The organism is Mesorhizobium sp. WSM4807 (genome assembly GCF_055811615.1).
Genome location: NZ_JBVVQY010000029.1, coordinates 26022 through 69801 on the forward strand (window position 1 = coordinate 26022; position 43780 = coordinate 69801).

Genomic DNA, 43780 nt, shown 5'->3' on the forward strand with positions numbered 1-43780 from the left:
CCCCCAACCACAAGCCCCCGGAGCCGCCGCCCCACGCCCCGCCGCCGCCCGCCCCCCCCCCCGCCCCCCGCCCCCCTCCCCCCACCCCCCCGCACCCCCCCCCCCCCCCCCCCCCCGGCGCCGCCGCCCCCCCCAAGGCGGTGTCCTACTATCAGCGCGCCGCCGCAACCGGCCTTGCCGACGCGCAATATGCGATGGCGCAGGTCTATGCCAATGGCGTCGGCCGCAAGCCGCGCGACGATGTCCAGGCCCGAGGCCTGCTGGCGCAGGCAGCACGGCAGAACTACGATACGGCACAGATCGATCTCGGCGCCTGGATGATCGAGGGGCGTGGTGGCGCCCGCGACCTGAAATCCGGCTTCGGCTGGATGAAACAGGCCGCCGAGGGCGGCAATGTCGCCGCCCAGAACCGCCTCGCCAAGCTTTACATGGGCGGCATCGGCACCGATCCGGATCCGATCCTTGCCGGCGCCTGGTACGTTGTCGCCCGTCGCGCTGGGCTCATCGATCCGCAGATGGACGATTTTCTGCAGGGCCTGACCGACGACCAGACGAAGCAGGCGCTGCAGAAGGCCAACCGCCTGCCGTAGAGCGTCGCGGACGGTGAATTACCTGGCAGCGGATGCTGACGAGGAGATGGCTCCGCCCCGTCCCCCCGTGCCCACTGCCCCTCTTGCCCACTCTCTTGCCTCTCCTGGCGATTTGTGGTCTTGGAGGCGCCAAATCGCTTTCATCGCGAAAATCTCATTCCGGATCACATCATCATGGCCAAGATCAATGGCAACGAAATCCGTCCCGGCAACGTCATCGAGCACGATGGCGGCCTTTGGGTGGCGGTCAGAACCAACGCTGTCAAACCAGGCAAGGGCGGCGCCTATAACCAGGTCGAGTTGAAGAACCTGATCAACGGCACCAAGCTCAATGAGCGTTTCCGCTCCGCCGAAACCGTCGAACAGATCCGGCTGGAGATGAAGGATTTCTCCTTCCTCTACGAGCAGGGCGAAGCGCTGGTGTTCATGGACACCGAAAGCTACGAGCAGCTTGAGTTGCAAAAGGATTTCGTCGGCGATCGCGCTGCCTTCCTGCAGGACGGCATGATGGTGACGGTCCAGCTCTATGATGAAAGACCGATCGGCATTTCACTGCCCGACCAGGTGACGCTGACCATCACCGAGGCCGATCCGGTGGTGAAGGGTCAGACGGCCGCCTCATCCTATAAGCCGGCGATGCTGGAAAACGGCATCCGTGTGCTGGTGCCGCCGTTCATCGGTTCGGGCGAGCGCATCATCGTCGACACCAACGAAATCACTTACGTGCGCCGCGCCGACTAAGGCATGATCCCAAAAAGTTGCAGACTTTTTGGATAAGATCATGCCTCAAAGCAAATAGGCGCGGCAGCAGGAAGAGACACTATGGCGCGTTCCGCAATCCTCAATGTAATGGTCCAGGCCGCCATGAAGGCCGGCCGCTCGCTGTCGCGCGATTTCGGCGAAGTACAGAACCTGCAGGTCTCGATGAAGGGGCCGGGCGACTATGTTAGCCAGGCCGACCGCAAGGCCGAAGAAATCCTCTTCACCGAGCTATCGAAGGCGCGGCCGGGCTATGCCTTCCTGATGGAGGAGCGCGGCCTGATCGAAGGCGACGACGGCCAGCACCGCTGGATCGTCGACCCGCTCGACGGCACCACCAATTTCCTGCACGGTATTCCGCTCTTCGCCATCTCGATCGCGCTGGAGCGCCAGGGCCAGATCGTCGCCGGTGTCGTCTACAATCCGGCGATGGACGAACTCTACACCGCCGAGCGCGGCGGCGGCGCCTTCATGAACGACCGTCGGCTGCGGGTCGCCGGCCGCACCAAGCTGATCGACACGGTGATCGGTTGCGGCGTGCCGCATCTCGGGCGCGGCCAGCATGGCAATTTCCTGGTCGAGCTGCGCAACGTGATGGCCGAAGTCTCGGGCGTGCGCCGCCTCGGCTCCGCCTCGCTCGATCTCGCCTACGTCGCTGCCGGCCGCATGGACGGGTTCTGGGAAACCGGCCTGTCGGCCTGGGACGTCGCCGCCGGCATCCTGCTGATCCGAGAGGCGGGCGGCTTCATCTCCGACTTCGCCGGCGGGCAGAACATGCTGGATGGCGGCTCGATCGTCGTCGGCAACGAGATCATCCAGCGTGCGCTGTTGAAGACCGTCAGGAAGCCGGTGGCGCCGCGCTAGGCTCTAGCGGACTTGGCGCGCTGAACCGCCGCAGTCGCAAAACCGCAACCAAAGCTTGAAATATTGTCCGGCATCCGCCCAGATAAGGGATGCAGGATCATTCATGACGCACGTCGGCCCCGAATCCCGGATCGAAATCCCCTTCATGGGACGCTGGCACTATTCGCGCGCCGAAATGATCGCCGACGGCATCGTCCATGCGGTGGGCATCGTGCTCGCCATTGCCGCCGGCTCGACGCTGCTGGCGCAGGCCGCCTTCCATGCCGGTCCGGGCGAATATATCGCCGCCGCTTTCTACGTGGTTTCGCTGCTCACCGTGCTGTCGGTGTCGCTGGCCTATAATCTGTGGCCGGTGTCGTCGCCAGCCAAGTGGATATTGCGGCGCTTCGACCATGCCGCGATCTATCTGCTGATCGCCGCGACGTACACGCCTTTCCTCGCCCAGCTCGATGGCTCGCCGCTGGCCGTCTCGATGATCGTCCTGGTCTGGGTCTCGGCAGCGATCGGCATCGCCATCAAAGTGCTTCTTCCCGGCCGCTTCGACCGGCTGGCGGTCGTCTTCTATCTCGCCATCGGCTGGAGCGGCATCGTTCTTGTCGAGCCGTTCGTCCAGACATTGCCGACGACATCGATCGCGCTGATCGTCGCCGGCGGCATCGTCTATTCCTGCGGCGTCATCTTCTTCGCCTGGAAGGGCCTGCGCTTCCACAATGCGCTGTGGCACGGCTTTGTCGTCATCGGCGCCGGCCTGCATCTGGCTGCCATGGTCGACTGCCTGGTCATCAACCGACTCTGACGCCAATGGTCCGGTTGGCAATATTGCCAAGCGCCATTCAATTTGGTCACAATTGCGTTTAGAGTCGCCGTCAAACGTGAATTGGCGGCGGCGGCATCGGAAACGGGGCACGGATGGCTTTTTTTAAATCCTTCGGCATGGGCAGACGCTCCGACGTGCTGATGTACGACCCGCACAAATTGTCGAGCCCGCAGGTCTTTCTCCTGACCATGGTCATCTTCCTGATGATCGTCGCTTTCATCGCCGCCATCCTGACCCGTCAGATCTCGACAGCCTTTGCCACCAATCCCGGCCTCAACGGTCTGATCGTCGGCGTGCTTGCGGTCGGCATCCTGCTGGCCTTCGTGCAGGTCGGCCGGCTGTTTCGCGAAGTGCGCTGGGTCAACTCTTTTCGGGCCGGCTCCGAAACCACCGAACCGGTGCTGCTGGCGCCGATGAAGGCGATGATCGGCCGCTCGCCGACGATCGCCTTCTCGACCAGCTCGATGCGCACCATGCTCGATTCGATCGCCACCCGCCTCGACGAAAGCCGCGACACCTCGCGCTATCTTGTCGGGCTGCTGGTGTTCCTTGGCCTGCTCGGCACCTTCTGGGGCCTGCTCAACACGATCGGCTCGATCCGCGAAACCATCGAGTCGCTCGATCCCGGCACCGGCGATGCCGCCGCCGTGCTCGAATCGCTGAAGGCGGGGCTTTCCGCCCCGCTGGCCGGCATGGGCACCGCCTTCTCGTCCTCGCTGTTCGGCCTGTCCGGTTCCTTGGTGCTCGGCTTCCTAGACCTGCAGGCCGGCCGTGCCCAGACACGCTTCTACACCGAGCTCGAAAACTGGCTGTCCTCGGTCACCGACCTGTCCTCCGACATCGTCGTCGCCGAGCCGCCCAAGGTCGAGTCCTCCGACGAGATCCGCGTCCTGTCGGAAAGACTGCGCAGCATGCAGGAGAACGGCGGCGGCGCCAATCCGCGTGTCGCCACCGCCATGGCCAACCTTGCCGACGGCATTTCGGGCCTGGTCAAGAACATGCGCTCGGAGCAGCAGATCATGCGCGACTGGGTCGAGGCCCAGTCGGACGAGCAGAAGGCGATGCGCAATACGCTGGAGAAGATCGCCGACGCCCTGAAGAAGACTGGAGTCCATTAGCATGGCTCTCGCCAGGAGCCGGCGTACCGATCGCCGTATCGATTACTGGCCAGGCTTCGTCGACGCGCTGTCGACGTTGCTGCTGGCGATCATGTTCCTGCTCACCGTCTTCGTGCTGGCGCAGTTCCTGCTCGGCCGCGAAATCTCTGGCAAGGACACGGTGCTCAACCGCCTCAATTCGCAGATCAACGAACTGACCCAGCTTCTGGCGCTGGAGCGCTCGACGACGCAGGACAAGGAAGATTCGCTCGCCAATTTGCAGGCGTCGCTATCGGCGTCGGAGGCGGAAAAGAGCCGGCTCGAGCAATTGCTGGCGCAAGGCGCCGGTGCCGGCGACGCGGCCAACCAGCGCGCCACGGCGCTTTCGGGTCAACTCGACAACCAGCGCCAGATCAGCCAGCAGGCGCTGAGCCAGGTCGAAATCCTCAACCAGCAGATCGCGGCGCTGCGCAGGCAGATCGGAGCGCTCGAAGAAGCGCTCAACGTGTCCGAAGCGCGCGACCGCGAGTCCAACACCAAGATCGCCGATCTCGGCCGCCGCCTGAACGTCGCGCTGGCGCAACGGGTGCAGGAACTGAACCGCTATCGGTCCGACTTCTTCGGGCGCCTGCGCGAAATCCTCGCCGACCGCGAGAACATCCGCATCGTCGGCGACCGCTTCGTCTTCCAGTCGGAAGTGCTTTTCCCGACAGGCTCCGAAGTGATCAACGACGCCGGCAAGGTCGAGATGAAGAAGCTCGCCGGAGCCATCATCGACCTGCAGAAGGAGATCCCGCCGGAGATCAACTGGGTGCTGCGCGTCGACGGCCACACCGACGACAAGCCGCTGTCGGGCACCGGCCGTTACCGCGACAATTGGGAACTGTCGACGGCGCGCTCGACCTCGGTGGTGAAGTTCCTGATCGAAAACGGCGTGCCGGCCAACCGGCTGGTTGCGGCCGGCTTCGGCGAATTCCAGCCGCTCGACCCCGCCGACACCGAAGACGCGCGCAACAAGAACCGCCGCATCGAGCTGAAACTGACCGAGCGCTGATCCGGGCTGGCCTCAAGGCGAACGCCCGGATTTAGGGCGCCCGTGCGGGCAGGCAAGGCCTGAAAAGACTACCTTTTTTTAATTACACTTTGCCGAGAACCGCTCCTAGGTTGTGCCACGGGGCCGAGAACCGCCGGCGGTGAAATCGTCCATCGCGACGCGACGGAACCGGACGGCCCAAGGCCGGAAGGCGGCGTCCTCACCGCCGCCTTCCCCAGTAAAAGGAGACGCAACCATGCGCTCTTTCACTCCCAAAACCCTCAGGCCCAAAACCTTCAGGACTGCAACGCTCGTTGCCCTTCTCGTCACCGTTCCGTTTGCTGGCGCCTACGCCGGCCCGCGTGAGACAGCTTTGATCAGCCAGATACAGAGCGTGGATACGGGTATACGGTCCGCTACGCAGGCGAACCAGCTCGAGCCGGACGAGGCGCGCGACTTGCGCACGCAAATCGCTCAGCTCGATCGGGCTGCCCGGCGGGCCGCGCGAGATGGAACGATGCCGACCACCCAATATCAGCAGTTGCTGGCGCAGCTCGACGATGTGAGCCAGAAGCTGCGGGCAGCCACCGGCAGCGCCTTCCTTATCGGCAGCGGCGGCGATGGCGGATATTATCCAAACGGCTACGGCCCAAAATATCCAAAAGGCTGAAATCATCCATCAGAGCGCCCCGCGGCTTTTTTCGGACGCGCACAGGACGCTGTAGCAATTTGATTTTGCGCATAATCCTTTTCCGGCCTTCGGTTCGGGATCATGCGCTAGCTCAACGCCAGCGCGATCAGCGCCAGCACTGCCGGTACGGTCTGGATGTAGAGGATTTTCCTGCCGACCGTCGCCGCGCCGTATAGCCCGGCGATGGCGACGCAGAGCAGGAAAAACACCTTGATCTGGAACCGGTCTCGCCGAGGTAAAGCCCCCAGATCAGCCCGGCTGCGAGAAAGCCGTTGTAAAGCCCCTGGTTGGCCGCAAGCACCTTCGATGCGCTGGCGAATTCCGGCGTCAGCTTGAACAGCTTGTGGCCGCGCGGCGTATCCCACTGCACCATCTCCAGATAGACGATGTAGAGGTGGATCAGCGCCACCAACCCGACCAGCACATCGGCGATCATGCTTCATCTCCGTCGCGGCACGGCGCCGCCTTGCGATATTGATCACGCACGCCACTGCTCCCGCAAGACGCATTGCGGCATGCATCGTGCTAGCAACCAATGTGCCCATCGCCGACGGCCTTCAGGGTTGCCAATGCCCGCGCATTGGTATCTTTTCCCGCCGTTCAAATTCGGCGGAACCCACCATGTCCTTTCAAAAACTCGACGACCTCGGTCACAAGCTCGAAGCGCTGGAGCATGCGCTCGCCATTCTCGCCGCCGACGAGGCGACCCACATGGCCGTCGGCGGCGGCGAAAAGCGCGCCGAGGCGATGTCGGCGCTGGCCGGCATGCATCACGCCAGAGCGACAGCGCCGGAGATCGCCGACTGGATCGCAGCCGCCGAACGGGAAACGCTGAACGAAGAACAGCAGGCAGCGGTCAAGGAGTTCCGGCGGCAATACACCAACCTGACCTGTCTGCCGGTCGAATTCGTCGAGCGTCAAACGACCGCGCGCATGCGCTCCGAGCAGTTGTGGCGCGACTTGCGTGCAAAGAACGACTGGGCAGGTTTTTTGCCGGCGCTCGAAGGCGTCGTGGCGCTGGTGCGCGAGGAAGCAGCACTTCGCGCCGACGTGCTCGGCCTCGATCCCTATGACGCGCTGATGGAGCAATACGATCCCGGCAACCGCGCCGCCGACATCACGCCGGTATTCGCCGAGCTGAAGACCTTCCTAGGGGATTTCGTGCCGGAGGCACTGGCCGTGCAGGAAGAGCGGCTGGCGAAACATCCGCTGAAGCCGCTTTCGGGCAGCTATGCGATCGAAAAGCAGCGCGAGCTTGGCCTCGCCATGATGGCGGCGGTCGGCTTCGACCTCACCCACGGCTCGCTGTCAGTATCACATCATCCGTTCTGCGGCGGCGTGCCGAGCGACGTGCGCATCACCACCCGCTACAGGACCTCCGATTTCCTGTCGGCGCTGATGGGCGTGCTGCACGAGACCGGCCATGCGCTTTACGAACAGAACCTGCCGAAGGCGTGGGCGCACTGGCCGCTCGGCAAGGCGCGCGGCATGGCCGTGCATGAAAGCCAGAGCCTGTTCGTCGAAAAGCAGATCGGCCGCAATCCCGAATTCTGGCGCTGGGCGCTGCCTGTGGTCGAACGGCACCTCGGCGAGATCTGGTCGATCGACGACATCCTGCCGCATGTGCATCGGGTCGAGCGCGGCCTGATCCGCGTCGACGCCGACGAGGTCACCTATCCGCTGCACGTCATCCTGCGCTTCGAGCTGGAGCAGGAGCTTGTCTCGGGGCGGCTGGAGGCGGCCGACCTGCCCGAGGCCTGGGACGCCAAGATGCGCGACTATCTCGGCCTGTCGACCATCGACAACCCGGCCGACGGGCCGATGCAGGACGTGCACTGGCCTGGTGCCGCCTTCGGCTATTTCCCCTCCTACACGCTGGGCGCCATGATGGCGGCGCAGCAATGGGCGGCGCTGACCAGAGATCATCCCTCCGCCGACGAAGACCTCGTCAAGGGGAATTTCGCGGCGATTAACGACTGGCGCCGTGAAAAGATCTGGTCGCAAGGCTCGCGCTGGTCGACGCCCGAACTGCTCGAACGCGCCACCGGCGAGAAACTGAACGCCGCACATTTCACCGATCACCTGAAGAAGCGCTACGGCGCCTAGGGCCGCCCCCTCCGACCCGTCCCGCCTGACCGATCATTGGTGTTCTCCAGAGATACCGCATGATCCGCCGTTCTCGGTCCCCGCAGAACCACCCTGCCTTGCAGGACGCAATTTACTTTTCTATCACTAATGATGTTCGACTGTAATCTGGCGGGGCGTACAGGGGCATGGGACGGGCAGGGCACTTTCAGGCGGCGACAACAGTGGTCGCCAGACTCACTGTATTGGCAAGACTCACTGTATTGATTGTCATTTGCACGGTCTGCTGGCCGGCCATGGCCGGTACGAACGTGCACAAGGGCAGCCTTGGCAACTGGATCGAGCAAGTCGCGCTTCCCAAGGCCGATCCGCAATTCGACAGCCAGATCAAGAACGGCATATCCAACCTGCTGTCGGATTTTCAGATCCGGAAGCGCCGCGGCGGATTGGAGATCTTCGACCGCTATGCCTACAAGATCGTCGACCGCACTGGCCTGGAACGCGGCGCTGCCATAAGTTTTGAATTCGATCCTGCGACGTCCGAGGTCACCGTGAACTGGATCGACATCATTCGTGACGGCGTGGTGATCAAGCACCTTTCCGATGCTGAGTTCGACGTGTTTCGGCGCGAGAGGGATGCGGAGAAGGGCCTCTTCGATGGTTGGCTTACCGCTTACATCAACATCAACGATGTCCGGGTCGGAGACATCGTCGACTATGGCAAGACCACGGTCAGGACTCCGATCATCGGCACGGATCTTCTTTTCCATTCCTTTGCCGTGGCTTGGGATGAACCAATCGCTCTGATCCGCGAAAGAGTGACGTGGCCAACCGTGCAGCCCCTGAATTTCCGACAGGTCAGGACGGACATACGCCCGGATGTCGAGTCCACCGGAGAAACGACTACCTATCTTTGGCAAACCGCCAACCCGACGCCCGTGAAATCGCAGGAATATCTGCCGCCGGACTTTCGCGCATATCCATCCATCGAAATCTCCTCGACATCGAAATGGCAAGATATCGTCGACACGGTTCTTCCGTATTATCGGCTGGACCAGGAACTGCCGGCAGATTTCGCATCGAAGCTCGGTGCCATTGCCGTCAAGTACGATGCGCCCGAAGACAGGATGATCGAGGCAATGCGGTTGGTCCAGGACAACATCCGCTATGTCAGCCTGTCCATGGGCCGTGGTTCCTATATCCCGCGCAGCCCGACGACAGTGGTGGCAAGCGGCTTCGGCGATTGCAAGGACAAGGCGCTGCTTCTCGCCTCCAGCCTGCGGCGACTGGGAATCCAGGCGGACGTGGCTCTCACGGATCTTGATGAAGGGCTTGCTCTCGCCACGATACTTCCGACGATAAGGGCGTTTGACCACATCATCGTAAAGGTCGTCATCGACAGCCAGACGTACTGGATCGACGCGACCAACTATCTTCAGGGAGGCAGGGCAGATAATCTTGTACCGCCCGACTACGGCTTTGCGCTGCCCATCGTCGCCGACAACGCGGCGATGGAAAAGGTAGACCGAAACGAGCTCTACGAGCCGACCACCTTTGTGAACGAGGTATTCGATTTTCCCAAACGCAAGGGCGAGCCGCTCAAACTGACGGTTACCACTACCTATTGGGGCGCGGATGCCGATAGCATGCGCTATAAGCTTGTCTCGCAATCGGCGGCAAAGATCGCGGACGACTATCTCAAATATTACAATCGCCAGTATCCCGGAATGAAAAGCCTGGGGCCGTTGGTGACAAGCGACAGCCGCGACAAGAATCTGGTGTCGGTAACCGAATCCTACGATCTGTCGGCAGACGATCTCGACGCCGACAACCTCGCCAAGGAATTTGCTCTGAAATCGGATGTCGGCATCAGATATCTGCCGGAGCCCGACCTCCTCGAAAGGAGCGCGCCAATCTGGCTAGGCAGCCCGATCTTTCGACGACACCGGTGCACGGTCAGAAATCTGAGGGCCCACTTCGTAGGCCCCGAGGACAATGACGACGTGATTACGCCCTACGTTGCATTCAAGGCTCGTTGGACGAGCACCTCCACCGAATTTCAGGTCGACTGGTTTCTCAAGACCATCAACGGTCAGGTTCCCGCCAAGAGCATCGGCCCTTATTTGAAATCCCTCAAGAAGATCAACGATAACTCGGCTTGGAACTACAATTTCGCCTATTCGGACGCCGAAGCGAACTGACGCCAGTGGAAAGGCCTACTCCGCGGCACCCTTGAAAGCATTCGCGCCGGTTTCGAACTGCAGCTTGGCCAGCCGCGCATAGATGCCGCCCTTGCCAACGAGGCTCTGGTGGGTGCCTTCCTCGACGATGCAGCCACTATCCATGACCAGTATCCGGTCGGCCTTCAGCACCGTCGCCAGCCGGTGGGCGATGACGATGGTGGTGCGGCCCTGCATCAGCCGCTCCAGCGCCGTCTGCACCAGCGTTTCGCTTTCGGCGTCCAACGCCGAGGTCGCCTCGTCGAGCAGTAGGATCGGTGCGTCGCGCAGAATCGCGCGGGCAATCGCCACGCGCTGGCGCTGGCCGCCGGACAGCGTCACGCCGCGCTCGCCGACCTGGCTGGCATAGCCTTTTTCGAGCTTCAGGATGAACTCGTCGGCAAGCGCATCCTTGGCTGCCGCCTCGATCTCGGCGTCGCTGGCGTCCGGACGGCCGAAGCCGATATTGTCGCGCGCGCTGGCCGCGAAGATGGTGACATCCTGCGGCACGATGGCGATGCGCTCCCGGATCGCGGCAGGGTCGGCCTCGCGCACATTGACGCCGTCGATCATGATCTTGCCGGTCTCGGGGTCGTAGAAGCGCAGAAGCAGCGAAAAGACGGTGCTCTTGCCGGCGCCCGACGGGCCGACGATCGCCACCGTCTCGCCGGGCTTGACCTGGAAACTCAGACCGTGGACGGCGGCGCGGTCGGGCCCAGCGGGATAGGAGAAGGACACGTCGTCGAAACTTATTGCGCCTCTGGCCGTCGCCGGCAGCTGTTTCGGATGCGCTGGGGCCTGGATCGCGGGCTTCTCGGCCAGGATCTCGGTCAGCCGTTCGGCAGCACCCGCCGCCTGGGAAAGCTCGCCCCATACTTCCGACAGCGCGCCGAGCGCGCCGGCGGCGAACACCGAATAGAGCAGGAACTGGCCGAGCGTGCCCGGCGACAGCGTGCCGTCGAGCACGTCGCGCGAGCCGAACCAAAGCACCGCCACCACCGAGGAAAAGATCATGAAGATGGCGAAGAAAGTGAGGAAGGAGCGGGCAAAGATCGAAGATCGCGCCGCCTCGAACGCGGCTTCCACGGCAGATGAAAAATGCCCGGTGACGAGCTTCTCGTTGGTGAAGGCCTGCAGCGTGCGCACCGCGCCGATCTGCTCGCTGGCATAGGCCGTGGCGTCGGCCAGCGTGTCCTGCGCCAGCCGCGATTTGCGCCGCACCGAGCGGCCGAAGGCGACCAGCGGCAGCACGATCACCGGGATGGCGGCGATGACAAGACCCGACAGCTTCGGGCTGGTGAAGACCATCATCGCCACGGCGCCGAGACCCAGGATGACGTTGCGCAGCGCCACCGATGCGGTGGCGCCGACCGCCGACTTGACCTGCGTCGTGTCGGCGGCGAGCCGCGAGACGATCTCGCCCGACTGGGCGGTGTCGAAGAAGGACGGCGACAGCGTCGTGACATGGCGGAACACGTCGCTGCGGATGTCGGCGACGACGCGCTCGCCCAGCGTGATGACGAAATAGTAGCGGCTGGCTGACGCCGCAGCGAGCAAGGCAGCCATCACCACCAGCATGGCGAAGTACTCGGCGATGAAACTGGAATTGGAGGCGGAAAAGCCGTGATCGATCATCCGCCGTACGGCGAGCGGCAGCGCCAGCGTCGTCGCCGCCGCGACGGTCAGCGAGACGACCGCGCCAATGACCATTTTCCGGTAGCGGGTGATGTAGGGGAACAGGCGCCGCAGCGGCTTGAGCGAGCGCCTACGCTCGTCTGCATCGCCGCTGGTGTGCGCCATGACCGTTTCCTCTGGCTCTTCTGGGCATGCGCCTCAATATGCGCTTGCCGCGGCCTTGTGATTCAATTCCGGCTGATGTATAGGCTCGCCGACCGTTTTTAAAAGCCGTGGCTCCTCAATAGCTGCGGCTTCGAGTTTTAAAAAGGGGCGCATCGACGCAGGCTTTATGCCCGTCAGCAGCGCCGGCGAACCAGGAATAGCACAATGAAGACCGACATCCATCCCGACTACCACACCATCAAGGTCGTCATGACCGACGGCACCGAATACATGACCCGTTCGACCTGGGGCAAGGAAGGCGATACGATGAACCTCGACATCGACCCGACCACCCATCCGGCCTGGACCGGCGGCCAGCAGACCCTGCTCGACCGCGGCGGCCGCCTGTCGAAGTTCAAGAAGCGTTTCGAAGGTTTTGGGCTCTAAGCCGCAGGCCTTTCGTAGATCAAGAACCCGCCCTCGTGGCGGGTTTTTTGTTGCCGGAATGCGGCTCTATTCGTCGACCAGCTCGCGCAGCGCCATGCGCTTGTAGGCGGCGACCAGGTCGTCGCCTTCCTTTCGACCGACCGAGATCGCCAGCCGCATGGTTGCCTCGCCCATCTGCCAGATGAGAAGCGCCGTCGTTTCCAGCGCCGCCGGATCGGCGGCAGGCCGCAGCCGCTTCAGCACCGCTGTGAGGAACTCGGCATTGGCCCGGCTGTCCGCAAGCTCGAGTTCGCGCAGCGCCTTGTCGGCTTGTGTACCCGACCAGATGTCGCGCATCACCGGCTCCGCCAGGAACAGCCCATAATAAATATCCACCAGCTCGGAAAATGCCCGCCGCAGCCCTTCGGCGTCGCTAACCTGTGCAAGTGCTGCCGCGATGCAGGCCTGGCTTTGAACGGTGTGGCGCTCGGCCAGTGCCCAGATGATTGCCCGCTTGTCCGGGAAGAACTGGTAGAGCGAACCGATCGACACGCCGGCCCGTTCCGCCACTTCGCCCATGCGCATGGCATCGCTGCCTTGCTCGGCGATCAGCGCGGAGGCGGCAGCCAGCATCCGCTCGACCCGCTCGCGGCTGCGTTGCTGACTTGGCGCCCGGCGTGGCGATGCGATCTGACCATCCTGTGAACCCGCTACAGTCGAGCCTTGCATCACTGTCTCCTGACGAATGATCAACAAATTGGCTTGACTCACAAAATACGAGGGTTTATCACGTTTTGCAAATGTGAGGATTTCTCATGTTTGTGAACAAAGGAAAATCGCATGACCAACACAGCAAAAAAACCGATTTTGATCCTCGGCGGCACCGGCAAAACCGGCCGTCGTCTCGCGGACAGGCTGACGGCGCAGGGCTTGCCGGTACGCATCGGCTCGCGCTCGGGCACGCCGCCCTTCGACTGGGAAAACGACGCGACCTGGGCCCCCGCACTTGACGGTGTCGGCGCCGTCTACATCAGCTACTATCCTGATCTTGCGGTGCCCGGTGCGGCCGAAGCGGTCGGCGCCTTCGCCAACCTTACCGTGGCAAGCGGTGTGCGCCGGCTGGTGCTGCTGTCGGGGCGCGGCGAAACGGAAGCGCAACGCGCCGAAGAGATGCTGAAAGCCTCAGGCGCCGACTGGACGATCCTGCGCTGCGCCTGGTTTTCCCAGAACTTCAGCGAGAGTTTTTTGCTTGATCCGCTTCTCGCCGGTGAGGTGGCTTTGCCGGTCGGCGCTGTCGGAGAACCGTTCGTCGACGCCGACGACATTGCCGACGCCGCCGTGACGGTGCTTACCCGGCAAGGCCATGTCGGCCAGCTTTACGAGCTGACCGGGCCACGGCTGCTGAGCTTCGCTGACGCGGTCGCCGAGATCGGCAAGGCGAGCGGCCGCGGCATCCGGTTCAAACGGATTTCGCATGCCGAGTTCACCGCAGCTGTCGCCGGGTACGAGTTGCCGGCCGAGTTCGCCTGGCTGCTCAACGAGCTGTTCACCGAGGTGCTCGACGGCCGCAACGAGGCGCTGACCGACGGCGTCGAGCGCGTGCTCGGCCGCGCCCCAAAGGACTTTTCCGCCTATGCAACCGAAACCGCTGCTACGGGCATCTGGAGTGACTGACATGATCATGAAACTGCTTCCCACCCTAACCTTCGTCACCGCGCTCGGCTCGGGCGTCGTCGCTGGTGTCTTCTTCGCCTTTTCCAGCTTCGTCATGCCGGGCCTCGCCCGCATGCCTGCCGCGGGCGGGATCGCCGCCATGAATTCGATCAACGTCACTGCGGTGACGCCGATGTTCATGACCGCGCTTTTCGGCACCGGACTGGTCTGCCTCGTCCTCGCCGTCGGCGCTGTCATCGGCTGGAACCAGCCGGGTTCGTTCTGGCTTCTCGCCGGCGCCCTGATCTATCTCGTCGGCAACCTGATCGTGACGATGATTTTCAACGCGCCGCTCAACAACGCGCTGGCCGCCGTCGATCCGGGGAGCGCCAACGGCGCCGCCGTGTGGGCCACCTATCTCAGGGACTGGGTGATGTGGAACCACGTCCGCACCACCACCGCCATCGTGGCGCTGGGCTGCTTCATCGTGGCGTGGCGGTGAATTAGGGCAGAAATCTAAGAGACCTGCGTCAGGCAGGGTCTTTTGACTTGTGGCCCTTGCGATCGGCATGGCCGAGATCGCGATCCGGATCGATCACGTCGCGAACCAGTTGCTTGAGCCTTGCGGCATCGGGAAAGCCGCCGTCGCGCTTGCGGTCCCAGACCAGCGTGTCGTTGCAGGAAATGGTGAAAATGCCGCCGGTGCCCGGCACCAGCGTGACCTCGCCCAGATCCGTTGCGAAGGTCGACAGCAGCTCCTGCGCCATCCAGCCGGCCCGCAGCAGCCACTGGCACTGCGTGCAATAAGTGATGCGGACGCGGGGCAGCGCCTGTCCGCTCATGTCGGACTGAGCTCCGCTCATGTCTGGCTGAGCTCCGCTCATGCCGCGCTGAGCTTCGCCATGGTCTCGTCGTCGACCTCGAAATTGGCGTAGACGCTCTGCACGTCGTCATCGTCCTCGAGCGTGGCGACCAGTTTCATCAGCGACTGTGCCCGCTCCTCGTCGACCGCGATGTTGGTTTGCGGCTTCCAGATCGGCTTCACCGATTCTGCCTCACCGAGCGCGCCTTCCAGCGCCTTCGACACCTCGCCAAGGTTCTCGAACGCGCAATAGATCGTGTGGCCTTCCTCGTCCGACTGGACGTCGTCGGCCCCGGCCTCGATCGCCGCGTCCATGACCTTCTCGGCGCTGCCGACTGACGCCGGATAGAAGATCTCGCCGACACGGTCCCACATGAACGACACCGAGCCGGTTTCGCCCATCGCCCCGCCAGCCTTGGTGAAGGCGGCGCGCACATTCGACGCCGAGCGGTTGCGGTTGTCGGTCAGCGCCTCGACGATCAGCGCAACGCCACCCGGCCCATAGCCTTCGTAGCGCACAGCTTCGTAAGTCTCGGCGTCGCCCATCGACGCCTTGTTGATGGCGCGCTGGATGTTGTCCTTCGGCATCGACACCGCCTTGGCGTTCTGCACGGCAAGACGCAGGCGCGGGTTCATCGACGGATCCGGCGTGCCGCTCTTGGCGGCGACGGTTATTTCGCGCGCCAGCTTGGAAAACATTTTCGACCGCACCGCGTCCTGGCGGCCCTTGCGGTGCATGATGTTCTTGAACTGTGAATGGCCAGCCATGGCACCCCTGTCGTCTTCTCGGCTAGAGCATCCTGCAGTGAGGTAGTCACCTCGCCTTTTGCCAAAATGCTCGAATTCAAAATTTCAGAACGTCCCTGGTGCGTCCGGATGGACGTACGGCGCTCTATCTCGGAATGGCCGGCTTATAGATAAATCGGCTCAATTCGTCCAGCCGCGCCGTCAGGGTGGTGCGGCAACGTAACCGCCAGCTGCTTTCCTGCGGCCATTTCACACCTCCAGATCGGATTTCAGCTGGTCGAGAATGCTGATCGCATGCGTGGCGTACTGGCTGATCCAGCGGTCGTGGATCTGCTTGATCGGCAGCGCATTGAGATGGTTCCAGCGTTCGCGCCCCTCGCGCCGCGCCACCACCAGGTCGGCTTCCTCCAGCACTTTCAGATGCAGCATGACAGTGCAGCGGTCCATGTCAGGAAAGGCATCGCACAGCATGCCGGTGGTCCGCGGCGCGTCTTTCAACTCGTCCAGCAGCGCACGCCGGCGCGGATGCGCCAGCGCCTTGAAAACATTGTCGTCCTGCGCTTTGCTTGACATGTTATATTTTTATAACATAATACCGATCTGATCAAGGAAGGAGCTGTGGATATGTCTCTTGGATTCAGAGTTTCGGGCCGCATCGGCAAACCGGTCGCCGAAGTTTTCGACGCGGTCGTCAACCCGAACAAACTCAGCGGCTATTTCACCACAATCGGCGGCGCCAGTGCCCCGCTGGTGGCCGGCGCCAAGGTCGTCTGGTGGGGCAAGGTCCCGGTCGAGGTCGACGAAGTGGATAAAGACAACCGCATCGTGCTGCGCTGGGACGCCACCGACGCCGACGGCAAGCCGGCTTACAAGACGCGCATCGAGATGAATTTCGAGCCGCTAGACGACGGCGGCACCTTCGTCACCATCGCCGAGGCCGGCTGGCACGAGGACGCGGTCGGCCTGAAGAAGTCCTACCTCAATTGCGAGGGCTGGTCGCAGATGCTGGCCTGCATGAAGGCCTATGTCGAATACGGGATCAATTTGCGCGACGGCTACTATCGCAGCGAGATGAAGGGCGAGCCGGCGAGCGAAGACAATATCTGAGAAGACGGAGGAAAGAATGGCTGCGAAGATCAACGGCGGCATCAACATCGCCATGAAGGTGCCGCCACACCAATACCAGGAGACGATCGCCTTCTACCGCGATGTCGTCGGCCTGAAGTCGTTCACGGCCAAGGCGCCGGCGATCGGTTTCGAACTCGGTCCCAATCGCCTGTGGATCGACGAGGCGCCGATGCTGAGCCAGGCCGAGGTCTGGCTGGAGCTGTTCACCGATGATTTTCCGGCCGCCGCCGATCATCTCGCCAAGGCCGGCGTCGTGCGCTGCGACGCCATCGAGGCGCTCGGCGAAGGTTTTCGTGGCGGCTGGATCACCAATCCGGCCAACATCATTCACCTGGTGCGCGAACCCGACGCATGGTGACGGAGACCTGTTCGGAAGGAGGACGATATGGACATCCGTGAGACACCGACCGCCGAAGCCGGCATGCTGATCCGGCGGCCGGTCGCAGAAGTGTTCGAAGCCATCGTCGATCCGGCGATCACGACGAAATTCTGGTTCACCCATGGCAGCGACAGGTTGGACAGCGGCAACGAGGTTCGCTGGGAATGGCGCACGTATGGCGTCTCGACGCCGGTCACGGTCAGCGAGATCGTCCGGGACGACAAAATCGTCATGCAATGGAGCGATCCGCCGACAACGGTGGTCTGGACCTTTACCGAGCTGCCGGGCGGCACGACCTTTGTCGAGGTTCGCAATTTCGGTTTTGCTGGCAGTGCCGACGAGCAGGTCAAGCAGGCGATCGGCTCGACCGATGGCTTCGCGCTGGTGCTCGCCGGCGCCAAGGCGTGGCTGGAGCAAGGCCTGACGCTTGGCTTGATCGGCGACCGTCACCCGAAGGGCGTGCCGGCAGGTTAGAACGCAGCGGCGTCTCCAGGCGCGCCGGGCTCAGTGCCCGCCGGCCCTTGCCTTTCTGCGACGTCGAGCCAGCATGTTGAGGCCCTCGACAAGGGCGGAAAAACCCATGGCGGCGTAGATGTAGCCCTTCGGCACATGGAAGCCCATGCCGTCGGCGATCAGCGTCATGCCGATCATCAGCAGGAAGCTCAGCGCCAGCATGACAATGCTGGGGTTCTTGGCGATGAAGTTGGCGAGCGGCCCGGCCGCCAGCATCATCACGCTGACCGCCACGATCACGGCGATGTACATGATGGCGATCTCGTCGGTCATGCCGACCGCGGTGATGATCGAATCGATCGAAAAGACGAGGTCGAGCAGCAGGATCTGGAAGATGGCGCCGGCCAGCGAAAGCTGCAGCGTGTCGCCCATCATCGTGTCCTGGTGATCCTCGAGATCGACCGTGTGGTGGATCTCCTTGGTCGCCTTCCAGACGAGGAACAGGCCGCCGGCGATCAGGATCAGATCGCGCCAGGAAAAGCCATGGCCGAAGGCAGTGAATACCGGCGCCGTCAACTGGACGATGATCGAGATGGTGGCAAGCAGAACCAGCCGCATGATCAGCGCGGCAGAAATGCCGAGCCGCCGGGCGCGGGCCCTTTGTGCCTCCGGCAATTTGTTGGTCAGGATCGAGATGAAGATCAGATTGTCGATGCCGAGCACGACCTCCAGCACAATCAGCGTCAGCAACGCTACCCATGCGGTCGGATCGGAGACAAAGGCGAAATGCGGCGCCAGGAATTCGATGAGCTGCATGGAGGTCGTCCCCTCTTACGATCTGAAGCAGGCGTAGCCGGCAATTAGGTAGTACAATCGCTTACATCAATGTCATGACCAGAACGATGGCGCCGTTTCCTCCAGCCGCGGTCCGCGACGAAACGGCGCAATCCGCTCGGTCAGGCCGCTGCGATCCGAAATGTCGACGCCGACGCCGCACAATGTCGCTGGGCCGGTCGCCGCCTCGAAGCGCCCTTTCGGCACCTTCGACAGAAACCGGTTGAGCGGCTCCTCCTTGTCCATACCGAGCGAGGAATCATAGTCGCCGCACATGCCGGCGTCGGAGATATAGCCGGTGCCGCCATTGAGGATATGATGGTCGCCGGTCGGCTGGTGCGTGTGGGTGCCGACGACCAGGCTGGCGCGGCCGTCGACGAAATGCGCAAAGCACATTTTTTCAGAGGTCGCCTCGGCATGGAAATCGATGACCACCGCATCGGCCTGCTCGCCGAGCGGGCAGGCGGCAAGCTCGCGCTCGCCGGCCTGGAACGGATCGTCGAGTTCGGGATGCATGAACACCCGGCCCATGATGTTGGCGACCAGAACGCGCGCGCCGTTCCTGGCGATGTAAACGCCGGAGCCCCGCCCCGGCGTGCCCTTGGGGAAATTGGACGGACGCAGGAACCGTTCCTCGCGCGGAGCGAAAGCCAGCGCATCGCGCTGGTCCCAGACATGGTTGCCGGTGGTGACGACATCGGCACCCGCCGAGATCGTCTCGCGAAAGATCTCTTCGGTGATGCCGAAGCCGCCGGCGGCGTTCTCGCCGTTGACGATAACGAAGTCGAGGTTGAAATCTGAGATCAGGCCGGGCAGTTGTTCCCACACCGCCGTGCGTCCCGTCTTGCCGACCATATCGCCGAGGAAGAGAAGTCTCATATAAACATGATCCCGAACCGAAGGTCAGCAAAGCAAGAAAGCTGCATGACTTTCGAAAAAGACCATGCGTCCAGGAACTTATCTACAATTTCGGCGCGAACCGGCGCAACCCGCTCTCGGTGAGTATTTCCGGAATGATCACGTCATGCGGCTCGTCCGGCACCAGCGCCACCTCCTGGCACTCGAAAGCAATGCCGATCAGCCTAGGCGGCTGCCCCTTGTCGACCAGCCGCGCGATCGCGCGGTCGTAATAACCGGCGCCATAGCCGATCCGGTGGCCTCGTGCATCGAAGGCGGCAAGCGGCACCAGCATCACCTGGGGATCGAGCACCTCGGCCTCTTCATGCGGCCCGACGGTGCCGAACCCCATGTCGATCATCGGTGCGCCACGCACCAGTTCGCGAAAAACGATGGTGGTCTTGTTGAGAATTGCCGGCAGGCAAAGCCTTGCTCCCTTTTCGCGCAAGGCGAACATCAGCGGCCGGACGTCGACTTCCGAGCGCATCGGCCAGAAGCCGGAGACGATCTGGCCCGGCTCTATCGTAATGCTGTCCCGCGCCGCCTCGGCCATTTCGAGCGCTGCCTCCACCCGCCAGAACGGATCGAGCGCATCGCGGCGCCCGAGTGCTTCCTTGCGGAGATGTTTCTTCAGGTCTTTGGGAGAGGTCATGGAGCCAAGGTAGAAAGGTCGGATCTGGTTGGAGCTTTGGGAGCGACGTTTTCTACCGCATGATCCACCGAAGCGTCAGTAGATCCTTTGCGTCGAGTGACGATCCACACAACCGGTGGAGAGAGCGATCCCGGGAACCTACAAAGTAGGTGGGCGCCGTATGAGAAAACCCACGGGTCTTCCCAGGGACAGCTCCCTAGGGATCATTAAGGCCCCGGGGAAAATGTTCTCCTGCCGGGAAGCGCAGACCGTCACGACCAATATAGGCTGGCGATCGGCCAAGCGCCAGAGAGACGGGCCATGCTCCGTGGCTTAATTCGTCATCAGGTTCTGCCTTGCATCTGCGCGGCACGAGGTTTCACCGCGCCCTCGCCGCGGCGCCTTGCACAGGCTGGGCCGTCTCCTTACGATTACCATGAAAAACCGAGGAGCAAGAATGCGTTTCGAAGGCACGGCGGCCTATGTCGCCGACAAGGATCTGATGGTGGCGGTCAATGCGGCGATCGCGCTGGAGCAGCCATTGCTGGTTAAGGGCGAGCCCGGCACCGGCAAGACCGAACTGGCCAGGCAAGTGGCGGCCGCGCTCGGCCTCGAGCTGATCGAATGGCACGTCAAGTCGACGACAAGGGCGCAACAGGGCCTCTACGAGTATGACGCCGTCTCGCGGCTGCGCGACAGCCAGCTCGGCGACGAGCGCTTCAACGACATCAGGAACTATATCAAGCGCGGCAAGCTGTGGGACGCCTTCGCCGCCGGCAAGAAGGTCGTGCTTCTGATCGACGAGATCGACAAGGCCGATATCGAATTCCCCAACGATCTGTTGCAGGAACTCGATAGAATGGAGTTCTTCGTCTACGAGACCGGCGAAACGGTCCGCGCCGCTGTGCGCCCGATCGTCATCATCACCTCCAACAACGAGAAGGAACTGCCGGACGCTTTCCTGCGCCGCTGCTTCTTCCACTATATCCGCTTTCCCGATGTCGAGACGCTGCACAGGATTGTCGACGTGCACTATCCCGGCATCAAGCAGAACCTGGTGCGCGCCGCACTGACCCAGTTCTACGAGATCCGCGACGTGCCGGGTCTGAAGAAAAAGCCGTCGACCTCCGAGGCACTGGACTGGATCCGCCTGCTGGTCGCCGACGACATCGCGCCCGAGGATTTGCGCGCCGACCTGAAGAACGCGCTCCCCAAGCTGCACGGCGCGCTTTTGAAGAACGAACAGGACGTCCATCTATTCGAGCGCCTGGCATTCATGGCGAGAAGGCAGGGGTGAGGAGCGGTCGGCCAAAGGCCGACGAACGCCCGAAGCCATAGCGGAGGGCCGGGCATGCAGCGGCGGACAGCGCTTTCCCGTTGCTGGACCGTTGCCGCGGGCCGGGCACCGAGGCAGCTTGGGCCGAAAGCTTCGGAAGGAAATGAAATGACCGAGATCACCGTCCGCCCACTGGCACAATCCGACCACGCCGACTGGCAGCGTCTGTGGACTGCCTACCTCACCTTCTACGAAACCAAGCTGCCGGAAGAGGTCTACGCCGTCACCTGGAAGCGGCTGTTCGCGGCGGGTGAGTTCGAACCGAAGGGTTTTGTCGCCACCCTCGACGGCAAGGCGGTTGGCCTGACGCACTATCTCTACCATCGCTCCTGCTGGTCGCAGATGAACAACTGCTATCTGCAGGATTTGTTCGCCGACCCGGATGTGCGCGGCAAGGGCGTCGGCGCCGCCCTGATCGAAGCGGTCAAGCAGGAAGCCGGCAAGGTCGGCGTCAAGAACGTCTACTGGATGACCCACGAGACCAACACCACCGCGCGCAAGCTCTACGATCACGTGGCGCGCCGCACCGGCTTCATCGAATATGATTTACTATAATTGATGCGATGTTCATCCCCTTCTTCCTCGAACTGAAGGCTGCGCGGGTTCCCGTCTCGCTCCGGGAGTATCTGTCGCTGCTGGAAGGGCTGGAGGCGGGGCTGGTCGACTATGACGTCGAGGGGTTTTACTATCTTGCCCGCGCCGCACTGGTGAAGGACGAGCGCCACATCGACCGTTTCGACCAGGTCTTTTCACACATTTTCAAGGGCGTTGAGGCGCTGGCTGGCGAAAATGCGGTCGACGTCGAAAACATTCCGGAGGAATGGTTGCGGCGGCTTGCCGAAAAGCACCTGACCGATGAAGACAAAAAGCTGGTCGAGGCCCTGGGCGGTTTCGAAAAGCTGATGGAGACGCTGAAGAAGCGGCTGGAGGGACAGAAGGGCCGCCACCAGGGCGGCTCGAAATGGATCGGCACCGGCGGCACCTCGCCCTTCGGCGCCTATGGCTACAATCCCGAAGGTGTGCGCATCGGCCAGCATGAGAGCCGCAACCGCCGCGCGGTGAAAGTCTGGGACAAGCGCGAGTTCAGGAATTTCGACGATGCCGTCGAGCTCGGCACCCGCAACATCAAGATCGCGCTGAAGCGCCTGCGCCGCTGGGTGCGCGAAGGCGCCGGGGAGGAGTTCGACCTGTCCGGCACCATCCACGCCACTGCCGAGCACGGCTATCTCGACGTGCAGACACGGCCCGAGCGGCGCAACGCCGTAAAGCTGCTGATGTTTTTCGATGTCGGCGGCTCGATGGACGACCACATCAAAAGCGTCGAGGAGCTGTTTTCGGCCGCCCGCGCCGAATTCCGCCAGCTCGAATACTTTTACTTCCACAACTGCCTCTACGAGGGCGTGTGGAAGGACAATCGCCGCCGCCATGCGGAGGTAATCCCGACCTTCGACCTCCTCCACAAATACGGTCCGGATTACAAGGTGATCGTCGTCGGAGACGCCTCGATGAGCCCCTATGAGATCGCGCATCCTGGCGGCTCGGTCGAGCACTGGAATCCGGAGGCCGGCGTTGTCTGGCTCGGCCGTCTGCTGCAGCAATGGCCGAACGCGGTGTGGCTCAACCCCGAAAGCGAAAAGCACTGGGGTTTTACCCATTCGATTGCCATGATCCGCGATATCTTTGGCGGCCGCATGTATCCGCTGACGCTCGCCGGGCTCGAAGCCGCGACGAAGCAGCTTTCAAGGAAGCACTGATGGATTCACGCAAAACAGGAAGATCGACCTGTTTCCTCTGCTTGCAGTGTGGCGTCCAGTTCGCGGCGGCAGCGACCCCGCCGCAACATTGCCCGATCTGCGAGGACGAGCGGCAATATGTGCGCTGGGAGGGCCAGGCCTGGATCACGCCGCAAGAGCTCGCCGCCGGGCATCGGATCGTGATGAAAGACGACGCTGGCGTGCTCGCCTTCGGCATCGGGCCGCGCTTCGCCATCGGTCAGCGGGCGCTGCTGGCACAAACCCCGCACGGCAACGTACTATGGGACTGCATCTCGATGGTCAGCGACGAGGCGGTGGCCGAAATCAACCGACGAGGCGGCCTCACCGCGATCGCCATTTCGCACTGCCATTATTATTCGGCAATGGTCGAGTGGAGCGAGGCGTTTGGCGGCGTGCCGATCTATCTGCACGCCGATGACCGTCAGTGGATCATGCGGCCGCATCCGGCTGTTATCAGTTGGGAGGGCGAGACGCGCGCCCTAAACACCTCGCTGACACTTATCCGTTGCGGCGGTCACTTTGCCGGTGGCCAGGTGCTGCATTGGAAGCGCGACGGCGGCGACGCCATCCTGGCCGGCGACATCTTGCAGGTGACACCAACGCGCCGCCATGTCAGCTTCATGTACAGCTACCCGAACTATATCCCGCTCAATGCGGCGAAAGTGCTCGGCATCGAGGCTGCGCTGGAGCCGTACGCGTTCGACCATATCTACGGCGCATGGTGGAACCAGAACGTCCTCGGAGATGCAAAGACGGCATTTGCAGGGTCGGTTGCGCGGTATCTCGCGGCGATCGCCTGAGGAATTCTTCGCGGCAGCATCGGAAATACCGGCAAACGCCGTAACAAATGCCTATTTTAGGCGAACTTGGGAAGACAACCCCAATAGCGGCATGAACTAAGAGGCAAAAAATGGATAGTCACACCTACCCAGTCACCCGCACCGATGCCGAATGGCGCGCCCGGCTGACGCCGGAGCAATATGCGGTGATGCGCAATCAGGGCACCGAGCGGCCCGGCAGCTGCGCCCTGCTCCACGAGAAGCGCGCCGGCACCTTTTCCTGCGCCGGCTGCGACCAGCCTTTGTTCGAATCCAAGCTGAAGTTCGAGAGCGGCACCGGCTGGCCAAGCTTCAACGATCCGGTGCCCGGTTCGGTCGAGACGACCGTCGACCGCAGCTTCGGCATGGTCCGCACCGAATGCCACTGCGCCCGCTGCGGCAGCCATCTCGGCCACGTCTTCGAGGACGGCCCGCCGCCGACCGGCCTGCGCTATTGCATCAACGGGGTCGCGCTGAAATTCGAGCCGGCTGCCTGACTGCAATTCAAGGTTGTGCAATTCAGCGTTGTCAAAGGACGGCTTCGGCCGGCCTTTGCTGTCTCGTCAGATCACCACCACCAGTATCAGCCACAGCACAGCCCCCAGCGTCATCAGCGAAGCCTTGAGGCCGCCGGATTTCTCGGCTGTCCGCCACACCGCAAAAGTCAGAAAAAAATTGTACGGCACCGGCGCGAAATGCACCGCCAGAACGAGAGCGAGCGGCAGCTTCAGCCCGAGCAGGATCAGTGCCAGCACCGACAATGCGATATTGATCGCCGTGCCGACAAGGACAAGATCGCGCCAGAACAGCCGGTCGAGCGGGGCCGTGCCTTGCCAGCGCGAGCGGAAGAAACCCGCCGCACGGCTTGCCTTTCCGTCTTCGCCTTCGAACGTCTCCGGCGCACTCATCGATGCGGCTTTCTCTCATTCGATAGCCGCAGAGATGTCCAAAGCAGCAAGCCTGTCAACGCAAGTCGATCATCGGCACGCAAGCGTATGATTTGGAAGATTGTCATCAAACGGTCGTGAAACCTTTCTACGTCGCCCTTGTCGGCATCTCGGCAAAGACAACCTTGCCGGAATCTGCCGCCTCCATCATCCAGTCGCCTGCCAAGGAGGTCTTGAGATGAGCGATAATGTCTACAACGCGCTGTTTCTTTGCAACGCCAATTCGGCGCGATCCATCATGGCCGAAGCCATCCTCAATCGGATCGGTGCCGGCAGGTTCATGGCTTTTTCCGCCGGTTCGCAGCCGAAGGGCGAGGTCAATCCCTACACACTGCAGCTGCTCGAAAGCCTCAACTACGATACGAGCTTCGCCCGTTCGAAGGGCTGGGACGAGTTTGCCGAGCCCGACGCGCCGGAAATGGACTTCGTCTTCACGCTCTGCGACAGCACCGCAAACGAAACTTGTCCGATCTGGCCGGGTCATCCGATGACCGCGCTCTGGTCTATACCAGACCCAGCCAAGGCGGACGGCACCGAAGCCGAACTGCACCTTGCCTTTGCCGATGCGTATCGGATGCTCAACAACCGCATCTCGCTGTTCACCAATCTGCCGATGGATGCGCTCGACCATCTGGCGCTGCAACACCATCTCGATGCGATCGGCCGCGACACGGCGAAGCCGAACTAATGCATGTCGCCCAAAAGTGCGCAGCGGTTGGGGTAACGGCATGCATAAAAACAAACTAAAGCGCGTCGCACGACTCGCTTCAGACGCGACTCGCTTTAGGGTCAAGCCGCCGACAGGCAGGCGATTCACGAACCGGTTTCGCCACCCTCGCCCAGCACCTCGCCAACGGCGCGCTCGAAGCGCGATGCTTCCGTCACCAGCCAGTCGGCCATGGCCGGCCAATTGTCCTCGGCAAAGCAGTTCACCCGCCACAGCGAATTGATGCCGAGGCCCTCGCAACTCTGTTCCGGCCCGAGCTTCAACCTGTCTTCGATCGCCGGCTGGAACGGCTTCAACCGCGACCAGGCTTCCGTGGCACCGAACTTCTCGTTGCGCCCGAAGAAGACGCCGACATGGTTCTGCGCCGGCGCGACATACATGGAAAGGACCAATGCGAAGTCGGGCAGCCCGCGCTGCCAGAACCAGGGTCCGCGCCGCGCCATCAGAGCCCTTTCTTCCGGATGCCGTTCCGCGAACAGCGTCCAGAAGCCGCGTTGGCGGAATTCAGAGGCGCGTCGGACGCCGAAGTCGAATTCGCTCATGGTTCGACCCGTTGAGGGCGCCGCAACCGGCGCCCAGGGCTGTTATCAGCCTTACACCATGCCGAGAGCGGCTTTGTAGAGGTCGAGGATGGTTTCCTCCTCTTGCCGCTCGGCCTGATCTTTCTTGCGCAGCCGGATGATCGACCGCATCGCCTTGGTGTCGAAGCCGGTGCCTTTGGCCTCGGCGAACACTTCCTTGATGTCGTCGGCGATCGTCTTCTTCTCTTCTTCGAGCCGCTCGATGCGTTCGATGAAGGCTCGCAGCTGGCCGGCGGCAACAGTCTGGCTGGTTTCGGTGATGTCGTCGGCCATTTTTTCTCCGCGTCGTTTTCCATGCCGCGACTCAGGAACTGTCGCGGCGAATTTGCAGCGGTTCGATGCCCGACCGGGGGCGGCGGGTCAAGCTGTTATCGATGCGGCATGAAGGGCTGCCGCCAGACGCAGACAACTCTGCCTGGGCAACATTTCTGTCTCATCCGAATGCGATCAGCAGATCCTTGGCGTCGATCTGATCGCCGGCCTTGACCAGCACTTCGGCGATTGTGCCGTCGCGCTCGGCATGCAATGCCGTCTCCATCTTCATCGCCTCGATCGACAGCAGCACGTCGCCGGCCTTGACCGCCTGGCCGGCGGCAACGGCAAGCGCCGAGACGACGCCGGGCATCGGCGCGCCGACATGCGCCTCGTTGCCCGGCTCAGCCTTGCGCCGCGCCTTGGCGGCGGAAGCGCCATGCGCGCGGTCCGGCACTTTGATCCGGCGCGGCTGGCCGTTGAGCTCGAAGAACACCGTAACCATGCCCTTCTCGTCGACATCGCCGATGGCCAGGCAGCGCACCACCAGCGTCTTGCCCTTCTCGATGTCGACAAAGATCTCGTCTTCCGGCTTCATGCCGTAGAAATAGGTCGGCGTCGGCAGCACACTGACCGGCCCGTAGGTTTCCTGCGCTGCCGCGAAGTCGGAGAAAACCTTTGGGTACATCAGCCACGAGGCGAATTCGAATTCGTTGAGTTTGCGCTCGAGCTTGTCCTCGATCTCCTTGCGGCTGGTCTTGAGATTGGCTGCTTTCAGCAGCGAACCGGGCCGTACGGTGATCGGTTTGTCGCCTTTCAGCACCTTCTTCTGCAGTGCCTCCGGCCAGCCGCCGGGCGACTGGCCGAGGTCGCCGCGCAGCATCGACACGACCGAGTCGGGGAAGGCGATATCCCTGGCCGGATTTTCGACATCGGCAACCGTCAGGTCCTGGCTCACCATCATCAGCGCCATGTCGCCGACGACTTTGGACGACGGCGTCACCTTGACGATGTCACCGAACATCAGATTGACGTCATGATAGGTCTGCGCCACTTCGTGCCAGCGCGTCTCCAGACCGAGCGAGCGCGCCTGTTCCTTGAGATTAGTGAACTGCCCACCCGGCATTTCGTGCAGGTAGACTTCCGAGGCCGGCCCCTTCAGGTCGCTCTCGAAGGCGGCATACTGGTTGCGCACCGCCTCCCAGTAGAACGAGATGTTCCTGATCCATTGCGGGTCGAGGCCGGGATCCCGCTCGGTGCCCTTCAGCGCCTCGACGATCGAGCCCAGGCAAGGCTGCGAGGTGTTGCCCGACAAGGAATCCATCGCCGCGTCGATGGCGTCGACGCCGCTGTCCACCGCAGCCAGCACCGTCGCCGCCGAGAGGCCTGACGTGTCGTGCGTGTGGAAATGGATCGGTAGGTCGGTCGCTTCGCGCAGCGCCCTGAACAGCACTCGTGCCGCCGCGGGCTTTAGGAGGCCGGCCATGTCCTTGACCGCGACGATATGGGCGCCGGCCGCCTGCAACTCCCTGGCCAGCGCGACGTAGTATTTGAGGTCGTATTTGGCGCGGGCCGGGTCGAGTATATCGCCGGTGTAGCAGATTGCCGCTTCGATCAGTTTGCCTTCGGCGCCGACCGCGTCCATGGCGACGCGCATGTTGTCGACCCAGTTCAAACAGTCGAAGACGCGAAACAGGTCGATGCCGCCGACGGCTGCCTGTTTGACGAAATGCTGGACGACATTGTCGGGATAGTTGGTGTAGCCGACGCCGTTGGCGCCGCGCAAAAGCATCTGCAGCAACAAATTGGGCGCAGCCTCCCGCACCAACGACAGCCGTTCCCACGGGTCTTCGGTGAGGAAGCGCATGGCGACGTCGAAGGTCGCCCCGCCCCAGCATTCGAGCGACAAAAGCTGCGGCAGCGCGCGCGCGTAGGTGCCGGCAATGCCGGCGATGTCATATGTGCGCACCCGCGTCGCGAGCAAGGACTGGTGTCCGTCGCGCATCGTCGTGTCGGTGACCAGCACCTCTTTCTGCGCGCGCATCCAGGCCGCGAATTTCTCCGGCCCAAGCGCGTCGAGCTTCTGCTTGCTGCCATCGGGCACATTGCCGTTGAGATAGGGCACCATGGGCGCCGCCGCATCGGCCTTCGGCTGCGGTCGGCCGCGCGTCTCGGGATGGCCGTTGACGCTGACGTCGGCGAGGTAGTTGAGCAGCTTGGTCGCGCGGTCCTGCCGCTTCACGCTCGCGAACAGTTCCGGCGTCGTGTCGATGAACTTGGTCGTGTAGGAATTATCGGCGAAACTCGGGTGATTGATGATCGCCTCGAGGAAGGTGAGATTGGTCGCCACGCCGCGAATGCGGAACTCGCGCAATGCCCGGTTCATCCGGGCGATGGTCTCGGCCGGCGTCGGCGCCCAGGCCGTCACCTTCTCCAGCAGCGGGTCGTAAAAACGGGTGATGACCGCGCCCGAATAGGCTGTGCCGCCATCGAGGCGGATGCCGAAACCGGTGGCGCCGCGATAGGCGGTGATACGACCATAGTCGGGAATGAAATTTTGCTCGGGATCTTCCGTGGTGATGCGGCACTGCAGCGCGTGGCCGTTGAGCCTGATATCCTTCTGCGCCGGCACGCCCGATTCCGGCGTGCCGATGGCGAAACCATCGAGGATGTGGATCTGCGCCTTGACGATGTCGATGCCGGTCACCTGCTCGGTAACGGTGTGCTCGACCTGGATGCGCGGGTTGACCTCGATGAAGTAGAATTTGCCGGTGTCGGCATCCTGCAGGAATTCGACCGTGCCGGCGCCGATATAGCTCGTCTCGCGGGCGATCTTTAGCGCATGACCGCAAAGCTCTTCGCGCTGCGACATTTCGAGATACGGCGCCGGCGCGCGCTCGACCACCTTCTGGTTGCGGCGCTGGATGGAGCAATCGCGCTCGAACAGGTGCACGGCATTGCCGTGTATGTCGCCCAGCACCTGCACCTCGACATGGCGGGCGCGCTCGATCAGCTTTTCGAGATAGACCTCGTCCTTGCCGAAGGCGGCTTTCGCTTCCCGCTTGCCCTCCGTCACCTCGCGGGCGAGATCGGCTTCCGAGCGGATAGCGCGCATGCCGCGGCCGCCGCCGCCCCACGATGCCTTCAGCATCACCGGATAGCCGATCGTCTTGGCGAGTGCCTTCACCGCTTCCATGTCGTCCGGCAAGGGATCGGTAGCGGGAATTACCGGCACGCCGACCTCGATCGCCAGGTTGCGTGCAGCGACCTTGTTGCCGAGCCTGCGCATCGTATCCGGCTTGGGTCCGATGAAAATGATGCCTGCGCCGGCGCAGGCTTCGGCGAACTCAGGGCTTTCCGACAACAGCCCGTAACCCGGATGGATGGCATCGGCGCCCGAAAGCCTGGCGACGCGGATCACTTCCTCGATCGACAGATAGCTTTCGATCGGCCCCATATCCCTGGTCAGATGCGGCCCGCGCCCGACCTGATAGCTTTCGTCGGCCTTGAAGCGATGCAGCGAGTATTTGTCCTCCTCGGCCCAGATCGCAACGGTTTTGAGGCCGAGTTCGTTGGCCGCGCGGAAGACGCGGATGGCGATTTCGGAGCGATTGGCGACAAGGATCTTCGAGATTGCCAAGGACAGGCTCCGGACGCGAACGGAAGGGTACTGACGACATGATTAACGCGAAAATGCTGCAGTGCAAACAAAATCGAAGGAAGCGATTAAACCGATTTAGTTTGATCTATCGCGTTAACACATTGCGTGTCGGTCCCGACAACGCCTCGCAGTCCCGATCAAGCTTTCGGGAAACTCCCATGAAAAATGCCCGGCGCGAGGCGCCGGGCATTTTATGTAGCAACGTCCGGTTACTTGCCGGGTGCGTTCTCGACATAGGTGTACTTGCCGTCGTCACCCTTTTTCCAGGTGTACATGACGTAATCCGGACGGGTGATGTCGCCTTTCGCATCATAGCCGATCTCGCCGATCGTGGTCTTCCAGGGGCCGGCCGACTTGATGGTCTCGGCTACCTTCTGAGCGTCATCGGCTGAACCGGCCTTGGCGATGGCGGCCGCGATGATTTCCATCGCCGCGTAGGAGTAGAGGGTATAGGCCTCAGGCTCGAAGCCGGCCGCGCGGAACTTCTCGACGAGTTCCTTGGCGTTCGGATTCTTGCGCGGATCCGGAGCGAACGTCATCAGCGTGCCGTCGACGGCGTCGCCGGCGATGGAGGCCAATTCGTTTGACACGATGCCGTCGCCGGACATGAAGGTTGCCTTGAGGCCCTGGTCGGCGAGCTGGCGGATGATCAGGCCGGCTTCGGTGTGCAGGCCGCCATAGTAGACGACGGAGACGCCCGCGTCCTTCATCTTGGCGATGAGGGCCGAGAAATCCTTGTCGCCGACATTGATGCCTTCATACATGGCCTCGGTCACGCTATTGGCTGCAAGCGCCTTCTTGGTTTCGTCGGCGAGGCCTTGGCCATAAGGCGTCTTGTCATGGATGACAGCGATCTTGGCATCCTTGAAGTTCGCGGCGAGATAGTCGCCAGCAACCTTGCCCTGCTGATCGTCGCGTCCGCAGGTGCGGAAGGTGTTCCACATGCCGCGTTCGGTGAACTTCGGATTGGTCGCAGCCGGGGTGATCTCGAGGATACCGTTCTCGGCGTAGACTTCCGATGCCGGGATCGAAACGCCCGAGTTGAAGTGGCCGACCACGTACTTGACGCCGTCAGCGACGAACTTGTTGGCGACCGAGATGCCCTGCTTCGGATCGGAGACGTCGTCGCCGACCGTGAGCTTGACCTGCTCGCCGTTGATGCCGCCGGCCGCATTGATGTCGGCGACAGCCTGTTCGGCGCCCTTTTGCAGTTGCGCGCCGAAGGCGGCGTTCGGACCGGTGATCGGACCGGCAACGCCGACCAGGATGTCAGCCCACGCGCTTCCGCTGAACGCGACGAGCGCGGTCAGGGCGACGGCGGACAAAAGTGATTTTCTCATGTAAAACGCTCCCATTTACAGAGTGGGCGTGGATGATGCTTTCATGCGATGCCCACTTTTACTCGCAGAAAACGTACTTTGCCGATTTTCAGGCACTTGTCACGCCGATTCATCCCCGGAACGGCGTTAATGGTGAACGTCAACCTTTTGGTTTCCAGCTCAAAAGCGATGCTCTTTCGTAGAGCCAGTTATACTGTGTCACCATCTGGTTGGTGCGCGTGTATTGATAGCCGATGAAGCCCAATATCATCAGGACAATGGTGTCGACGATGTAGTACTGCAGCGAGAACATCGTGCCGCCGAACAGTGCGTGATGGATGAACCTTACGGCGATGCCGAGGCCGAGCATGTAAGCGAACAATTGGACGAAGCTGCGCCATGTTTGGGCGCAGGCCTTGCCCGTCATCCATGCCGCCCAGCCGCCAAGCAGGCAGGTGACGAAGAAGAAATGCCAGACCGAGGGTTCCTCATAGAGAATGCCCTGCATGATGAAGACTCCTGAACTCAGTGATGGCCGCCTTCGAGATAGGCGGCGCGCACATCCGGATCGGCGAGCAGTTCCTTGCCGGTGCCGCTCATCGTCACATTGCCGTTGACCATGACATAGCCGCGCGTGGCGAGCTTCAGCGCGCCGAAGGCGTTCTGCTCGACCAGGAACACGGTCAGCCCCTGCGTGCGGTTCAACTCGCGGATAGCGTCGAAGATCTGCTTGACGATCAGCGGCGCCAGGCCCAGCGACGGCTCGTCGAGCAGGAGCAGCTTCGGCCGCGCCATCAGCGCACGTCCGATCGACAGCATCTGCTGCTCGCCGCCCGACAGCGTGCCGCCGCGTTGGGCAATGCGTTCCTTCAGGCGGGGAAACAGCGTGAACACCTTCTCGACGTCCTCGTCGTAATGCTGGAGGTTGTCGAGGCTGGCGCCCATCTGCAGATTTTCCATCACCGTCATGCGCGGGAAGATGCGCCGTCCCTCCGGCGACTGGGCGATGCGCATGCGCGCGATCTCATGGGTCGGCAATTGGGTGATGTCGGTGCCGGCGAAGGTGATGGTGCCCGCCCGCGCCCGTGGAGCACCAAAAATGGTCATCATCAGCGTCGACTTGCCGGCGCCGTTGGCGCCGATCAGCGCCACGATCTCGCCCTGCTTAACGGTGACATCGACGCCGTTCAGCGCCCTGATGTTGCCGTAGTAGGTCTGGACGCCCTTGATATCGAGCAGCGTCGTGCCGGCCATTATTTACGCCCTCCGCGCCGGTTGGAGACGCCCGGTGTCTTCGGCTTTACCGGAGCCTTGGTTGCTGGCTTTGCCGCTGAGGATTTCGCGGCAGAGGATTGCTTGGCTGCCGCCGGCGAGGCTGCCTTGCTTGCCGCGGCGCTCGACCTTGCGTCGACCTGCCCGGCTTTCGAGGCGCCCTTCGACACCGTGACGCGTTCGCCCTCGCTGTGGCCGATCGTGTCGGTCACCGGCCCGGCGAGATATGAAGATGATGTGCCTGGGCCGTGCGCCGAATCTGGACCCGTATCCAGCTGCTCGATGACGTCTTCGTCGCCGACCTCGGTCAGCACCGTCTCGACCTCCTCGTCTTCGACGCCGAGATAGGCGGCGATGACGCGCGGGTCGGTGCGTACCGCCTGCGGACTGCCGTCCGAGATCTTGCGCCCGTATTCGAGCACCACGATATGGTCGGAAATCTGCATGACCACCGCCATGTCGTGCTCGATCAGCAGGATCGAGGTGCCGGTGGTATCCTTGATGTCCATCAAAAGCGCGTTGAGCGCCATTGATTCCTTCGGATTGAGGCCGGCGGCCGGTTCGTCGAGGCAGAGCAGTTCCGGACCCGTGCACATCGCCCGTGCGATCTCCAGGCGCCGTTGCGCGCCGTAGGGCAGGTCGCCGGCCGGATCGTCGGCTCGGTCGACGAGGTTGGCCTTCTCCAGCCAGTGCTTGGCCAGGTCGATCGACTCGGCCGATGCTGTCCGGTAGCCGCTGAAGCCGAACAGGCCGAGGATGGTGTAGCCGGATGCCTTCATCAGCTTGTTGTGCTGCGCCACCAGCAGGTTCTCCAGCAGCGTCATGCCGGAGAACAGGCGGATGTTCTGGAACGTGCGGGCGACCTTGGCCTTGGCAGTGATCTGGAAATCCGGCATCCGCTCGAGCAGGAACTCCCCACCGTCCCTGCCGGCGAAGCGGATCATGCCCTCCGACGGTTTGTAGAAGCCGGTGATGCAGTTGAATACGGTGGTCTTGCCGGCGCCGTTCGGGCCGATCAGCGCGGTGATCTCGCCACGCTTGGCCTGGAATGACAGGTCGCCAATGGCGACTAGGCCACCGAACTTCATCGACATATGCTCGACCTGCAGGATGGCATCGTTCACGGAGGGGCTCGCATCACTCATCAGCCGTGGCCCTCCTTGGTGAAGGAGCCGGATACGGCCCTGCGCTCCTTGAGGAAGGCTGTCGGTTCACGGCTGCCGACAAAGCCGCGCGGCTTCCACACCATGACGATGACCATGGCTATGCCGAACAGCAGCATGCGGTAGAGTTCCGGCGTGAAATCTGGGCCGAAGACCTGCTTCAGGAAATCGAGTTCGCGCAGCGCCTCGGTGCCGCCGATCATCACCAGGGCGGCGACGGCAATGCCGACAAGCGAGCCCATGCCGCCGAGCACGACGATGGCGAGGATAATCGCCGATTCCAGGAAGATGAAGGATTCGGGGCTGACGAAGCCTTGCCTTGCGGCGAAGAACGAGCCGGCGAAGCCACCGAACATGGCGCCGGTGGCAAAGGCGGTGAGCTTGGTGGTGGTGGTGTTGATGCCGAGCGAGCGGCAGGCGATCTCGTCTTCACGCAGCGCTTCCCAGGCGCGGCCGACCGGCATGCGCCTGAGCCTTATGGTGACAAAGGCCGTCAGCAGGCAGAGCCCAAGGATCAGGTAGTAGAGGAAGATCTTGTAGTAGGCGCCAGATTGGGCGATGCCGAGAACCTTCGAGATGTAGTTCGGATCCGACACGTTGAACGATATCAGGCCGAAGAAAGAGACCTTCGGGATACCGGAAATGCCGGCCGAGCCGTTGGTGACCTCGCGCCAGTTGATGATCACCAGCCTTATGATCTCGCCGAAGGCGAGCGTCACGATCGCCAGATAGTCGCCGCGCAAGCGCAGCACCGGAAAGCCGAGCATGACGCCCCAGAACGCGGCCATGGCGCCGGCAGCCGGCAGCAGGATCCAGAACGACAGGCCGAAATGGGTACCGAGCAGCGCATAGGCATAGGCGCCGACGGCGTAGAAGGCGACATAGCCGAGGTCAAGCAAACCGGCGAGGCCGACGACGATATTCAGTCCCCAGGCCAGCATCACATAGATCAGGATTTGGATGCCGAAATTGTCGACCCATTTCAGCGAGCCCTGGAAGCCGCCCACCATCGATCCCGTATAGAGGGCAAGCACCAGCACGACGACGATCGGATAGAGCGCCAGCGCGGTTATGCCCAGGCCCGAGAAGTGGGCTTGGATGAAGCTGCGGAAATAGAACAGCACCGAGGCCAGGGCATAGATGATCGCCAGCGCCCGCACGAACCGTGCATAACCGGCAAGAGCCGGCCCCAGCAAACCATCGAGGGAGCCGGCCAGAAGAACCAGCACGGCCACTATGGCGATGGCCGCGATGAAATACGGCAACCGGAAGAACCGCGTCGCGACGCTGGCTGGCAACAGGCCGGTGGCGACATCGGCGATCTTCTGTTTGGCCAGGAAGGGCTGGCCATAGGCGACGTAAAGGAAGCGGCCGACCATCGTGGCGATCATCACCACGGCGAGCAGGCCCCAGCGCTGCACCAGGATCAGCTCGTTGCTGATGTTCTGATCGGTCTTCAGGCCGATGAACAGCACGAACAGGCCAAGCACGATGGCGCCCGCGTAAAGCGCCTCGCGCGTGGCACGCTGGACGGGGGTGGCAACGACGTCGCGTTCCGGAGATGCGGTGACCGCCATGGTCTCAGACCTTTTCGACTTCTGGCCGGCCCAGAATGCCGGAAGGCAGGAAGATCAGCACGATCGCCAGGATGGAGAAGGCGGCGACGTCCTTGTAGTCGATCGAGAAATAGGCCGACCACATGCTCTCGATAAAGCCGATCATCAGCCCGCCGAGCACGGCGCCGGGCAACGAGCCGATGCCGCCGAGCACCGCGGCAGTAAATGCCTTCACACCGGGCGTAAAGCCATCGGAAAACACCACCACACCGTAATACATCAGGAACAACGTGCCGGCGACGGCGGCAAGGGCGGCGCCCATGATGAAGGTGATCGAGATGGTGCGATCGACGTCGATGCCGAGCAGTGCGGCCATCTTGCGGTCCTGCTCGCACGCCCTTTGCGCTCGACCCAGCGAGGTCTTGTTGACCAGGTACCAGAACAGCGCCAGCAGGACTATGGTGACCAGGACGATGATGATCTGCTTCAGCGACACGCTGATGCCTTCGATGTTGTAGACCTTGGACACCATCGGCGGGACCGGCTTGTTGCGCGGCCCTTGCGTCACCTGGACGAAGTTCGACAGCACGATCGACATGCCAATCGCGGTGATCAGCGGCGCCAGCCGGAACGAGCCGCGCAACGGCCGATAGGCCAGCTTTTCGATCGTCCAATTGTACAGGCTGGTCAACAGCATCGCGACGATCATCATGACCAGGAGCGCTAAGACCACTGGCACCGAATAGAACAACGCACCGAGGATGAGGAAAACGATGAGGGCGGCGAAGGCCCCGACCATGAAGATGTCGCCATGGGCGAAATTGATCATGCCGATGATGCCGTAGACCATCGTGTAGCCGATCGCGATCAGCCCATAGATCGATCCCAGCGTCAGCCCATTGATAAGCTGCTGGACAAAATACTGCATGCTGCCGTTGCTCCCCTGGAATGTCGCCCATGCAGACGCATTCCTTTTCGTATTTCCCTTAGTCGTAAAGTTTCGAGCCCGGATTGCAACGTCATTTTTTAATCGGCATGCGTGATTTTGAAGCACGCGATCGGATTGCCCGTTCTTTCCCTTCCGGCCTCTGGACTATGGCGGACCCTATCATTGGCATAAGGCAATGTCTTTGACGATTCGGCGTCGACATGCACCCCGTTTTCGAAGGAATCGCCGTCAAAATAAGTTGATGAGCGGGATCGTTGCGCCGCCGAAGCAATCGATCTTGGCGTTCCGTTCGATTCCCCTGCGTCAGGATGCTCTCTATCTGACGACGAATCCATGCGCGAACGGATCGCGATCGTCGATGAAGATCGTGTTCAATCCGGTCATGCGCGCCCAGCCGCCGATCGAGGGAATGATCGCCGGCTTGCCCGCCACCGTGACTTCCTTCTCGACCCTGCCCTTGAACAGCGAGCCGATGATCGATTGATGGACGAATTCGTCGCCAGTCCCAAGCTTGCCCTTGGCGTGAAGCTGCGCCATCCGCGCCGAGGTGCCGGTGCCGCAAGGCGATCGGTCGATCGCCTTGTCGCCATAGAAGACGGCGTTGCGCGCATCCGCCTGGCTGTCGGTCGGCGCACCCGTCCACAGCAGATGCGACAGCCGGTCGATGCCGGGATTCTCGGGATGCACGAAGGCGTACTTCTCGTTGAGCCGCTGCCGCACCACCGGGCTCCAGGCGATGAGGTCGCCGGCAGAGTGGTCGGCCAAGTCGCGATAGTTCTTCTGCGGCTCGACGATGGCGTAGAAATTGCCGCCATAGGCGACATCGACGCTGATCTCGCCGAGATGCGGACATTCGACCGTCAGTCCCTCGGCATGGAGGAAAGACGGCACGTTGGTGATGCGCACCTCCTCGACATGTTCGCCGACCTGTTTGTACTCGGCGGTGACCAGGCCGGCCGGCGTGTCCAGCCTGAGCAAACCCGGCGTCTTCGGCTTGATCAGCCCGTACTCGATGGCCATCGTCACCGTGCCGATGGTGCCGTGACCGCACATTGGCAGGCAGCCAGAGGTTTCGATGAACAGGATGGCGATGTCACAATCGGGCCGCGTCGGCGGGTAGAGGATCGAGCCGGACATCACGTCATGGCCGCGCGGCTCGAACATCAGCCCGGTGCGGATCCAGTCGTATTCGGCCAGGAAATGCGCGCGCCGCCCCATCATCGTCGCGCCCTGGAGCAGCGGTCCGCCGCCGGCGACAAGCCGCACCGGATTGCCGCAGGTGTGGCCGTCGATGCAGAAGAAGGAGTGGCGCGCCATTTCTAGCTCCCGTCAGAAGCGGTTCGGAGAAAACGGAGTCAGATCAAACACCGGATTTTGGCCGAGAATGAGATCGCGGACCAGGCGTCCAGTGGCAGCCGCCTGGGTCAGGCCGAGATGGCCGTGGCCGAAGGCATAGACTATCGTGCCGGCCTGCCTGGCGCCACCGATCACCGGCAGCGAATCCGGCAGCGACGGCCGGAACCCCATCCATTCGCGGCCACCGGCCGGATCAAGCCCCGGCAGGAATTTTTGTGCCTTGTCGAGCAGCGCTTTCGAGCGGGCGTAGTTGGGCGGCCGCTCGATGCCGCCGAGCTCGACCGCGCCGCCGACGCGCACAGCGGTTTCAAGCGGCGTGACGACGAAGCCGTGGCCGGAGAAGATCAGTTGCCGCTTCACGTCGAAAGCGGTCTTCGGCAGCGTCGTGTTGTAGCCGCGCTCGGTTTCGAGCGGGATGCGGTCGCCGAGATGTTTCGCCAGGAGATGCGACCAGGCGCCGGCGGCGATGACGAGGCATTTTGCTTGCCGCACCGTGCCGTCGGCCAGCGTCAATGTCGCGCCGTCCTGTCCCGCCCCGACATGGTCGATCCTCGCCTTTTCGAAACGCGCGCCGTTGGTTTCGGCAAAGGCCCAGATCGCCTTGCCCAATAATTTCGGATCCGTAACGGTCTTCCATCCCGGCACGAAAGTGCCTTTGACGAAGCGCGGTGACAGGCCCGGCTGCAAGGCGGCGAGAGCGTCGCCCTCGACATGGCTGAAGCCGATGCCGAAGCGTTGCCTGGCCGCCCAGCCGGACAGCGACGCCTTGAACTCGGCCTCGCTCTCGTAAAGTTCGAGCGAGCCGTCCTCGCGCAGCATGTTTTGGGTGCCCGAGCGCGCCATCAGCCCGGCCCATTCGGCCTCGGCGAGCCGCATCATCCCGGCCTGCGCTGCGAGGCTGGCCTCGTAGCGGTTGCTTTGTCCGGCGCGCCAGAAGCGAATTAGCCACGGCAGCAGCTTCGGCAGGTAGGCGGGCGGGATGCTGAGCGGGCCAAGCGGGTCGGCAAGCCATTTCGGCAGATGCCTGATCATGCCCTTGTGGGCCAGCGGCAGCACATCGGAGAAGGCCAGGGCTGCGGCATTGCCGGAACTCGTCTCCTCGCAGATCCCCGTCCGATCGAAGATCGTGACGTTTCGTCCTGCCTCGGCCAGATAGGCGGCGACACAGATGCCGATGATGCCGCCGCCGATAATGGCGATGTCGATTGCAGCATCGCTATTCATGGCTGCGCGCCACGCTGCATGGCTCGGCCTCCGCATCGCTCGGTACCTTGTAGCCAGCCCCCTCATCCGGCCGCTTCGCGGCCACCTTCTCCCCGAGGGGAGAAGGTGTCGCCAACGCTGGCGTCAGCCTCTTCTCCCCGTCGGGGAGAAGGTGGCCCGAAGGGCCGGATGAGGGGGTCTGCGACATTGCCACCCTTAGAATTGTGGCAGTGCCGGCCGCACCGCCAGTGCATCCCTGACGATCTTTTCGACCATCCTGCGGCGCTCGCCCGACAGCGGCTGGCGCGGCATGCGCACGCGGTCGTTGGTGTTGATCGCCAGGACCTCCGCGAGCTTGATGTTCTGCACCAGATAGGTCGACACGTCGAGGTCGAGCAGCGGCCGGAACCAGCGGTAGATTTTCAGCGCCTCCTCGCGGCGGCCCTGCTTCATCAATTGGTAGATCGCGACCGTCTCGCGCGGAAACGCGGTGACCAGTCCCGCCACCCAGCCGATGGCGCCGACCGACAGCGCCTCGAACGCCAGATTGTCGACGCCGGTGAACAGGTCGTAACGGTCGCCGAAGCGGTTGATGATTTCGGTCGAGCGGCGGATGTCGTCGGAGGATTCCTTGATGGCGACGAAGCGCTTGTCCTTCGCCAGTTCCTCCATCTGGTCGACGGTGACGTCGACGCGATAGGCAAGCCGGTTGGAATAGATCATCACCGGCAGGTCGCCGGCCTCGGCGACGGCGCGCCGCGCCGCGACCGTCGGCTCCGCATTGGTGTGTTAGATCGGGCTCGGCACCCCCAAAAGGCCGTTAGCGCCCGCTTTGGCGGCGCGGCGCGCGCTCGCCGCCGCCTCGCGCGTGCCGGCTTCGTTGACCGTCAGCAGAACCGGCCTATTGCCGGCGATCTTCTGGGCGGTCTTCAGCACCTCGATCTTCTCGTCATGCGAGAGCATCGGCCCCTCGCCGAGCGAGCCGCAGACGATGATGCCGTCGCAGCCAGCCTGCATCTGCAGCGCAAAGCAGCGCTCCATCTCGCCGTGGTCGAGGCCGTCGTCCTCGGTGAATTTGGTCGTGACGGCGGGGAAAACTCCAGTCCACATGGCGGTCGCTCCATCTGATATATCAGTCGTATATTTATTAACAAACCGACTGTCAACACGGATTTCGCTATGATATATCAAAAATATATCAGGAGGCTCGCCGTTGATATACAGTGGAACAAGCCCGGCATTCGAGCCAGTGGCGGCGAAAGCCTACCGCGTGCTCGAGCACATGATCGTGACGCTCGAACTGGCGCCTGCAAGCTTCATCACCGAAGGCGCGCTGATTGACAGGCTGGGGCTCGGCCGCACGCCGGTGCGCGAGGCGATCCAGCGGCTGGCTTGGGAAGGATTGCTGGATGTCCGGCCGCGTGCCGGCATCGCCATTGCCCCGCTCCATCCCGGCGACTGGTTGCGCGTTCTCGATGCACGGCGTGGCGTCGAGGTGGTTCTTGCCCGCTCGGCCGCCCGATTCGTCACCCGTGAGGCTGCCGATCTGTTTCACGATGCAGCGCTGGCGATGCAGAAGGCGGTGATATCAGGCAATGTGCTGGCCTTCATTCAGGCCGACAAGGCGCTCGACGATGCGCTGGCGCTGGCGGCCGACAACCCCTTCGCCGCACGGCTGGCAGCCCCCTTGCAGACCCACAGCCGCCGCTTCTGGTTCCGCTACAAGGTCGAAACCGGACTGGCGGAATCGGCAGAGCACCACGTCGCGCTGATCCGCTCGATCCTCGCCGGCGACGAAGACGCCGCCGCCAAAGATGCCAAGCGCCTGATGGCGCTGCTGCGCGGCCATGCCGAGGCGGCTGCGACGCGCTAGGAGATCGGCATCAACCCTTCGGCCGGCTCTTTGAGTTCCGTCCATCCGGCGCCGGCCAGGCGCTGAGCATCGTTCAATTCGGTCATGCGTCCTGGTCGGTCGGGATCACCACGTTTTCAAAATGTTCGCCGGCCGCGACGATGCAGCTTCTGCCGGCGACGTCGGTGACGATGATCGTCCAGCTTCCGCTGTCGGCGACATAGACTTCCATAATCGCCATCTGACCGATCAGCCCGAAAGCAAACTGTCTTTCCTGGAACTGCTCGCTTAGGTGGGCGACGAGATCGCCATGTTCAACGCAATATTGATATTGGGCGCTTGCGGCGTTCGTACCCACCGCCAATGCCCCAGCAAGAATCAGGGTTTTCAACCCAACCAACAGCGATTTGCGCGCCATAGGGCACTTCCTTTGCTATCACGTCCGACAAAGGGAGAGCCCTCATTTTGCCGGAACGATTCAGGCCGGGTTCCGACGTCATCGCGTCGTTCCTTTCTGTGTTCCGGTCTGTCATCAGCGGGGACGATTCCTAATGTTCCCACTATGTTCCATATATGGTGTCGGCAAGGAAAAAGCGCAAGCAGGCGCCCGCTGGGGCGCCTGTGGATCCGTTTCATGGTCGTCACGAGAACCGCGGCCTGGCGCGGCTATGCTAAGGCGGCTGCGGGCTCAGGTACCTGGCAGCGCCGCTGTCGTCATCGCGCTCTCCCAGCCTTCACCCACCGAAACCACGCAGCTTTGACCGCGTGTGTCGCTGGCCAGGATGGTCCAGGTGCCCTGGTCGGAAACGAAGACTTCAACAATCACATTCGGATTGACGACGCCGAGCGCGGTCGGATTTTCCCGAAACTTCTCGCCGAGCGCCTTGATCATGTCGGCTCGTGGCGCGCATTGTTCGGCCGCTGTTGCCGGGGCGGCGGAAAGCGCGGCAGCCGCCGCGCAAAGTATCGACACCATAAGACGTGTCATCTGACACCTCCTTGCGCTGGTGCCCGAAGCTGTTGCCAGCGCCGTTGGTTGGTCTACCGCGCCTTCTTCGCGGCGGGATTGCAATTTTAAGACTTCTGCTGCCCGCCTGGTTCCATCACATTAGCGTTCACGCAGATACGGTGCGAGACCGGCCAACAGAAAGGCCCGGTTTCTAGCCGGGCCTTTTTCGTCTTCAATCAAAAAATCTGGAGCTGTTTGTCGACCGGCTAATTCATCGTCGGGATGACGAATTCGGCGCCGTCCTTCACACCTGACGGCCAGCGCGAGGTCACCGTCTTGGTCTTGGTGTAGAAACGGAATGCGTCCGGTCCGTGCTGGTTGAGGTCGCCGAAGGAAGACGCTTTCCAGCCACCGAACGTGTAGTAGGCGATCGGCACCGGGATCGGCACATTGATACCGACCATGCCGACCTGGACCCTCGAAGCGAAGTCGCGGGCCGCATCACCGTCGCGGGTGAAAATGGCGACGCCGTTGCCCATTTCGTGGTCGTTGGCGAGCTTGATCGCGTTCTCGTAAGTCGGCGCGCGCACCACCGAGAGCACCGGCCCAAAGATCTCTTCCTTGTAGATGCGCATATCGGCGGTCACGTTGTCGAACAGGCAGCCGCCCATATAGTAGCCGTTCTCATAGCCCTGCATGGAAAAGCCGCGGCCGTCGACGACCAGCTTGGCGCCTTCCCTGACGCCGGTATCGACATAGCCCTTGACCCGCTCCAGCGCCTGAGCCGTCACCAGCGGGCCGAAATCGGCGGACGAATCCGTCGACGGGCCGACCTTCAGGCTTTCGACACGCGGCACCAGCTTTTCCATCAGCCGGTTGGCGGTGTCGTTGCCGACAGGGACAGCCACCGAGATCGCCATGCAGCGCTCGCCGGCTGAGCCGTAGCCGGCGCCGATCAGCGCGTCGACGGTCTGGTCCATGTCGGCGTCGGGCATGATGATCATGTGGTTCTTGGCGCCGCCGAAGCACTGCACGCGCTTGCCGGCCGCGCAGCCGCGCGAATAGATGTACTGGGCGATCGGCGTCGAGCCGACGAAACCGATAGCCTTGATGTCAGGGTCGTCGAGGATGGCGTCGACCACGTCCTTGTCGCCGTTGACGACGTTGAGGATGCCCGCCGGCAGGCCGGCCTCGATGAACAATTCGGCGATGCGCATCGGCACGCCTGGATCGCGCTCCGAAGGCTTCAGGATGAAGGCGTTGCCGCAAGCGATAGCCGGCGCGATCTTCCACAAGGGGATCATCGCCGGAAAATTGAACGGCGTGATGCCGGCAACGACGCCGAGCGGCTGGCGCATTGAATAGACGTCGATGCCGGGGCCGGCGCCGTCGGTGAACTCGCCCTTCATCATATGCGGTGCACCGATGCAGGCCTCGACCACTTCCAGGCCGCGCTGGATGTCGCCCTTGGCGTCGGCGATGGTCTTGCCGTGTTCGCGCGCCAGAATGTCGGCCAGCGCATCATACTCCTTGGCGACCAGTTCGAGGAACTTCATCAACACGCGCACGCGCCGCTGCGGGTTGGTCGCCGCCCAGCCAGGCTGCGCCGCCTTGGCGTTTTCCACCGCCGCACGCAGTTCCGCCTGCGAAGCCAGTGCCACGGTGCCGCGCACCGTGCCGTCCATTGGCTGCATGACGTCCTGCTTGCGGCCGCTGGTCCCAGCGACACGCTTGCCGCCGATGAAATGACCGTATTCGATCATGGTTTCTCTCCCTGTATTTGTGATGCAGCATTGTCCGCCTTTGTGCGGCCGATGGCAACGCGAGCGAACACGCAACCGTTGTGCGGAAAATAGATAGCGGACGACGCCTGTGCATCAATTGCCGCAAATGATAGGGTGCCGGTTCATCGCTGCAGGGATTGAGAGATTGCGTTCCTTCACACCCCCCTCTGGCCTGCCGGCCATCTCCCCCGCAAGGGGGGAGATTGGCAGCTTCAGCCTTACCGCCCTTTCTGCGACGTTGGAGATTGGCGAAAGCCAATGCGACATCCGATCTCCCCCCTTGCGGGGGAGATGGCCGGCAGGCCAGAGGGGGGTGTGAAGGAACGCAATCTCTCA

At 62.5% G+C, this 43780-nt stretch carries 45 protein-coding genes, 1 other RNA gene and 3 pseudogenes; 22 read left to right on the plus strand and 27 right to left on the minus strand.

The window, feature by feature from the left end; translation table 11 throughout:
- Positions 1–134: 134 nt before the first annotated feature.
- The 7 genes and pseudogenes from AC0L3N_RS27535 to AC0L3N_RS27565 form a co-directional block, all read left to right on the plus strand.
- Positions 135–590 (plus strand): annotated as a pseudogene (locus tag AC0L3N_RS27535) (tetratricopeptide repeat protein); the annotation flags it as partial.
- A 174-nt stretch (positions 591–764) separates the two neighbouring features.
- Complete coding sequence (efp, locus tag AC0L3N_RS27540) at positions 765–1331, plus strand: elongation factor P (protein ID WP_023800001.1); 567 nt, start codon at positions 765–767, stop codon at positions 1329–1331.
- An 81-nt stretch (positions 1332–1412) separates the two neighbouring features.
- Entirely contained in the window at positions 1413–2213 is an 801-nt protein-coding gene (locus AC0L3N_RS27545) for an inositol monophosphatase family protein (protein WP_123150116.1), read from the plus strand.
- Between the two features lie 103 nt (positions 2214–2316).
- The gene (trhA, locus tag AC0L3N_RS27550) at positions 2317–3009 is read left to right on the plus strand and encodes a PAQR family membrane homeostasis protein TrhA (protein ID WP_473550658.1); all 693 of its coding nucleotides are present in this window, start codon (positions 2317–2319) and stop codon (positions 3007–3009) included.
- A 113-nt stretch (positions 3010–3122) separates the two neighbouring features.
- Positions 3123–4148, plus strand: coding sequence for a MotA/TolQ/ExbB proton channel family protein (locus AC0L3N_RS27555; RefSeq protein ID WP_473550659.1), 1026 nt, complete (start codon positions 3123–3125; stop codon positions 4146–4148).
- A 1-nt stretch (position 4149) separates the two neighbouring features.
- On the plus strand, positions 4150–5181 hold the full coding sequence (locus AC0L3N_RS27560; protein ID WP_123150114.1) for a peptidoglycan -binding protein: 1032 nt from the start codon (positions 4150–4152) through the stop codon (positions 5179–5181).
- Positions 5182–5533: 352 nt separating this feature from the next.
- Complete coding sequence (locus tag AC0L3N_RS27565) at positions 5534–5830, plus strand: hypothetical protein (RefSeq protein WP_473550660.1); 297 nt, start codon at positions 5534–5536, stop codon at positions 5828–5830.
- Positions 5831–5937: 107 nt separating this feature from the next.
- Here AC0L3N_RS27565 and AC0L3N_RS27570 read toward each other — a convergent pair.
- Positions 5938–6287: pseudogene (locus AC0L3N_RS27570) on the minus strand (DUF1304 domain-containing protein).
- A gap of 185 nt (positions 6288–6472) precedes the next feature.
- Here AC0L3N_RS27570 and AC0L3N_RS27575 point away from each other — a divergent pair.
- Both AC0L3N_RS27575 and AC0L3N_RS27580 read left to right on the plus strand, forming a co-directional pair.
- Positions 6473–7957 (plus strand): carboxypeptidase M32, encoded by a 1485-nt coding sequence (locus AC0L3N_RS27575; protein ID WP_473550662.1) that lies wholly within the window; start codon positions 6473–6475, stop codon positions 7955–7957.
- Positions 7958–8232: 275 nt separating this feature from the next.
- Positions 8233–10137, plus strand: a complete 1905-nt coding sequence (locus tag AC0L3N_RS27580; protein WP_473550663.1) for a DUF3857 domain-containing protein — start codon at positions 8233–8235, stop codon at positions 10135–10137.
- 15 nt (positions 10138–10152) lie between these two features.
- Here the strand turns inward: AC0L3N_RS27580 and AC0L3N_RS27585 are convergent, their stop codons facing one another.
- The gene (locus tag AC0L3N_RS27585) at positions 10153–11955 is read right to left on the minus strand and encodes an ABC transporter transmembrane domain-containing protein (protein ID WP_473550664.1); all 1803 of its coding nucleotides are present in this window, start codon (positions 11953–11955) and stop codon (positions 10153–10155) included.
- Between the two features lie 33 nt (positions 11956–11988).
- Positions 11989–12177 (minus strand): hypothetical protein, encoded by a 189-nt coding sequence (locus AC0L3N_RS27590; protein ID WP_258121585.1) that lies wholly within the window; start codon positions 12175–12177, stop codon positions 11989–11991.
- On the opposite strand from AC0L3N_RS27590, the gene rpmE reads away from it, so the two are divergent.
- Positions 12160–12381, plus strand: a complete 222-nt coding sequence (gene rpmE / locus AC0L3N_RS27595) for a 50S ribosomal protein L31 (protein WP_006327661.1) — start codon at positions 12160–12162, stop codon at positions 12379–12381. The genes AC0L3N_RS27590 and rpmE overlap by 18 nt on opposite strands.
- 66 nt (positions 12382–12447) lie before the next feature.
- Here rpmE and AC0L3N_RS27600 read toward each other — a convergent pair whose 3' ends face one another.
- Positions 12448–13089, minus strand: coding sequence for a TetR/AcrR family transcriptional regulator (locus AC0L3N_RS27600; protein WP_473550666.1), 642 nt, complete (start codon positions 13087–13089; stop codon positions 12448–12450).
- 111 nt (positions 13090–13200) lie between these two features.
- Here AC0L3N_RS27600 and AC0L3N_RS27605 point away from each other — a divergent pair, with 111 nt between their 5' ends.
- Together AC0L3N_RS27605 and AC0L3N_RS27610 are read left to right on the plus strand one after the other, a co-directional pair.
- The gene (locus AC0L3N_RS27605; protein WP_473550667.1) at positions 13201–14034 is read left to right on the plus strand and encodes a Rossmann-fold NAD(P)-binding domain-containing protein; all 834 of its coding nucleotides are present in this window, start codon (positions 13201–13203) and stop codon (positions 14032–14034) included.
- A 1-nt stretch (position 14035) separates the two neighbouring features.
- The gene (locus AC0L3N_RS27610) at positions 14036–14515 is read left to right on the plus strand and encodes an anthrone oxygenase family protein (protein ID WP_473550669.1); all 480 of its coding nucleotides are present in this window, start codon (positions 14036–14038) and stop codon (positions 14513–14515) included.
- 28 nt (positions 14516–14543) lie between these two features.
- Here AC0L3N_RS27610 and AC0L3N_RS27615 read toward each other — a convergent pair whose 3' ends face one another.
- The 3 genes from AC0L3N_RS27615 to AC0L3N_RS27625 form a co-directional block, all read right to left on the minus strand.
- A complete protein-coding gene (locus tag AC0L3N_RS27615) occupies positions 14544–14876 on the minus strand; it encodes an Rdx family protein (RefSeq protein ID WP_473550670.1) in 333 nt (110 codons plus the stop codon).
- 17 nt (positions 14877–14893) lie between these two features.
- Positions 14894–15643, minus strand: a complete 750-nt coding sequence (locus AC0L3N_RS27620) for a YebC/PmpR family DNA-binding transcriptional regulator (RefSeq protein WP_023800014.1) — start codon at positions 15641–15643, stop codon at positions 14894–14896.
- Between the two features lie 228 nt (positions 15644–15871).
- Positions 15872–16195, minus strand: a complete 324-nt coding sequence (locus tag AC0L3N_RS27625; protein WP_123151180.1) for an ArsR/SmtB family transcription factor — start codon at positions 16193–16195, stop codon at positions 15872–15874.
- Between the two features lie 51 nt (positions 16196–16246).
- Here AC0L3N_RS27625 and AC0L3N_RS27630 point away from each other — a divergent pair, with 51 nt between their 5' ends.
- From AC0L3N_RS27630 to AC0L3N_RS27640, 3 genes are read left to right on the plus strand one after another with little or no spacing between them, the layout of a single operon-like run.
- Positions 16247–16729 carry an SRPBCC domain-containing protein gene (locus AC0L3N_RS27630; protein WP_123151179.1) on the plus strand — a complete coding sequence of 161 codons (483 nt, stop codon included), beginning with the start codon at positions 16247–16249 and terminating at the stop codon, positions 16727–16729.
- Positions 16730–16745: 16 nt separating this feature from the next.
- Entirely contained in the window at positions 16746–17108 is a 363-nt protein-coding gene (locus tag AC0L3N_RS27635) for a VOC family protein (RefSeq protein WP_123151178.1), read from the plus strand.
- Between the two features lie 27 nt (positions 17109–17135).
- Positions 17136–17603, plus strand: a complete 468-nt coding sequence (locus tag AC0L3N_RS27640) for an SRPBCC family protein (protein ID WP_123151177.1) — start codon at positions 17136–17138, stop codon at positions 17601–17603.
- Positions 17604–17633: 30 nt separating this feature from the next.
- Here AC0L3N_RS27640 and AC0L3N_RS27645 read toward each other — a convergent pair whose 3' ends face one another.
- The 4 genes from AC0L3N_RS27645 to ssrS all read right to left on the minus strand — a co-directional run bounded on the left by AC0L3N_RS27645 (position 17634) and on the right by ssrS (position 20218).
- Positions 17634–18398 (minus strand): TerC family protein, encoded by a 765-nt coding sequence (locus AC0L3N_RS27645; RefSeq protein WP_473550672.1) that lies wholly within the window; start codon positions 18396–18398, stop codon positions 17634–17636.
- 72 nt (positions 18399–18470) lie between these two features.
- Positions 18471–19295, minus strand: coding sequence for a TIGR00282 family metallophosphoesterase (locus AC0L3N_RS27650; protein WP_123151175.1), 825 nt, complete (start codon positions 19293–19295; stop codon positions 18471–18473).
- 82 nt (positions 19296–19377) lie between these two features.
- The gene (locus tag AC0L3N_RS27655; RefSeq protein ID WP_123151174.1) at positions 19378–19965 is read right to left on the minus strand and encodes a 5-formyltetrahydrofolate cyclo-ligase; all 588 of its coding nucleotides are present in this window, start codon (positions 19963–19965) and stop codon (positions 19378–19380) included.
- 97 nt (positions 19966–20062) lie between these two features.
- A non-coding RNA gene (gene ssrS / locus AC0L3N_RS27660) (6S RNA) lies at positions 20063–20218 on the minus strand.
- Between the two features lie 183 nt (positions 20219–20401).
- On the opposite strand from ssrS, the gene AC0L3N_RS27665 reads away from it, so the two are divergent.
- From AC0L3N_RS27665 to msrB, 5 genes are all read left to right on the plus strand, one after another.
- A complete protein-coding gene (locus AC0L3N_RS27665) occupies positions 20402–21241 on the plus strand; it encodes an AAA family ATPase (protein WP_473550673.1) in 840 nt (279 codons plus the stop codon).
- Between the two features lie 147 nt (positions 21242–21388).
- Complete coding sequence (locus AC0L3N_RS27670; protein WP_123151172.1) at positions 21389–21835, plus strand: GNAT family N-acetyltransferase; 447 nt, start codon at positions 21389–21391, stop codon at positions 21833–21835.
- 8 nt (positions 21836–21843) lie between these two features.
- Positions 21844–23034, plus strand: coding sequence for a vWA domain-containing protein (locus AC0L3N_RS27675; RefSeq protein ID WP_473550675.1), 1191 nt, complete (start codon positions 21844–21846; stop codon positions 23032–23034).
- Complete coding sequence (locus AC0L3N_RS27680; protein ID WP_473550676.1) at positions 23034–23855, plus strand: MBL fold metallo-hydrolase; 822 nt, start codon at positions 23034–23036, stop codon at positions 23853–23855. Before AC0L3N_RS27675 ends, AC0L3N_RS27680 begins: the two co-directional genes overlap by 1 nt.
- A gap of 110 nt (positions 23856–23965) precedes the next feature.
- The gene (gene msrB / locus AC0L3N_RS27685; RefSeq protein ID WP_473550678.1) at positions 23966–24370 is read left to right on the plus strand and encodes a peptide-methionine (R)-S-oxide reductase MsrB; all 405 of its coding nucleotides are present in this window, start codon (positions 23966–23968) and stop codon (positions 24368–24370) included.
- Between the two features lie 66 nt (positions 24371–24436).
- Here the strand turns inward: msrB and AC0L3N_RS27690 are convergent, their stop codons facing one another.
- Positions 24437–24781: a hypothetical protein gene (locus AC0L3N_RS27690; protein WP_473550679.1), complete on the minus strand. Its 345-nt coding sequence runs from the start codon at positions 24779–24781 to the stop codon at positions 24437–24439.
- A gap of 217 nt (positions 24782–24998) precedes the next feature.
- On the opposite strand from AC0L3N_RS27690, the gene AC0L3N_RS27695 reads away from it, so the two are divergent.
- Positions 24999–25508 carry an arsenate reductase ArsC gene (locus AC0L3N_RS27695; RefSeq protein WP_473550680.1) on the plus strand — a complete coding sequence of 170 codons (510 nt, stop codon included), beginning with the start codon at positions 24999–25001 and terminating at the stop codon, positions 25506–25508.
- A gap of 125 nt (positions 25509–25633) precedes the next feature.
- Here AC0L3N_RS27695 and AC0L3N_RS27700 read toward each other — a convergent pair whose 3' ends face one another.
- The 12 genes and pseudogenes from AC0L3N_RS27700 to AC0L3N_RS27755 all read right to left on the minus strand — a co-directional run bounded on the left by AC0L3N_RS27700 (position 25634) and on the right by AC0L3N_RS27755 (position 39969).
- Complete coding sequence (locus AC0L3N_RS27700) at positions 25634–26089, minus strand: hypothetical protein (RefSeq protein ID WP_473550682.1); 456 nt, start codon at positions 26087–26089, stop codon at positions 25634–25636.
- 51 nt (positions 26090–26140) lie between these two features.
- The gene (locus AC0L3N_RS27705; protein ID WP_023800031.1) at positions 26141–26401 is read right to left on the minus strand and encodes a DUF2312 domain-containing protein; all 261 of its coding nucleotides are present in this window, start codon (positions 26399–26401) and stop codon (positions 26141–26143) included.
- A 160-nt stretch (positions 26402–26561) separates the two neighbouring features.
- The gene (gene pyc / locus AC0L3N_RS27710) at positions 26562–30020 is read right to left on the minus strand and encodes a pyruvate carboxylase (protein WP_473550683.1); all 3459 of its coding nucleotides are present in this window, start codon (positions 30018–30020) and stop codon (positions 26562–26564) included.
- A 230-nt stretch (positions 30021–30250) separates the two neighbouring features.
- Complete coding sequence (locus tag AC0L3N_RS27715; RefSeq protein ID WP_077380711.1) at positions 30251–31381, minus strand: branched-chain amino acid ABC transporter substrate-binding protein; 1131 nt, start codon at positions 31379–31381, stop codon at positions 30251–30253.
- Positions 31382–31520: 139 nt separating this feature from the next.
- The gene (locus AC0L3N_RS27720) at positions 31521–31868 is read right to left on the minus strand and encodes a DUF6867 family protein (protein WP_123151164.1); all 348 of its coding nucleotides are present in this window, start codon (positions 31866–31868) and stop codon (positions 31521–31523) included.
- A gap of 17 nt (positions 31869–31885) precedes the next feature.
- Positions 31886–32614 (minus strand): ABC transporter ATP-binding protein, encoded by a 729-nt coding sequence (locus tag AC0L3N_RS27725; RefSeq protein WP_192361325.1) that lies wholly within the window; start codon positions 32612–32614, stop codon positions 31886–31888.
- Positions 32614–33777, minus strand: coding sequence for an ABC transporter ATP-binding protein (locus AC0L3N_RS27730; RefSeq protein WP_473550685.1), 1164 nt, complete (start codon positions 33775–33777; stop codon positions 32614–32616). The genes AC0L3N_RS27725 and AC0L3N_RS27730 overlap by 1 nt, the downstream gene beginning before the upstream one ends.
- Complete coding sequence (livM, locus tag AC0L3N_RS27735) at positions 33777–35372, minus strand: high-affinity branched-chain amino acid ABC transporter permease LivM (RefSeq protein ID WP_473550686.1); 1596 nt, start codon at positions 35370–35372, stop codon at positions 33777–33779. Before livM ends, AC0L3N_RS27730 begins: the two co-directional genes overlap by 1 nt.
- 4 nt (positions 35373–35376) lie before the next feature.
- Positions 35377–36279 (minus strand): branched-chain amino acid ABC transporter permease, encoded by a 903-nt coding sequence (locus AC0L3N_RS27740; protein ID WP_473550688.1) that lies wholly within the window; start codon positions 36277–36279, stop codon positions 35377–35379.
- A gap of 336 nt (positions 36280–36615) precedes the next feature.
- A complete protein-coding gene (locus AC0L3N_RS27745; protein ID WP_473550689.1) occupies positions 36616–37617 on the minus strand; it encodes a 4-hydroxyproline epimerase in 1002 nt (333 codons plus the stop codon).
- A gap of 12 nt (positions 37618–37629) precedes the next feature.
- On the minus strand, positions 37630–38880 hold the full coding sequence (locus AC0L3N_RS27750) for an NAD(P)/FAD-dependent oxidoreductase (RefSeq protein WP_473550691.1): 1251 nt from the start codon (positions 38878–38880) through the stop codon (positions 37630–37632).
- Between the two features lie 195 nt (positions 38881–39075).
- Positions 39076–39969: pseudogene (locus AC0L3N_RS27755) on the minus strand (dihydrodipicolinate synthase family protein).
- 172 nt (positions 39970–40141) lie between these two features.
- Here AC0L3N_RS27755 and AC0L3N_RS27760 point away from each other — a divergent pair.
- Entirely contained in the window at positions 40142–40732 is a 591-nt protein-coding gene (locus tag AC0L3N_RS27760; protein WP_473550699.1) for a GntR family transcriptional regulator, read from the plus strand.
- An 82-nt stretch (positions 40733–40814) separates the two neighbouring features.
- On the opposite strand, the gene AC0L3N_RS27765 is transcribed toward AC0L3N_RS27760, so the two are convergent.
- From AC0L3N_RS27765 to AC0L3N_RS27775, 3 genes are all read right to left on the minus strand, one after another.
- Positions 40815–41129 (minus strand): hypothetical protein, encoded by a 315-nt coding sequence (locus AC0L3N_RS27765; protein ID WP_473550693.1) that lies wholly within the window; start codon positions 41127–41129, stop codon positions 40815–40817.
- A gap of 270 nt (positions 41130–41399) precedes the next feature.
- Positions 41400–41699 (minus strand): hypothetical protein, encoded by a 300-nt coding sequence (locus AC0L3N_RS27770; protein ID WP_473550694.1) that lies wholly within the window; start codon positions 41697–41699, stop codon positions 41400–41402.
- Positions 41700–41926: 227 nt separating this feature from the next.
- Entirely contained in the window at positions 41927–43423 is a 1497-nt protein-coding gene (locus tag AC0L3N_RS27775; protein ID WP_473550696.1) for a CoA-acylating methylmalonate-semialdehyde dehydrogenase, read from the minus strand.
- Positions 43424–43780 lie beyond the last annotated feature (357 nt).

Excerpts from the sequence above, each read along its gene's own strand:
- efp (WP_023800001.1), top strand. The coding sequence starts at position 765 with ATGGCCAAGATCAATGGCAACGAAATCCGTCCCGGCAACGTCATCGAG.
- AC0L3N_RS27545 (WP_123150116.1), top strand. The coding sequence starts at position 1,413 with ATGGCGCGTTCCGCAATCCTCAATGTAATGGTCCAGGCCGCCATGAAG.
- trhA (WP_473550658.1), top strand. The coding sequence starts at position 2,317 with ATGACGCACGTCGGCCCCGAATCCCGGATCGAAATCCCCTTCATGGGA.
- AC0L3N_RS27555 (WP_473550659.1), top strand. The coding sequence starts at position 3,123 with ATGGCTTTTTTTAAATCCTTCGGCATGGGCAGACGCTCCGACGTGCTG.
- AC0L3N_RS27560 (WP_123150114.1), top strand. The coding sequence starts at position 4,150 with ATGGCTCTCGCCAGGAGCCGGCGTACCGATCGCCGTATCGATTACTGG.
- AC0L3N_RS27575 (WP_473550662.1), top strand. The coding sequence starts at position 6,473 with ATGTCCTTTCAAAAACTCGACGACCTCGGTCACAAGCTCGAAGCGCTG.
- AC0L3N_RS27580 (WP_473550663.1), top strand. The coding sequence starts at position 8,233 with ATGGCCGGTACGAACGTGCACAAGGGCAGCCTTGGCAACTGGATCGAG.
- AC0L3N_RS27585 (WP_473550664.1), bottom strand. The coding sequence starts at position 11,955 with ATGGCGCACACCAGCGGCGATGCAGACGAGCGTAGGCGCTCGCTCAAG.
- rpmE (WP_006327661.1), top strand. The coding sequence starts at position 12,160 with ATGAAGACCGACATCCATCCCGACTACCACACCATCAAGGTCGTCATG.
- AC0L3N_RS27590 (WP_258121585.1), bottom strand. The coding sequence starts at position 12,177 with ATGGATGTCGGTCTTCATTGTGCTATTCCTGGTTCGCCGGCGCTGCTG.
- AC0L3N_RS27600 (WP_473550666.1), bottom strand. The coding sequence starts at position 13,089 with ATGCAAGGCTCGACTGTAGCGGGTTCACAGGATGGTCAGATCGCATCG.
- AC0L3N_RS27605 (WP_473550667.1), top strand. The coding sequence starts at position 13,201 with ATGACCAACACAGCAAAAAAACCGATTTTGATCCTCGGCGGCACCGGC.
- AC0L3N_RS27610 (WP_473550669.1), top strand. The coding sequence starts at position 14,036 with ATGATCATGAAACTGCTTCCCACCCTAACCTTCGTCACCGCGCTCGGC.
- AC0L3N_RS27615 (WP_473550670.1), bottom strand. The coding sequence starts at position 14,876 with ATGAGCGGAGCTCAGTCCGACATGAGCGGACAGGCGCTGCCCCGCGTC.
- AC0L3N_RS27620 (WP_023800014.1), bottom strand. The coding sequence starts at position 15,643 with ATGGCTGGCCATTCACAGTTCAAGAACATCATGCACCGCAAGGGCCGC.
- AC0L3N_RS27625 (WP_123151180.1), bottom strand. The coding sequence starts at position 16,195 with ATGTCAAGCAAAGCGCAGGACGACAATGTTTTCAAGGCGCTGGCGCAT.
- AC0L3N_RS27630 (WP_123151179.1), top strand. The coding sequence starts at position 16,247 with ATGTCTCTTGGATTCAGAGTTTCGGGCCGCATCGGCAAACCGGTCGCC.
- AC0L3N_RS27635 (WP_123151178.1), top strand. The coding sequence starts at position 16,746 with ATGGCTGCGAAGATCAACGGCGGCATCAACATCGCCATGAAGGTGCCG.
- AC0L3N_RS27640 (WP_123151177.1), top strand. The coding sequence starts at position 17,136 with ATGGACATCCGTGAGACACCGACCGCCGAAGCCGGCATGCTGATCCGG.
- AC0L3N_RS27645 (WP_473550672.1), bottom strand. The coding sequence starts at position 18,398 with ATGCAGCTCATCGAATTCCTGGCGCCGCATTTCGCCTTTGTCTCCGAT.
- AC0L3N_RS27650 (WP_123151175.1), bottom strand. The coding sequence starts at position 19,295 with ATGAGACTTCTCTTCCTCGGCGATATGGTCGGCAAGACGGGACGCACG.
- AC0L3N_RS27655 (WP_123151174.1), bottom strand. The coding sequence starts at position 19,965 with ATGACCTCTCCCAAAGACCTGAAGAAACATCTCCGCAAGGAAGCACTC.
- AC0L3N_RS27665 (WP_473550673.1), top strand. The coding sequence starts at position 20,402 with ATGCGTTTCGAAGGCACGGCGGCCTATGTCGCCGACAAGGATCTGATG.
- AC0L3N_RS27670 (WP_123151172.1), top strand. The coding sequence starts at position 21,389 with ATGACCGAGATCACCGTCCGCCCACTGGCACAATCCGACCACGCCGAC.
- AC0L3N_RS27675 (WP_473550675.1), top strand. The coding sequence starts at position 21,844 with ATGTTCATCCCCTTCTTCCTCGAACTGAAGGCTGCGCGGGTTCCCGTC.
- AC0L3N_RS27680 (WP_473550676.1), top strand. The coding sequence starts at position 23,034 with ATGGATTCACGCAAAACAGGAAGATCGACCTGTTTCCTCTGCTTGCAG.
- msrB (WP_473550678.1), top strand. The coding sequence starts at position 23,966 with ATGGATAGTCACACCTACCCAGTCACCCGCACCGATGCCGAATGGCGC.
- AC0L3N_RS27690 (WP_473550679.1), bottom strand. The coding sequence starts at position 24,781 with ATGAGTGCGCCGGAGACGTTCGAAGGCGAAGACGGAAAGGCAAGCCGT.
- AC0L3N_RS27695 (WP_473550680.1), top strand. The coding sequence starts at position 24,999 with ATGAGCGATAATGTCTACAACGCGCTGTTTCTTTGCAACGCCAATTCG.
- AC0L3N_RS27700 (WP_473550682.1), bottom strand. The coding sequence starts at position 26,089 with ATGAGCGAATTCGACTTCGGCGTCCGACGCGCCTCTGAATTCCGCCAA.
- AC0L3N_RS27705 (WP_023800031.1), bottom strand. The coding sequence starts at position 26,401 with ATGGCCGACGACATCACCGAAACCAGCCAGACTGTTGCCGCCGGCCAG.
- AC0L3N_RS27715 (WP_077380711.1), bottom strand. The coding sequence starts at position 31,381 with ATGAGAAAATCACTTTTGTCCGCCGTCGCCCTGACCGCGCTCGTCGCG.
- AC0L3N_RS27720 (WP_123151164.1), bottom strand. The coding sequence starts at position 31,868 with ATGCAGGGCATTCTCTATGAGGAACCCTCGGTCTGGCATTTCTTCTTC.
- AC0L3N_RS27725 (WP_192361325.1), bottom strand. The coding sequence starts at position 32,614 with ATGGCCGGCACGACGCTGCTCGATATCAAGGGCGTCCAGACCTACTAC.
- AC0L3N_RS27730 (WP_473550685.1), bottom strand. The coding sequence starts at position 33,777 with ATGAGTGATGCGAGCCCCTCCGTGAACGATGCCATCCTGCAGGTCGAG.
- livM (WP_473550686.1), bottom strand. The coding sequence starts at position 35,372 with ATGGCGGTCACCGCATCTCCGGAACGCGACGTCGTTGCCACCCCCGTC.
- AC0L3N_RS27740 (WP_473550688.1), bottom strand. The coding sequence starts at position 36,279 with ATGCAGTATTTTGTCCAGCAGCTTATCAATGGGCTGACGCTGGGATCG.
- AC0L3N_RS27745 (WP_473550689.1), bottom strand. The coding sequence starts at position 37,617 with ATGGCGCGCCACTCCTTCTTCTGCATCGACGGCCACACCTGCGGCAAT.
- AC0L3N_RS27750 (WP_473550691.1), bottom strand. The coding sequence starts at position 38,880 with ATGAATAGCGATGCTGCAATCGACATCGCCATTATCGGCGGCGGCATC.
- AC0L3N_RS27760 (WP_473550699.1), top strand. The coding sequence starts at position 40,142 with ATGATCGTGACGCTCGAACTGGCGCCTGCAAGCTTCATCACCGAAGGC.
- AC0L3N_RS27765 (WP_473550693.1), bottom strand. The coding sequence starts at position 41,129 with ATGGCGCGCAAATCGCTGTTGGTTGGGTTGAAAACCCTGATTCTTGCT.
- AC0L3N_RS27770 (WP_473550694.1), bottom strand. The coding sequence starts at position 41,699 with ATGACACGTCTTATGGTGTCGATACTTTGCGCGGCGGCTGCCGCGCTT.
- AC0L3N_RS27775 (WP_473550696.1), bottom strand. The coding sequence starts at position 43,423 with ATGATCGAATACGGTCATTTCATCGGCGGCAAGCGTGTCGCTGGGACC.